At 38.2% G+C, this 57671-nt stretch carries 55 protein-coding genes, 1 tRNA gene, 1 other RNA gene, 1 pseudogene and 1 riboswitch (1 of these 59 running past the window's edge); of the genes and pseudogenes, 45 read left to right on the forward strand and 13 right to left on the reverse strand.

Features of this window, described 5'->3' with window-relative positions; translation table 11 throughout:
* Window positions 1–499 precede the first annotated feature (499 nt).
* From BM000_RS10965 to BM000_RS11020, 12 genes and pseudogenes are all read left to right on the forward strand, one after another.
* Complete coding sequence (locus tag BM000_RS10965) at window positions 500–2056, forward strand: spore germination protein (protein WP_091498148.1); 1557 nt, start codon at window positions 500–502, stop codon at window positions 2054–2056.
* Window positions 2056–3255: a Ger(x)C family spore germination protein gene (locus tag BM000_RS10970; protein ID WP_091498151.1), complete on the forward strand. Its 1200-nt coding sequence runs from the start codon at window positions 2056–2058 to the stop codon at window positions 3253–3255. Before BM000_RS10965 ends, BM000_RS10970 begins: the two co-directional genes overlap by 1 nt.
* Before the next feature lie 8 nt (window positions 3256–3263).
* Complete coding sequence (locus BM000_RS10975) at window positions 3264–3500, forward strand: hypothetical protein (RefSeq protein WP_091498153.1); 237 nt, start codon at window positions 3264–3266, stop codon at window positions 3498–3500.
* Window positions 3501–3516: 16 nt separating this feature from the next.
* Window positions 3517–4605, forward strand: coding sequence for a GerAB/ArcD/ProY family transporter (locus tag BM000_RS10980; RefSeq protein ID WP_091498156.1), 1089 nt, complete (start codon window positions 3517–3519; stop codon window positions 4603–4605).
* Window positions 4606–4675: 70 nt separating this feature from the next.
* Window positions 4676–5320 carry a metal ABC transporter substrate-binding protein gene (locus BM000_RS10985; protein WP_091498159.1) on the forward strand — a complete coding sequence of 215 codons (645 nt, stop codon included), beginning with the start codon at window positions 4676–4678 and terminating at the stop codon, window positions 5318–5320.
* A gap of 5 nt (window positions 5321–5325) precedes the next feature.
* Window positions 5326–5817, forward strand: a pseudogene (locus BM000_RS10990) (metal ABC transporter solute-binding protein, Zn/Mn family); the annotation flags it as partial.
* A gap of 902 nt (window positions 5818–6719) precedes the next feature.
* Window positions 6720–7862 (forward strand): trans-sulfuration enzyme family protein, encoded by a 1143-nt coding sequence (locus tag BM000_RS10995; protein ID WP_091498166.1) that lies wholly within the window; start codon window positions 6720–6722, stop codon window positions 7860–7862.
* Window positions 7863–7876: 14 nt separating this feature from the next.
* Window positions 7877–8635 (forward strand): (S)-benzoin forming benzil reductase, encoded by a 759-nt coding sequence (locus BM000_RS11000; protein WP_091498168.1) that lies wholly within the window; start codon window positions 7877–7879, stop codon window positions 8633–8635.
* A gap of 107 nt (window positions 8636–8742) precedes the next feature.
* On the forward strand, window positions 8743–8844 hold the full coding sequence (locus tag BM000_RS11005; protein ID WP_091498171.1) for a YjcZ family sporulation protein: 102 nt from the start codon (window positions 8743–8745) through the stop codon (window positions 8842–8844).
* Between the two features lie 157 nt (window positions 8845–9001).
* Window positions 9002–9757, forward strand: a complete 756-nt coding sequence (map, locus tag BM000_RS11010) for a type I methionyl aminopeptidase (protein ID WP_091498174.1) — start codon at window positions 9002–9004, stop codon at window positions 9755–9757.
* A gap of 140 nt (window positions 9758–9897) precedes the next feature.
* A complete protein-coding gene (locus tag BM000_RS11015; protein WP_091498177.1) occupies window positions 9898–10590 on the forward strand; it encodes an AzlC family ABC transporter permease in 693 nt (230 codons plus the stop codon).
* Entirely contained in the window at window positions 10587–10883 is a 297-nt protein-coding gene (locus BM000_RS11020) for an AzlD domain-containing protein (protein WP_091498179.1), read from the forward strand. The genes BM000_RS11015 and BM000_RS11020 overlap by 4 nt, the downstream gene beginning before the upstream one ends.
* Window positions 10884–10960: 77 nt before the next feature.
* Here the strand turns inward: BM000_RS11020 and BM000_RS11025 are convergent, their stop codons facing one another.
* Entirely contained in the window at window positions 10961–11827 is an 867-nt protein-coding gene (locus BM000_RS11025; RefSeq protein ID WP_091498183.1) for a cation diffusion facilitator family transporter, read from the reverse strand.
* Window positions 11828–12151: 324 nt separating this feature from the next.
* On the opposite strand from BM000_RS11025, the gene BM000_RS11030 reads away from it, so the two are divergent.
* The 4 genes from BM000_RS11030 to BM000_RS11045 all read left to right on the forward strand — a co-directional run bounded on the left by BM000_RS11030 (window position 12152) and on the right by BM000_RS11045 (window position 15122).
* Window positions 12152–12397, forward strand: coding sequence for an IDEAL domain-containing protein (locus BM000_RS11030; RefSeq protein WP_091498185.1), 246 nt, complete (start codon window positions 12152–12154; stop codon window positions 12395–12397).
* Window positions 12398–12562: 165 nt separating this feature from the next.
* The gene (locus BM000_RS11035; protein WP_091498187.1) at window positions 12563–13354 is read left to right on the forward strand and encodes a M15 family metallopeptidase; all 792 of its coding nucleotides are present in this window, start codon (window positions 12563–12565) and stop codon (window positions 13352–13354) included.
* An 88-nt stretch (window positions 13355–13442) separates the two neighbouring features.
* A complete protein-coding gene (gene fumC / locus BM000_RS11040) occupies window positions 13443–14819 on the forward strand; it encodes a class II fumarate hydratase (RefSeq protein WP_091498190.1) in 1377 nt (458 codons plus the stop codon).
* Window positions 14820–14921: 102 nt separating this feature from the next.
* On the forward strand, window positions 14922–15122 hold the full coding sequence (locus tag BM000_RS11045) for an alpha/beta-type small acid-soluble spore protein (protein WP_091498193.1): 201 nt from the start codon (window positions 14922–14924) through the stop codon (window positions 15120–15122).
* Between the two features lie 105 nt (window positions 15123–15227).
* Here BM000_RS11045 and BM000_RS11050 read toward each other — a convergent pair whose 3' ends face one another.
* Both BM000_RS11050 and BM000_RS11055 read right to left on the reverse strand, forming a co-directional pair.
* Window positions 15228–16331 carry an ABC transporter ATP-binding protein gene (locus BM000_RS11050; RefSeq protein WP_091498196.1) on the reverse strand — a complete coding sequence of 368 codons (1104 nt, stop codon included), beginning with the start codon at window positions 16329–16331 and terminating at the stop codon, window positions 15228–15230.
* Between the two features lie 150 nt (window positions 16332–16481).
* Window positions 16482–17375: a PucR family transcriptional regulator gene (locus BM000_RS11055; RefSeq protein WP_091498199.1), complete on the reverse strand. Its 894-nt coding sequence runs from the start codon at window positions 17373–17375 to the stop codon at window positions 16482–16484.
* A 230-nt stretch (window positions 17376–17605) separates the two neighbouring features.
* On the opposite strand from BM000_RS11055, the gene BM000_RS11060 reads away from it, so the two are divergent.
* Window positions 17606–17953, forward strand: a complete 348-nt coding sequence (locus BM000_RS11060) for a YlbF/YmcA family competence regulator (RefSeq protein WP_091498204.1) — start codon at window positions 17606–17608, stop codon at window positions 17951–17953.
* Window positions 17954–18091: 138 nt separating this feature from the next.
* Here the strand turns inward: BM000_RS11060 and clpP are convergent, their stop codons facing one another.
* The gene (gene clpP / locus BM000_RS11065; protein ID WP_091498210.1) at window positions 18092–18676 is read right to left on the reverse strand and encodes an ATP-dependent Clp endopeptidase proteolytic subunit ClpP; all 585 of its coding nucleotides are present in this window, start codon (window positions 18674–18676) and stop codon (window positions 18092–18094) included.
* A 251-nt stretch (window positions 18677–18927) separates the two neighbouring features.
* Here clpP and BM000_RS11070 point away from each other — a divergent pair.
* A tRNA-Arg gene (locus BM000_RS11070) sits at window positions 18928–19000 on the forward strand.
* A 425-nt stretch (window positions 19001–19425) separates the two neighbouring features.
* On the opposite strand, the gene BM000_RS11075 is transcribed toward BM000_RS11070, so the two are convergent.
* Window positions 19426–19773, reverse strand: coding sequence for a YjgN family protein (locus BM000_RS11075; protein WP_091498215.1), 348 nt, complete (start codon window positions 19771–19773; stop codon window positions 19426–19428).
* 151 nt (window positions 19774–19924) lie between these two features.
* Here BM000_RS11075 and BM000_RS16790 point away from each other — a divergent pair, with 151 nt between their 5' ends.
* Both BM000_RS16790 and BM000_RS16795 read left to right on the forward strand, forming a co-directional pair.
* Window positions 19925–20095, forward strand: a complete 171-nt coding sequence (locus BM000_RS16790) for a hypothetical protein (RefSeq protein ID WP_177178281.1) — start codon at window positions 19925–19927, stop codon at window positions 20093–20095.
* A gap of 101 nt (window positions 20096–20196) precedes the next feature.
* Window positions 20197–20349, forward strand: a complete 153-nt coding sequence (locus BM000_RS16795) for a hypothetical protein (protein WP_177178282.1) — start codon at window positions 20197–20199, stop codon at window positions 20347–20349.
* 28 nt (window positions 20350–20377) lie between these two features.
* Here the strand turns inward: BM000_RS16795 and BM000_RS11080 are convergent, their stop codons facing one another.
* Window positions 20378–21022 (reverse strand): phosphatase PAP2 family protein, encoded by a 645-nt coding sequence (locus BM000_RS11080; protein WP_177178283.1) that lies wholly within the window; start codon window positions 21020–21022, stop codon window positions 20378–20380.
* A gap of 119 nt (window positions 21023–21141) precedes the next feature.
* Window positions 21142–21308: riboswitch (M-box (ykoK) riboswitch) on the forward strand.
* 255 nt (window positions 21309–21563) lie between these two features.
* On the opposite strand from BM000_RS11080, the gene mgtE reads away from it, so the two are divergent.
* From mgtE to BM000_RS11140, 11 genes are all read left to right on the forward strand, one after another.
* Entirely contained in the window at window positions 21564–22925 is a 1362-nt protein-coding gene (gene mgtE, locus BM000_RS11085; RefSeq protein WP_091498224.1) for a magnesium transporter, read from the forward strand.
* A gap of 497 nt (window positions 22926–23422) precedes the next feature.
* Window positions 23423–24376: an L-lactate dehydrogenase gene (locus tag BM000_RS11095; RefSeq protein WP_091498233.1), complete on the forward strand. Its 954-nt coding sequence runs from the start codon at window positions 23423–23425 to the stop codon at window positions 24374–24376.
* 167 nt (window positions 24377–24543) lie between these two features.
* Window positions 24544–25572, forward strand: a complete 1029-nt coding sequence (locus BM000_RS11100; RefSeq protein ID WP_091498237.1) for a sugar-binding transcriptional regulator — start codon at window positions 24544–24546, stop codon at window positions 25570–25572.
* Between the two features lie 33 nt (window positions 25573–25605).
* Complete coding sequence (gap, locus tag BM000_RS11105; RefSeq protein WP_091498249.1) at window positions 25606–26607, forward strand: type I glyceraldehyde-3-phosphate dehydrogenase; 1002 nt, start codon at window positions 25606–25608, stop codon at window positions 26605–26607.
* A 130-nt stretch (window positions 26608–26737) separates the two neighbouring features.
* Window positions 26738–27928 carry a phosphoglycerate kinase gene (locus BM000_RS11110; RefSeq protein WP_091498251.1) on the forward strand — a complete coding sequence of 397 codons (1191 nt, stop codon included), beginning with the start codon at window positions 26738–26740 and terminating at the stop codon, window positions 27926–27928.
* Between the two features lie 37 nt (window positions 27929–27965).
* On the forward strand, window positions 27966–28721 hold the full coding sequence (gene tpiA / locus BM000_RS11115; RefSeq protein WP_091498252.1) for a triose-phosphate isomerase: 756 nt from the start codon (window positions 27966–27968) through the stop codon (window positions 28719–28721).
* Entirely contained in the window at window positions 28721–30256 is a 1536-nt protein-coding gene (gene gpmI, locus BM000_RS11120; RefSeq protein WP_091498254.1) for a 2,3-bisphosphoglycerate-independent phosphoglycerate mutase, read from the forward strand. The genes tpiA and gpmI overlap by 1 nt, the downstream gene beginning before the upstream one ends.
* A 36-nt stretch (window positions 30257–30292) precedes the next feature.
* Window positions 30293–31579, forward strand: coding sequence for a phosphopyruvate hydratase (gene eno / locus BM000_RS11125; RefSeq protein WP_091498255.1), 1287 nt, complete (start codon window positions 30293–30295; stop codon window positions 31577–31579).
* A gap of 652 nt (window positions 31580–32231) precedes the next feature.
* Window positions 32232–32726, forward strand: coding sequence for a BclA C-terminal domain-containing protein (locus BM000_RS11130; protein ID WP_245751643.1), 495 nt, complete (start codon window positions 32232–32234; stop codon window positions 32724–32726).
* A gap of 94 nt (window positions 32727–32820) precedes the next feature.
* Entirely contained in the window at window positions 32821–33729 is a 909-nt protein-coding gene (locus BM000_RS11135) for an S-Ena type endospore appendage (RefSeq protein WP_091498259.1), read from the forward strand.
* Window positions 33730–34088: 359 nt separating this feature from the next.
* Entirely contained in the window at window positions 34089–34436 is a 348-nt protein-coding gene (locus BM000_RS11140) for a DUF3992 domain-containing protein (RefSeq protein WP_091498261.1), read from the forward strand.
* A 299-nt stretch (window positions 34437–34735) separates the two neighbouring features.
* Here the strand turns inward: BM000_RS11140 and BM000_RS11145 are convergent, their stop codons facing one another.
* The 5 genes from BM000_RS11145 to BM000_RS11165 form a co-directional block, all read right to left on the reverse strand.
* The gene (locus BM000_RS11145; protein ID WP_091498264.1) at window positions 34736–36019 is read right to left on the reverse strand and encodes a hemolysin family protein; all 1284 of its coding nucleotides are present in this window, start codon (window positions 36017–36019) and stop codon (window positions 34736–34738) included.
* Window positions 36020–36365: 346 nt separating this feature from the next.
* Window positions 36366–38081 carry a phosphoenolpyruvate--protein phosphotransferase gene (ptsP, locus tag BM000_RS11150; protein WP_091498267.1) on the reverse strand — a complete coding sequence of 572 codons (1716 nt, stop codon included), beginning with the start codon at window positions 38079–38081 and terminating at the stop codon, window positions 36366–36368.
* Window positions 38082–38087: 6 nt separating this feature from the next.
* On the reverse strand, window positions 38088–38357 hold the full coding sequence (locus tag BM000_RS11155; RefSeq protein WP_091498270.1) for a phosphocarrier protein HPr: 270 nt from the start codon (window positions 38355–38357) through the stop codon (window positions 38088–38090).
* Window positions 38358–38588: 231 nt separating this feature from the next.
* On the reverse strand, window positions 38589–39506 hold the full coding sequence (pfkB, locus tag BM000_RS11160) for a 1-phosphofructokinase (protein WP_091498273.1): 918 nt from the start codon (window positions 39504–39506) through the stop codon (window positions 38589–38591).
* Window positions 39503–40255 carry a DeoR/GlpR family DNA-binding transcription regulator gene (locus BM000_RS11165; RefSeq protein WP_091498276.1) on the reverse strand — a complete coding sequence of 251 codons (753 nt, stop codon included), beginning with the start codon at window positions 40253–40255 and terminating at the stop codon, window positions 39503–39505. Before BM000_RS11165 ends, pfkB begins: the two co-directional genes overlap by 4 nt.
* A gap of 262 nt (window positions 40256–40517) precedes the next feature.
* Between BM000_RS11165 and secG the strand changes: the two genes are divergently transcribed.
* The 4 genes from secG (at window position 40518) to BM000_RS11185 (ending at window position 44750) form a co-directional block, all read left to right on the forward strand.
* Window positions 40518–40748 carry a preprotein translocase subunit SecG gene (gene secG / locus BM000_RS11170; RefSeq protein ID WP_091498278.1) on the forward strand — a complete coding sequence of 77 codons (231 nt, stop codon included), beginning with the start codon at window positions 40518–40520 and terminating at the stop codon, window positions 40746–40748.
* Window positions 40749–40900: 152 nt separating this feature from the next.
* Window positions 40901–41644 (forward strand): alpha/beta hydrolase, encoded by a 744-nt coding sequence (locus BM000_RS11175; RefSeq protein WP_091498281.1) that lies wholly within the window; start codon window positions 40901–40903, stop codon window positions 41642–41644.
* Window positions 41645–41705: 61 nt separating this feature from the next.
* Window positions 41706–43973 carry a ribonuclease R gene (rnr, locus tag BM000_RS11180; RefSeq protein ID WP_245751653.1) on the forward strand — a complete coding sequence of 756 codons (2268 nt, stop codon included), beginning with the start codon at window positions 41706–41708 and terminating at the stop codon, window positions 43971–43973.
* A 234-nt stretch (window positions 43974–44207) separates the two neighbouring features.
* Window positions 44208–44750 carry a hypothetical protein gene (locus BM000_RS11185; protein WP_091498284.1) on the forward strand — a complete coding sequence of 181 codons (543 nt, stop codon included), beginning with the start codon at window positions 44208–44210 and terminating at the stop codon, window positions 44748–44750.
* A gap of 40 nt (window positions 44751–44790) precedes the next feature.
* Here the strand turns inward: BM000_RS11185 and BM000_RS11190 are convergent, their stop codons facing one another.
* Window positions 44791–45651 (reverse strand): GNAT family N-acetyltransferase, encoded by an 861-nt coding sequence (locus BM000_RS11190; RefSeq protein ID WP_091498286.1) that lies wholly within the window; start codon window positions 45649–45651, stop codon window positions 44791–44793.
* A 152-nt stretch (window positions 45652–45803) separates the two neighbouring features.
* On the opposite strand from BM000_RS11190, the gene smpB reads away from it, so the two are divergent.
* Window positions 45804–46265: an SsrA-binding protein SmpB gene (gene smpB, locus BM000_RS11195; RefSeq protein ID WP_091498289.1), complete on the forward strand. Its 462-nt coding sequence runs from the start codon at window positions 45804–45806 to the stop codon at window positions 46263–46265.
* 100 nt (window positions 46266–46365) lie between these two features.
* Window positions 46366–46725, forward strand: a transfer-messenger RNA (tmRNA) gene (ssrA, locus tag BM000_RS11200).
* Window positions 46726–47533: 808 nt separating this feature from the next.
* Here the strand turns inward: ssrA and BM000_RS11205 are convergent.
* Window positions 47534–48151, reverse strand: coding sequence for a TetR/AcrR family transcriptional regulator (locus BM000_RS11205; protein WP_091498291.1), 618 nt, complete (start codon window positions 48149–48151; stop codon window positions 47534–47536).
* 133 nt (window positions 48152–48284) lie between these two features.
* Here BM000_RS11205 and BM000_RS11210 point away from each other — a divergent pair, with 133 nt between their 5' ends.
* The 8 genes from BM000_RS11210 to BM000_RS11245 form a co-directional block, all read left to right on the forward strand.
* Window positions 48285–49232, forward strand: a complete 948-nt coding sequence (locus tag BM000_RS11210) for an ABC transporter ATP-binding protein (protein ID WP_091498294.1) — start codon at window positions 48285–48287, stop codon at window positions 49230–49232.
* Entirely contained in the window at window positions 49216–49956 is a 741-nt protein-coding gene (locus tag BM000_RS11215) for an ABC transporter permease (RefSeq protein WP_091498297.1), read from the forward strand. Before BM000_RS11210 ends, BM000_RS11215 begins: the two co-directional genes overlap by 17 nt.
* 95 nt (window positions 49957–50051) lie before the next feature.
* On the forward strand, window positions 50052–51053 hold the full coding sequence (locus BM000_RS11220; protein ID WP_091498300.1) for a LacI family DNA-binding transcriptional regulator: 1002 nt from the start codon (window positions 50052–50054) through the stop codon (window positions 51051–51053).
* A 260-nt stretch (window positions 51054–51313) separates the two neighbouring features.
* Window positions 51314–52687: a PTS transporter subunit EIIC gene (locus BM000_RS11225; protein WP_091498302.1), complete on the forward strand. Its 1374-nt coding sequence runs from the start codon at window positions 51314–51316 to the stop codon at window positions 52685–52687.
* An 86-nt stretch (window positions 52688–52773) separates the two neighbouring features.
* Window positions 52774–53751: a carbohydrate kinase family protein gene (locus BM000_RS11230; RefSeq protein WP_091498305.1), complete on the forward strand. Its 978-nt coding sequence runs from the start codon at window positions 52774–52776 to the stop codon at window positions 53749–53751.
* A 37-nt stretch (window positions 53752–53788) separates the two neighbouring features.
* The gene (locus BM000_RS11235) at window positions 53789–55249 is read left to right on the forward strand and encodes a glycoside hydrolase family 32 protein (protein ID WP_091498307.1); all 1461 of its coding nucleotides are present in this window, start codon (window positions 53789–53791) and stop codon (window positions 55247–55249) included.
* 240 nt (window positions 55250–55489) lie between these two features.
* Complete coding sequence (gene aroD, locus BM000_RS11240; protein WP_091498310.1) at window positions 55490–56233, forward strand: type I 3-dehydroquinate dehydratase; 744 nt, start codon at window positions 55490–55492, stop codon at window positions 56231–56233.
* 231 nt (window positions 56234–56464) lie between these two features.
* Window positions 56465–57671, forward strand: the 5' portion of a protein-coding gene (locus BM000_RS11245) for a C40 family peptidase (RefSeq protein WP_091498313.1). It continues 35 nt past the right edge of the window; the window shows 1207 of its 1242 coding nt (coding positions 1–1207); the start codon lies at window positions 56465–56467; the stop codon falls past the right edge of the window.

Raw genomic sequence — 57671 nt, forward strand, 5'->3', positions numbered from 1 at the left:
AAGTGATTTGTTCCCATAGGAGTCTACGGGACTGCTGAATGCTTGATGATAGGTATGCTTACCCCTTCTTTTATTTGTGTGAGCATAAATTGAAAGATTAAATACGTTTAAGTATGTATTAGGACTGTCCATTGATAACGCAGACACCTAATTAGATCTACATAATTAAGTGGAGACAGCCAATGGGCGAGACTCCGGAAGGAATAGCATCAGCCGAAGATCCACTTGAGGAGCGCTTCCTGCTACTCAAGTTAGCTGAGGCGATGCCTTCGGAAAGAGAGTCCATTGGCTGCCGGAACGGATCACTGTTCTAACCTTAATCGTTGCCCTGGTGATCGACTATCATTTTCTTAATGTTCGTATATTCATCTCTTATCAGTAATTATGAAATTGACTCAGGTGGCTCTTTTTTTTAAAAAAATACGCCAGGAATCAGATACATAATTAAAGAGATTAGGTAAAAGCTAACAAAAACTACACAATGAGTGGAGAGGAAAGCATGCGATTACGCTCTAGAAAACAAGAAAAGCACATTATTGAAAACATCTCAGATGATCACGATGTTAACCTTTCTGAAGTATTAGCAGAAAATATTGAGCTGACAAGTCAGATGCTTGGCCATAGTGAAGACCTTGTCATTAGACAATTCCAACTAAATGATATAAAAGCAGCGTTAATGTATATCGATGGGTTAATTAATCAACAGACTGTTTATATTGATTTACTTCATGAACTTATGTTAGATTCATCCGAATTAAAACGGACTAATAATAAAGCCATATTACCTGCTATAAAAGCAAATTTATTATCAGTTGGTTCAGTTACAGAAGTAAATACCATTGCTAGCATGTTAAAAGCCTTATTATCAGGTGATTCTATTTTATTAGTTGAACAACAAATATCTGGTCTGGCACTTAACACAAAGGGTGGTGAAAGTCGTGGGATTGAGAGTGTTACAACGCAAGAGGTGGTTAGGGGACCTAAAGAAGCATTTACCGAGCGCGTTGCTACTAATGTTTCATTAATTAGAAGGCGAATAAAAGATCCTAATTTATGGATGAAAAAGTACTGCATTGGTGAAAAAACGCAAACGGACGTAATTGTTACCTATTTAAATGGGGTCGCTAATGATGATATTGTTCAGGAATTAGACAAGCGCTTAAATGATATAAAGATAGATGCTATCCTTGAAGGCGGCTATATTGAAGAACTTGTACAGGACGATACGTATACGCCATTCCCAACTGTCTATAATTCGGAGCGTCCAGATGCAATATCAGCAGGCATTCTTGAGGGTAAAATTGCAATTATTGTAGACGGTACGCCGTTTGTATTATTGATTCCTGCTTTATTTGTCGACTTTTTACAATCAAGTGAGGATTATTATCAGCGAAGTGATATTGCTACTTTACTTAGGTTATTGCGTACCTTAGCTTTCTTCTTAGCTTTATTAACACCATCCTTATACATTGCTTTGACTATCTTTCATCAAGAAATGGTTCCAACAACCTTACTTATTAGTCTAACTGCTCAACGAGAGGGTATTCCATTTCCTGCGCTTGTCGAGGCACTTTTAATGGAAGTGACCTTTGAACTGTTACGTGAAGCAGGGATTCGATTACCCAGTACAGTTGGATCTGCTATTTCAATTGTTGGTGCACTAGTCCTAGGGCAGGCAGCTGTAGATGCTGGGATCGTATCTGCTACCATGGTTATTGTTGTATCCTTAACGGCAATTTGTAGCTTTATTTTCCCGTCGTATAATTTGGCAATTTCCGTCCGAATTTTACGGTTTGGTTTTATGTTTTTAGCTGCTTCATTCGGCTTATACGGTATTTTCACCGGAATGGTTTTTATGGTGCTACACCTGAATAGCTTAAGATCATTTGGAATTCCTTACTTAACACCGTTAGCGCCATTTGTTTGGCAAGGACAGAAAGATGTATTTGTTAGAGCGCCATTATGGAAAAAGCGTGAGCGGCCCCATTTAATTAGCCAAAAAAACATTGTCAAAAACCGAACCCATGCGCCTGAACCACCTAACGGAGGCCGCTAATGAGAATATTTCTTATTTCAATAATAACCGTACTATTACTTTCAGGTTGTTGGAGTGCAGTCGAACTCTCAGATATGATGCTAGCAACAGCGATTGGTATTGATTATCACGATGGCAAGTTCCAAGTTACTTTACAGGTTATTAATCCGTCTGAAATTGCTGCTAATCAGGATAAGGCGAATCGAACGTCAGTTACTAATTATACTGTGGAAGCAGATACCTTTTTTGAGGCCATTCGGAGGCTAACAGCTACCTCACCAAGGAAACTGTTCTTAAGTCATATTCGTGTCGTTATTTATGGTGAGGGTATGGCCCGCAGAGGAATTGCTGATACATTGGATTTTTTAATGCGTGATCATGAATTTAGGTCTGACTTTGTCATGACGATTGCTAAAGATACGACAGCCAAAAAAGTGCTCGGCATCGTATCGCCATTAGAGAATATTTCAGCTGAAAAAATATATACGAGTATTGAGTCGTCCGAAAAATTCTGGGCGCCTACGAAAGAGGTAAAATTAGATGAATTAGTTAACGCGATTTTATCTGATGGGAAGCAGGCAGTAATGACTGGTGTATTTATAAGGGGCGATGCTGAAAAAGGGAGTACCTTAGCCAATGTCGAGACCCAGGATCCCTATGCTACTATTTTTGTTGAGCATATTGGTGTGTTTAATGAGGATAAGTTAATCGGCTGGCTAAATGAAGATCAGAGTAAGGGGTTTAATTACATTACAGATAATATTGCCAGTACCGTTGGTCGGTTAATTTGGCAGGATGGACGCTATATTGTTTTAGAGACAACATCAAGTTCAACCGATCGATCAGTCGTTATTAAGGATGATGAAATAACCATTACTGTATCAGTAGAATCAACAGCAAATTTCGGGGAGGTAAATGCAGATGTGACCTTCCAAGATCAAGCGGTTATTCAAGAGATTGAGCGCTATGCAGCAGAAAGGTTGAATGAATTATTAGCACGAAGTATTGCCGTTGCCAAGGAATTTGAAACGGATATATTTGGTTTTGGTGAACTTATTCGTCGGGACTATCCCCATGAATGGGAAGCTAAATACAAAGAAAATTGGGATGAATACTTTCTAACGACTAATATCAAAATCGATTCCTCAGTTAGAATTGAGCATGGTGGTATGATTACCAATCCATTATATGACGAATTAATTCACAAACAAAGGGAGTGAAGTAGGCCATGCTGATCCAAATTTGTATGTTAATTATTATTAGTATTTGTCTAATTATGTACGAGTATAAACGCTACCAATCAAAAGATTTGTTGTTTTTTTTAGGGGGTATGCTTATTTCAGGTCTCTATGTGCTAAGTGCTATTTTAAAACTCGAGATAATAAGCTTTGCTGCTTTAATGGCAACGTTATTAAAGCCATTAAAAGAACCCGTTAAAAAGTGGCTAGCAAAGTATCGAATGTAGATTTGGAGGTATAGGTATGACAGAGAAAATAAGTTCAAAACAATTTCTCGTTTTAGTATTTATGAACTTACTAGGTACTTCTATCGTATTCATTCCCTCAATTGCGACAAGCTACGGACAAGAAAATGGCTGGATTACCGTGCTAATTTCCACAATTATCGGAATGGTGTTAATTCTTTTGTTTAATGCAACGGTTAGTAATGACGATACGCTTGATTTTTTTTCAGCTATTGATCAATCAGTCGGTAAAATCATCGGCAATGTGATTATAGGAGCGTTAATTATTTTTGCTTATTACACTGGAATTGCTAACATCTGGGCGCTATCAGAGTTTGTTGGGCTTCAAATTCTAATGGGAACCCCTCCTGCCGCAATAGCCTTAATATCGACAATGACGAGCTTAATTGCTGTTCGTTATGGAATAGAGGTTATTGCAAGAAGTATTGAAATTTTCTTTCCATTTACTATTTTAAGTTTAGTTCTTCTGGCCTTACTAGTATGGCCAGAGGCGCGGTTAGAAAATATTGAACCAATCATGCAATTGAACAAAATGAGTACTGTAATAGGTGCCATTCCATTAGTTGGAATGACTTTTCTGGAAGTGATTACTTTAGTCATTATCTTAAGCTCGGTCAATAATCGTAAAGATGGGAAAAGGGCTTTTTTATATGGTGGTCTTCTAGCTGGATTCTGCATGATGATTGTTACGTTTGCCTCAATAGCTGTTTTAGGTGTACAAGGAACAGTCCGACATACCTATCCCATTTATGTTTTAGGACAAAATATTCGCATTGCCCAATTTTTTGAAAGAATAGAGGTTTTAGTTGCGTTTATTTGGTTTTTTACAATATTCTTCAAAATAGCTACAACGAATTTCATTATTGTAAAAGCCGTTCAACACCTATTTAAGCTCAAGCGCCATCAAAGTATTTCAATTCCAGTAAGCTTCTTGTTATGGACGGGTTCAGTGACTAGTTTCCCTAATGTGTTTTATGATTTTGAAGCGATAAATTCAACGTATTTGGTCCTTGGTTTTATTGTTGGTTTTCTCATTCCCCTCTTTATTGTTGTGAGTAAAAAAATTAGTCAATTACGTAAAACGTAATAATTACTGTTTACAAAACGTAATGATTACGATATAATCACTTAGTAGATTATAGTAAGGGGGAAAACCAATGAAATTATTTTTTCGTGCATTAGGTATGTACATAACCATTTTAGTCTTGGTTGCTTGTGGAGCAACAGAGGAGGATGGCCAAGAAGATCAGACAGAGAGCGTGTTGCAGGTCTATACAACACTTTATCCACTTGAGTATTTCACTAATGAAATAGGTGGTGAATATGTTTCTGTATCTTCTGTTCTTCCACCTGGATCTGATGCGCATACCTTTGAACCGACCTCTAGGATGATGGTAGAGATAGCAGAAGCCGATTTATTCATTTTTAATGATCGTGAAATGGAAGCTTTTGCTCCGCAAATTCAAGAGGCACTTAACAATGAATCTGTTAGCTTCTTAGAAGCTTCAGCCAACTTGGAGAAAATGTTATATAACCATGGTCATGAAGATGAAGATGATCATAGTCACGATCATGATCATGAAGATGAAGGTGATCATAGTCACGATCATGGTCATGAAGATGAAGGTGATCATAGTCACGATCATGGTCATGAAGATGAAGGTGATCATAGTCACGATCATAACCATGAAAGTGATGATGATCATAACCACGACCACGATTATGAAGTGAAGAGGATCACAGTGATAATCATGCTGATGACGATCACGATCATGGTGAGTATGACCCTCATGTTTGGCTAAGTCCAAGATTATCAATACAGTTAGCCGAAGAAATTCTTACTGCCATTATTAAACTTATGCCAGAGCAAGAAGCGTATTTTACCAGTCAATTTAATACGTTGGCTGATAAATTAACGGAGCTTGATGAAAAGTTCTCGGAGGCCATTAATAAATATGAGAATAAAAAGATACTCGTTACTCATGCAGCATACGGTTATTGGGAAAGGGATTATGGTATTGAGCAAATTGCCATAACAGGTATTTCACCAACAGATGAACCTTCTCAACGTAAGCTTACAGAAATTTTAGATCTAATTGAGAATTCATCAATTAACCATGTTATTTTTGAGCAAAATATTCAACCGAGAGTTGCTTCAGTTATTCAGGACGAGGCTGGCTTAACGAGTCTACAGTTCCATAATCTGGAGGTTTTAACTCAAATTGATATAGATAATGAAGATGACTACTTTACATTAATGAATCATAATATATCAGTATTAGAAGAAGCTTTACAATAAACTGATAAGGTCAAGAAACCTCATTTGTTAAAGAAATGAGGTTTCTTTTTGGGTTATATATCAAACAGCGTTGGTTATGCAAATGTTTGTACGGCTCCAGCAAAAAAGGCCGCTTTCACCCAAGGGCACGAACGTGACATCTTCAGGCTCACAGGATGTGAGTCGGTTAGGCGTTGCGACACGAAGTCGCGCACTTAGTCTGACATTCCATATTCAGTGTCACGCTAGCACCCAAGGGCACAAGCATGACATCTTCAATTCTTCAGTGTCACGCTAGCACCCAAGGGCACGGTCTCAGCCTCTTTAGAAAGCAAAGACCACTTTTTTGTGGAGTCTTCGGACACGTGCTATTCCCGCAGGAGTCTCACCCATTGCTTATCTCCCCTTGGTGGAATGTTCATCAGGAATGAATCCGTTTAAAATCAGGAGTAGAAGGGGAAATAGTGCTTATTAGCGGTCATCCAGCTAAGGTGCTGGCATTTGCTGCTTCGAAAGCCGCCCTCTACTATCTTCTCGACCGACAAGGTGTAGCTCTAATACTGACATAAAGCGAACATATCCCCACTAAGGGTTAATAACGATAGCTTTATTTAAGAAAGGGCTAATTCATCAAACGAGTTACTGGTCCTGTCAATCCGTAGACTTAATCCTTCGCCCACCCCTCAGCCAGCTTAGCTAAACCTGGATATGTTGATGCGAAAGTTGAGTTACTAACCCCCATAAAGTATGTTGGTAATAAAGTACTGAGTCTTGCTTGGTCCTCTGACAAAAAAGCTTTGATCTCGTTTTAGAATTAAATTAATCGTGAAATAATGTTGTTAATTAGCTAAGCTGTGCTTGCCGAATTGTGCAGGAATACGTTAGAGTATAGATATCTTTAACTAAATTCGGGAGGCGAACTGATGACAAACCATTTTAATACGCAAGCAGTCCACTTTTCTACCAAAAAGGCTGATGATGTCCAAAGTAAGGTAACGCCAATCTTTCAAACCACAGCCTTTAAATTTAATGATTTAGCAGATATTGAGCGCTTTTATAATGGTGAAAAAGGTTACCTGTATTCTCGGGTAGGCAATCCTAATACCGATGAACTAGGAGAAGCAGTTGCTCACTTAGAAGCTACCTCTCAAGGAATAGCTGTTTCATCAGGACTAGCCGCAATTTTAATAGCAGTTCTGGCAGTTGCTAAAGCAGGTGATCATATTATTGCAGCAACAGATATTTACGGCGGAACATATGAGCTCTTTAATGCTGAACTAAAAAACTTTGGTATTGAGGTTAGTTTTATTGATTTTACTGATCAAACGCTCATGGAAAGTGCAATTAAAGAGCACACTGTCCTTATCTATTCAGAATCAATTACCAATCCGTTACTTAGAGTTGAGAATCTTGATACTATTGTTGATCTGGCGCGAAAATACGGTTTAAAAACGATTATTGATAATACATTTGCAACACCTTATTTGATTCAACCTTATAACAAGGGAATTGATCTTATTGTACATAGTGCTACTAAATATTTAGCTGGACATAGTGATGTAACGGCTGGGGTGGTAGTTGGATCAGAAGCGCTTATTAAACAAGCCAGAATAAGGGCAATTAATTTAGGGACGACGTTAAGTCCATTTGAAGCATGGTTAGCTAGCAGAGGGTTAAAAACATTAGCGATTCGAATGGAGCGCCAAGTTTCCAATGCTACTAAGTTAGCAGGTGCACTAGCAAACCATCCAGCAGTTGATTGTGTCTACTATCCTGAGCACGCCTCTGAAGCGGGTAATGGGGCCATTGTGTCGATTGATCTAACTAAGAACTGTAACATTGATGTGTTTTTTAAGTCATTGGAGTGGATCAAGATCGTCCCGACTTTGGCTGGTGTCGAAACGACAGTTTCTTATCCACGTTCCACCTCACATCGTGCATTAGCAATTGAGGAACAGGAATTATTAGGTATTACTCAGGGTCTTGTAAGAATATCGGTAGGAATCGAGAATTCAGCCGATATTATCTCTGTTTTTACCCAGGCAATTGACTTAGCAACAAACTAAAAAGGGGAATGATGATGCGACATGCAATTGTAACGGGCACATCGAAAGGCCTTGGTGCAGCTATCGCAAAGCATATGCTTCAACAAGGCGTGCATGTCAGTGGTCTGGCAAGGAATCAAAATAATGCGCTTAATGAAGTAGCTTTGCATCAGCAAACAACTTATCAACATTTTAGCTGCGATTTAACAGATGTAAAGCAAATAAAACAATGTTTTGCTAAAATTATTACCAATATTTTCAATAAGGAGACAGATTGTGTCTACTTGGTTAACAATGCAGCTACCGTACAACCAATTAATACGGTCTCAAAGCATCATCTTGATGACGTTCAGGCACACATGCAACTAAATTTATTAGCGCCGATGCACATAACCTCTTTGGCATTAAAAGCAGCTCATAAGGCAAATGTTAAGATAGTCATTGTAAATATTTCTTCGGGCGCAGCTAATCGTATTACTTATGGTTGGAGTGCGTATGGCGCATCAAAAGCAGGATTAAATCACTTCTCTGAGACCGCTGCTTTAGAAGAACGCGAGCTCAACAGCGATAATAAGATTATCATCTTTGATCCCAGCATAATGGACACCGGTATGCAAGGTGAGATTCGCTCTACAGATGAAATGGCATTTCAACAAGTTGAGCAATTTAAGCAATATCAGCTTGAACACAAGCTTCGGTCGGCTGATCAGGTAGCTAAAGTGCTGCTAAAGTTGCTAGGTGATGAAGATAATTTAGTAAGTGGTCAGCGTTATCATATTAATGATTATTTGTAACCTTAGCCATTTTAGCAGGCTTTTACCCAATTTTCTTAATAACCCTTCCCACTTTTGAGCTACCCACATATCCTATAAGTGACTCAAGTGGAAAAGGAGGGTTCAAGATGAGTGGAGGATATGGTTATGGCTCTGGATTTGCGTTAATTGTTGTTTTATTCATCTTATTAATAATTATCGGGGCATCTTGGGGATACGGCGGATACTAAATAGACTAAAGGGGATTCCAAATAGGAGTCCCCCTTTTTTGTCAGTAAAAACCATGGCCTAAACCTCTTTTACCGGACATTTATGTATTCTGATGGTTAATCCTTAATACAATGATAAAATATATGATATAGTATTTATGGGAAAGGAGAATGTTAAATGATTCAACGAAAGAGTAAACGTGAAATTGAATTAATGACAGCAGCTGGTGAATTGTTAGCAAACATTCATCAGGCCTTAGCAGACATTATTAAACCCGGTATGACAACGACGGAAATTGACCAATTTGTTGAGAACTACTTAAAAAAACACGGTGCAAGACCAGAGCAAAAAGGCTACAATGGTTACAAATTTGCTACCTGTGCCTCAATTAATGATGAAATATGCCATGGCTTTCCACGTAAAGAACCTTTAAACAACGGTGATATTGTAACCGTAGATATGGTTGTTAATCTAAATGGTGGCTTAGCTGATTCTGCTTGGACATACCAAGTGGGGGAAGTAGATGATAAAACAAGCAAGCTTTTAGATGTAACGAAAGCTTCCTTATATAGAGGAATTGAGCAGGCTAAGGCTGGTAATCGAATAGGCGATATTGGTCATGCTATTCAGCAGTATGCAGAATCAGAGGGGTTTTCAGTTGTGCGCGATTTTACTGGCCATGGTATTGGACCAACTATTCATGAGCAGCCGCATATTCCACACTACGGGCAACCTGGAAAAGGTGCGCGCTTAAAAGAGGGTATGGCTATTACAATTGAACCGATGATTAATGAAGGAACATGGCACAGTAAAATGGACGATAATAATTGGACAGCTAGAACTGTTGATGGCAAGAAATCGGCTCAATTTGAACACACCATTATTATTACCAAAGATAAACCACTTATCTTAACTGAACAAAAGGAAAGTTAGCTTACAGGCTAGCTTCTTTTTTTTGGTGTACTAGGTAAAGCTATTTAAATTAAGCAAGGAAACGTTTATAATTAATAAAATTATATAACGTGTTCAACCCTAAAAACTAAATTGACAAACCTATAAAAGGGGGTGGTGAGATGCAAGAAACTAGCCAGTTTAAACAGGGTTTGGTCGCAGGTGTTCCAATTATGCTTGGCTATCTGCCAATTGCGATTACATATGGTGTGCTGGCAAAACAGGCAGGATTAACTTTGCTTGAATTAACCAGTATGAGTGTCCTTGTCTATGCCGGTGCGGCTCAATTTATGGGTACAAATATGCTAGTGCTAGGCGCTGGCGTAGTCGAAATTGTACTAGCAACATTTGTTCTTAACTTTCGTCATTTTGTTCTTAGCCTATCTTTTATGTATCAGTCGCGAAGCTTTCCGCATCGATGGCGGGCATTACTCGCTCTTGGCTTAACAGACGAGACATTCTCAGTAGCATCGCTTAAAACAAAACAAACGAAAGAAGTAAAAGGGTATTATTTCTATGGTGCTTTATTTTTACAAGCATACTTATCTTGGGTAATCGGCTCGATCATTGGCGGAATTGTTGGTAATGTTATGCCAACTTCAATAAGCCAAAGCCTGGGAATTGCGCTTTATGCAATGTTTATTGCATTATTAGTGCCTTCTGTAACAAAAAACTTAAAATATGGTGCAGTTGCCATCCTTGCTATGGTGTTAAATTATACGTTCGGACACATCTTACAAGACGGCTGGGCAATAGTCCTATCAACTATTATCGCTAGTTTCTTTGGGAGCTTTTTAGTGAGGAGGCAATCATGATCAATCCTTTATTTATTATTATCCTTATGGCTGTCGTCACGGTCCTACCAAGACTTCTACCAGCCTTTATTGTTGATCGTATTAGATTCCCAGAATGGATGGGACGCTGGCTTGAGGTTATTCCGTATGCAGCATTAGGCGCATTAATCTTTCCAGGGGTAATTAACGTGATACCAGACCAGCCATACATTGGCTTAGCTGGTGGAACAGCCGCTATCTTATTATCAGTGTTTAAACTTCACATCGTAATCGTAGTATTAGGTGCTTCTCTTGTTGTTTATTTGCTTAACTAATTTATGTTCTCATTTAAGTTTTAACAGTATTATTTTTTAGAGAAAGAAATTAAGCATTTCTTTCTCTAAAGTAGATTTTACTTATTAGGCTCTACATGAATATGGGCATGTGGAATACCATGTTCCTCTGCCAATCTAGCTTCAATTCGATCAGTAATACGATGCCCCTCTTTTACAGTTATATAGGGGTCAACGTAGATCGTAATGTCGACAAAAATTTGATTGCCATGCCTACGACCTTTAATATCCTGAACTTTAATAACCTCGCCATCTTGAGCAATAATTTCTCTTATTTTTTCTACCGATTCATCATCAAATCCATCAGTGAGTGTATGACTTGTGCTCTTAAAGATATCCCAAGCAGCATAAATAATGATAAAACCAACGATAATACCAATAACGGGGTCAAGCCACGGCAAACCTATTCTTGTCAGTATTATTCCCAGAAAGGCACCAAAGCTAATGAGCGCATCAGACAAATTTCCTTGTGCTGTCGCGTGTAAAGAAGCACTATTCGTTTTTTTGGAGAGTTGGCGTACAAACCAATAGACACCAAACATAATTGCAGTAGAGCCTAATGATGTCCATGCGGCAAGCATGGTTGGTTCAGGAAGGTTTCCTGACAAAAGGTAGCTACTTGAACTTAAAATAACTTGTAAACCAACCGTTACCATAATAAAAGAAGCAATAAGGGCAGCAATTAATTCAGCTTTAAAATGTCCATAGTGGTGATCGTGATCAGGTGGCTTTCGCGATATCCTTAAGCCAATAAGTACAGCAACCGAGGTAATCACATCTGTGGTATTGTTTAAACCATCTGCTTGTAATGCTTGCGAATTAGCTAGTACAGATACGACTAGCTTGGTAGTGGCCAGTAGTAAATATGCAATGATACTTACCCATGCCCCACGCTCGCCTTCTTTTAATTGATCATAAGGATTCATTTCACTTCTTCCTTCCACAATTCATTCATACAGTAGTCTATCATCCCAAAGTCGTGTGGGTCTACAGAAACATGTGGTCTCTTACCCACACTAGTTTGTACCTAACAATGAAGTTGGTTCTGATCAAATTTATTTACTAAGGACAAGCACGTATAAGTTTTGTCTGCATATGATAGTAGTCAACCTTAATTTATTACATTAAAAGATTACTTTATTTAATATACCCGCTTCAAAATAAAATACCCCGTTCTGATCGTTTAATATTAAAGAAAAAGGGTATAGTGGTATATACCCAAGTAAATTAGAGAGAAGGGGCTGGAATCCATGAAAAAAGAAAAAATGTCTTATCGGTTATCCAATAACTATCAAGGCTTTGGAACAAGTATCATGGCCAAACGCGACTTATCCTTTGAAATTAAGCTCTTAGCTCAGTTAATAATGGATGAACTCATCTCAGAACGGAACAAGGCTAACTTTGATAACCAAATTGATCGAGCATTGCAGTCAAAGGACATTGCGTTATTTAAGCAGCTAAGTCAAGATAATCAACATTATTCTATCGAGTATTAAATTTTTCAACAGATGGGCGTGATGCTTATCTGTTTTTTGTTGCCAGATAGTGCTTATTGCAGACTGGAAAGCAAATAAGATAGGCTAGTTAAAATGGTAATATCTATCTGTTTTTCTTACCCATTGAGATATGCTATAGTAATGGTGAGAAAAGGAGATTTGTCTATGCGTTATTGTTTACTTTTATTAACCTTATTAATGTTAGGTGGTTGTAACCAGACTATTAATCAGCCGCTGCAAGTGCGTGAATTTGGTAGTGTCAAGAACTTTTTACACAATGAAAAAAACACCAAAGCTTTGGCGGTTTTCCGAAAGGTGGATAAAAATGTGGTTGAGGTCAGTTCACAATCGGGTTTGTTTGTGGTAAGTAATCCAGACGATGTAGACGTATATGTTAATAAACAACGTCAGCTCCCTGATGGTTATGTACCGCCTGATTTAATAGAGCCTAAGGTTGCTCATTATGCAGATAGTGGCGATGATCGTAGGCTAATGCGGGCAGAGGCAGCTGAAGCATTAGAGGCGTTATTCGAGGCTGCAACTACTGAGGGCTTAGATTTAGTCGCAATGTCAGGTTATCGATCCTATGACAGGCAGGCTATTATCTTTCAGAATAATGTTGACCGTAATGGCGAAGAGCATGCTAGAATGTTTTCTGCCCAGCCAGGGACAAGCGAGCATCAAACTGGGTTAGCAATGGATATTAGTGCAGCTTCTGCTTCTTTTGCATTGGAACAAGCATTTTCTAATACAGATGAAGGTAGTTGGTTAGCCGAGCAGGCTCATAAATTTGGTTTTATTATTCGTTATCCAGAAGATAAAATGGCCATTACAGGTTATGCTTATGAACCTTGGCATGTTCGTTATGTTGGGAATGATATTGCCCAGGCAATTTATCAGAAGAATTTAACTTTAGAAGAATATTTCGGCTATCATTTTGAAGAGGATAACAGCTAGGTTATCCTTTTCTTTTCTATTTAAAACGTGTTGTCCTGCCTTTGTATGGTAAAATAGTTTAAAAACCCAAAAGGAAGAGGGCATATTAATGAACAAGAGAATGGAATATGATACACTCGGATCTGTTGAAGTAGATGGAGATAAATATTGGGGTGCACAAACACAACGGAGTTTGGATAATTTTGCGATAGGAACCGAGAAAATGCCGGATAAATTAATTAATGCTTTTGTATTACTAAAGAAGGCAGCAGCAAAGGCGAATGGAAAGGTTAACCGCTTATCTCCTAAAAAAATAGCAGCGATTGAGTATGCTTGTGACCATGTGTTACAAAATGATTTAGCCACCCATTTTCCACTTGTTGTCTGGCAAACAGGTAGTGGTACGCAAACAAATATGAATGTCAACGAAGTACTTGCTTACATAGGAAATGAGCATCTCATTAAATCTGGTGAAGCAGATCGTCTCCACCCAAATGATGATCTTAATCAATCACAAAGCTCAAATGATACTTTTCCAACAGCGATGCACATTGCTGCCACCTTGGCACTAACAGAAACATTACTCCCAGCTGTTGAGCAGATGGTGCAAACGTTACAGAAAAAGCAGCAGCAATTTAACCAGATCGTCAAGATAGGTCGGACCCACTTGCAAGATGCAACGCCACTTACCTTTGGTCAAGAGATAAGTGGCTGGGTGCACATGCTTGAGAAGGCTAAGCAAATGCTTACAGACGATCAAAAATATTTGACTGAGTTAGCTATTGGTGGGACAGCAGTGGGGACAGGCATTAATGCAGATCCCAACTTCGGTGACTTAGTTGCAAAGCAAATTAGCGAGGATACCGGTATATTATTTCACTCAGCACTTAACAAATTCCATGCATTAACAAGCCATGATCAACTTGTTCGCGCTCACGGAAGTTTAAAAGCCCTGGCTGCTGATTTAATGAAGATTGCTAACGATGTTCGTTGGCTTGCCAGTGGTCCTAGGGCTGGACTGGGGGAAATTGAAATTCCTGCAAATGAACCTGGAAGTTCCATTATGCCTGGTAAAGTAAATCCAACGCAGGCTGAAGCTCTAACAATGGTGGTGGTTCAGGTCATGGGTAATGATGCCGCAATAGGATTTGCTGCTAGTCAAGGCAATTTCCAGTTAAATGTGTTTAAACCGGTTATTATCTATAATTTCTTACAGTCTGTGCAATTGCTATCAGACAGTATCATTTCTTTTAATCAAAAATGCCTGCAGGGTTTAAAGCCTATTGAAGAAAGGATGGCAGCCTATTTAAATCAGTCATTAATGTTGGTAACGGCACTAAATCCGCACATTGGTTACGAAAATGCAGCCAAAATTGCCAAAAAAGCATTTAATGAACAAATAACGTTAAAGAAAGCTGCCGTAGAGCTCAAGTTATTAACGGCGAGCCAGTTTGATAAGTGGGTGGACCCTAAGCAAATGATTTAGCTTCAACGCTATTGTTAGGAAAAAAATCTCTTCGTAACAAGTAATTGCCGTCAGTAAAAAGTTAAAAACCTTCCATACTATCATTAAGGGAGGTGAACAACAATGACTGAAAGAAATCGTACAAACAAACTAGTTGTTCCCGGCGTTGAACAAAAGCTAGAGCAATTAAAATATGAAATTGCCCAAGAATTTGGTGTTACCCCTGGTCCTAGTGAAACAGCTCGTGCCAATGGTTCAGTTGGTGGGGAAATCACAAAAAGACTTGTTCAGCAAGCGCAGCAACAAATTGGACCAAGGTCATAATTGTTAGGTATCTAGTTGAACTGCTAGATACCTTTCTCATTTTAAGTGCGTAAAAAGAGAGGTGCTGTAATTGCAAGCACCTCCCATATAAAAGGGGGGTATACACTATTTAATTCTTTCTTCAGTTTCAAGATCAAAGAAGTGGCATTTATGCATGTCAAACGCAAGCTGCAATGATTCTCCACCATTAATATCAGTACGTGAATCAACACGAGCAATAAATTCTTGTTCAGAAAGCTTAGAGTAGAGATATGACTCTGAGCCCATTAACTCAGCAACTTCAATTTCAGCTGTAATAGTTGAGCCAGGATTTGCATCAAGGAAGACAGGCTCATCATGAATATCTTCAGGACGCACACCAAGAACAACCTCTTTACCGACATACCCTTGCTCACGTAACACCTTCATTTTTCCTTCAGGTACTTGAATGGTTTGTTTAGGTGAAACACGGAATCCTGATTCCTCTAAGGTTCCATTAAAGAAGTTCATTGCAGGCGATCCAATAAAACCAGCAACGAAAATGTTGTCAGGTAAATCGTATACTTCTTTTGGAGCACCTACTTGTTGAATTAAGCCATCCTTAAGAACAACAATTCGTGTCGCCATTGTCATCGCTTCAGTTTGATCGTGCGTTACATAAATAGTTGTTGTTTGAAGACGTTGATGCAACTTTTGGATTTCAGCACGCATCTGTCCACGTAGTTTAGCATCAAGGTTTGATAAAGGCTCATCCATAAGAAAAACCTTTGCATCACGGACAATTGCCCGACCGAGTGCCACACGCTGACGCTGACCACCAGAAAGCGCTTTTGGCTTACGATCCAAGTAAGGCTCTAAACCAAGGATCTGTGCTGCGTTTTTTACACGACGCTCAATTTCGTCTTTACGGAATTTTCGAAGTTTTAAACCAAATGCCATATTATCATATACATTCATGTGCGGATAAAGGGCATAGTTTTGGAAAACCATTGCAATATCACGATCTTTAGGTGCAACATCATTCATTAATTTATCATCAATATAAAACTCACCAGATGTAATTTCCTCTAATCCAGCAATCATACGTAGAGTCGTTGACTTACCACAACCAGATGGACCAACGAATACAATAAATTCTTTATCCTTGATCTCAAGATTAAAATCATCAACAGCTTTGACGCCGTCCTTTTCATATACTTTATCAATATTTTTTAGTACTAACTCAGCCATTGTTAAATCCTCCTTAATTTTTGAAAGCGTTTTAACTTATATGGCTAGTGTACAAAAAACGACTGAGAAGGTAAATGGTAAGAGTGCACAAAGAAGTTATAATCAAATTGTGCACGTTTACATTTTTTCGTTAACCAGGCATTATGGTGACTAAACAAAGTGCCTTTGAATAAGTAAAACTAAGTAGACGGAAAGCGCGCCTTCAAACTGTTTGACATCAATTCCAGTTTTTTCAATGAACTTATCAATTCGATACTGAAGACTATTTCTATGCATATACATTTCTTTGGCAGCGAGCGTTGTATTTGAATTAGATTCAAGATAAGTTTGGATTGTTCGCAATAAGCTTTCGTCTTCTGCACAATCTTTTAAAATAGCTGCTACTAAAAAATTAATCATATCGTGATCTTGAAGGGATGGTAATAAGTATGGGACTGCCATGACATAGGTCATCACGGCTTTAATGCTATACTGATTAATTTGGCTATAGCATGTTTCTATCCATTTAAAATAATAATTTGCTTTATTAAGGTCAGTTAAATAGGGGCCGACTAGAAATTTCACATCTACATAAAAGTCACTAGCAAATACTTCAATCATTTCATAGTATGCTTTAATATTTTGATCCTCTGAGGTTTTTTCCTCAATAATTATTCCTTTATCAGTTGTTACCCAAATAATAGCTGGTAGCTCAGAGTAAAGTCCATCAATTGCTGCTCTAAAGTCAATAGGATCAATCTCTGCTTTCGAAAGTGAGAAATAGATAAATCTGAATTTACTAACTGGTTGAGATGGAAAAGAACCATCTTCAAATAAAAGCCTAAACCACTGTTTTTCACGAGCAGTAATCGGGGGATAAGCACTAGATAAAGGCGTTAGTAGTAAAGCTAATAGTGCGTGATCTTTTTCATTAATATCTTCTTTCTTAATGCCAATAACGTCATTTGTCTCAGTGGTAAACCAACTGTAATTGTCAGAAGTTGCTTGACTGTTTTGCTCAACTGTAATGAGACTTGGAAAAATTTTTTTAAGTCGCTTGATCATTTTACATAGCCTCACTTTTAACTTTTTTTCTCATTATAGCAAATAGGCAGGATATTGCCCATAGCTAGTCCATTGAGAAAGGTTCTTAGTAACTGGAATGAATATGTAAATGGGCAATCCTACGCCAATAAGCTGTTTTCATTTGGCTTAAGGACATAAGTTTGTTATAGTGGAACAGTGAAAAATATCGGTCAAAGTCGTGACCATTAAATTTAGGAGGATTTTCTTTAATGTCTAATATTCAAGCAAGTGCTACTGCATTAGAGCAAGCTATTCGCGAGAGTGATGAATTTAAGGATTTAAAAGGTGCGTATGATGCTGTTATGACTGACGAAATTGCCAAGAAAATGTTTGACGATTTTAGAAATACACAAATGGAATTACAGCAAAAGCAAATGCAGGGAATTGAAATAACACAAGAAGAAGTTGATCAAGCACGCAAGGTTGTTGAAACTGTTCAACAACATGAACAAATCTCAAAGCTGATGGAACAGGAACAACGTGTTAATGAATTAATTAATAACATTAGTCGCACAATTACTAAGCCATTAGAGGAATTGTACGGATCAGAAGCATAGAAGCTGAAGATATAATCAAGAAACACCTCCAATTTTTAGAGAACATCTAAATTGGAGGTGTTTTTTCAAATAGACTAACCAGCTAAAATAAAAAAAGTCCGGCACTAAACCGAACTTATTTTTTGAAAATTATTATTCTTAAGTATTTCTTTCCATCACTTTATCAATTAAACCATATTTTTGCGCGGCGGCAGCAGTCATAAAATTATCACGGTCTGTATCTTTTTCAATAATTTCAAGTGGTTGACCAGTCCGATCGGAAAGTATTTGATTTAGTTTTTCACGCATTTCAATAATACGTTTTGCATGGATTTGAATATCAGAAGCCTGCCCTTGTGTACCACCTAATGGTTGATGAATCATTACTTCACTATTTGGTAACGCATAGCGCTTACCTGGCGCTCCAGCAGCTAATAAGAATGCTCCCATTGATGCCGCCATACCGACACAGATAGTAGATACCGCAGGCTTAATAAATTGCATGGTGTCATAGATTGCCATACCAGCTGTGATTGATCCACCTGGAGAGTTAATATAGATTGAAATATCCTTATCTGGACTTTCAGCCTCTAGAAAAAGCAACTGAGCCACAATGCTATTTGCAACATTGTCATCAATAGCACTTCCAAGCATTATAATGCGATCCTTCAATAAACGAGAATAAATGTCATAAGCACGTTCACCACGGTTGGTTTGTTCAATAACTGTAGGGATTAAATTCATTTGTAATTCCTCCTTAAACAATAATGATCTAAAAATCTTTGTACCTCTATATTACCTATATGGTCAAAAAAGGTCAAACGAAACAACTTTTTAACAAGCACTAATGACATTTTCCCCACTGTTTTGGTAATCTAAACGCAAAAATTATTATAACAGAGCTGAAGTTTTTTTGCTTTTTACAATAAAAGCGTAATTTTTCATTGAAAAGCTAGCTTGAATCGGCTATAATATTTTTTGTCTGTTATTAATATGCGCTCGTAGCTCAGGGGATAGAGCATCGGTTTCCGGTACCGTGAGTCGGGGGTTCGAATCCCTCCGAGCGCGCTAAAAGCTGTTATATTGCTGTTGCTAACTGATAGGTCGGTTGAATAGCTTTAGGAATAGCGCACGGTCTAAACCTTCTTCTTGCGATAAGTCATGACGTAAGAAGGGGGTTTTTTTCATTTGCCAGAGTGAAAATGAATTCCTATTTTAATGCTTAAGTCAAAAATGAAAATGCATTGAACCTGTTTATGACTTAACTTAGGAAAACCTGAAAACCATTTGCTGTCGGATAATTATGACGTAAAATTCGCTTTTAAGCATCTCTTAATTAATATATGCAGGTCAGCCCTGTTAAACACAGCTAACCCACAATAGCCTTTTTATATTTATTATGTTAGTAATGTTTATTTGAAAAACAGCGTTTAATAGCCAAATTGGTTTGCTTTACGTATAGAAGTAAATAAAATAGTTCGGAAATCAATAACCTAGTTCGTAAATGAAGTGTTTCTTACTTTCCAGTCTTCAAGCTTAATAAATACCCAGAAGCCGTAGATTCCAAAGGTTATTAGCGTTAATAACCACCATTTAATCCAATGACCAAATAGGCCAACAGCAGAGCCGGTAAACCGTAGTCGTCTGCCTTCAATAACAGTATGATTTATTTTCCATCCATAGATCATTGTAAGTGCTAATGGATAAGCTAAACCAAAAGTAACTGCGGTAACAATTGTTCCTAATATTTTCCATCCGATATATTGAGCTAATCCACCATCGAAGAAACTTTGTTCACCTCTTCTTGTTTCTTGAGCTCTTGATTCAATTAGTGCATGCATTGGCAAATCTCCTTTAATTTTCATATAATTGTGCGATAAATGCTAAAAAAGGCTAAAGCTACTATACCATAAATGTGAGCTAATGGATTACAAAACATGCCATGCATGTTTAATAATTTACGGTAGAAGCTATTAATGGAGGTGCTGATAAATGGAAAGAACAGACAAGCACTGCTCTTGTCGTTGTGCAAACAACAACCATGATGATCGAGAAGTGGCTAAGCCATTATCAAGAGATTATGAACAAGAATTTGCAAATGAGCTCACGGCTATTGAAGATAGACAACATATTTGTCGTAAAAGTAAACCTGCTAAAAAATAGTCACTCATTTTTCCGTTATTAAATTATTTCCAATTAAGACGCACTTCATTGTGAGGTTGCGTCTTTTTATCCCTTTGAAATAAGAAAAGGAGGTGCGACTAATGAGTCAAGAGAAGGAGAAATGGTCAGAAAAGCGAGAGGAGGAGACGAAGAAAGTTAAACCTCGTCCGAAGAAGAACTTTGAAGAATTTGCAGCAGAGGAACCAATGACGCCAGTGGAATTAGATCGTAATATTATTCCGAAAAAATGCTAATAAAATAACAATGCCCCTTCTTTACTGGTTAGGAAGGGGGTGAACACGTGCTATAAAATTTTGTCGATTGAAACCAATAAATGATTATATAAAAGAAAGTAAGAGATAAGCTAATTGCTGCTATCACATCTGTCAAAAAATGGGCATTTGAGATTATTCGATTTAAAGCGACAAGTAAAATACATCCTCCCGCTAAACCATTTAGTAATATTTTTTTACTGCTGGTAAAGAGAAATTTTACCAGATAAAGCAAAGAAAGAACTAAGATAGTCACTCTCATTACATGGCCGCTAGGGAAGCTATAAGAAGCTAGCTCCAATTCAAAATTGAATAACCGGATAACACGTTCAGAACCTGGTCGCTCTCTTTGAAATAAAATTTTGACAAAAAAGTTTAGAATGATCCCAGTAGCATTTACCGATAGAAACAGGAAGGTTAGCAAGTAATACCTTTTAAGCAGCAGATAGCTTATCGTAACAAGAGAGCAGATGATCATAAATTCTACCGAACCAAGCAATCCAAACCGGTTTAGCAATGGCGTAAATGGTTGTTCAACAAGTTTAAGTCGTAAACTGTGACCAAGCTGGTCAATACCAGCTTGATTTAATACCATTGATAGACTGGTTATTAGAAAGATGGTTAGAGGAAGTGTAATTTTGCTAATTTTAGTCATTGTTAACACCTTGACCTTTCTTTGTTCAAAAAAAGTTAGCTTACAGCTTAACATAGATGATCAATCCAAGCTAGGTTGACAACAAAAAAATTGTCGTTTAACATGTTAGATATAAACAGAATATTCCTCGTTAGGTGAGGCTCCTGTGCTGGAGATACGCTGCTGCCCAAAAACGTCCAAAGACGCCAATGGGTCAACAGGAACTATCGAATTAAGGTGGTTTTTAATGTAGCTGGATTTGATCCTATGCCGCACAGTGCTAAAGCTCTACGAATGGAGGCTAACAGTTTATTTGATATGTGATAAATATGTAGAGCACACTTCCGTTCTTAGAGGTGTGCTTTTTTTAGTTGACAGATACTAAATAGTTAAGCTGTTTTAAGGACCAAATCATTAGGAATACTGTTTAAATGACCATAATAAAGGGGGGAGTCGGCATGGCAAATAGTTCTGATCCCGATTCATATTGTAGGAAGCATTTTTTAATAAGAGCCGATTCGCACTCTCTGGAACGAGGCTCCTAAACAAGGAGGAATTTATAATGGTTAAGTTTGAACAGTTTATTCGGGAGCATTATGCAACTGAGGTATTAAATCATTTAAAGAATCGAGATAAAGAGCAGTTTCGAGAGCTCTTCTTGGATCTTCATCGAACAAACCAAATGGACATTTTTATCCAGTTAAATCAACAGTTACGTAGTCAACTTTATAGCATGGTGTCTGGTAATGAATTCGCTGATGTATTTGAAGGGCTAGATTTAGCAAAGCAAAAGCAGGTTATTCAAGAACTAGATGAGCGTTATATTGCTGCGATATTTAATACCATTTCAACAGATGAAATAGCTGATTTTCTTGCTGAACTAGACCCGAGTGAAGCTAACAAAATTCTAAATACGATTGACAATAAAAGAGCAATTGTTATTCGCGAGCTGTTGAGCTATCCGATTGAAACTGCGGGTGGTATTATGGCGAAAGAATTTGTTGCTGTTAAAGCTACTGATAAGGTCAGTGAGGTTATTGATAATTTGCGGTTTTCAGCACCTAACGCAGAAACAATTTACTATTTATATGTTTTAGACACAGAGGCTTGCTTAGTTGGGGTATTATCTCTACGTGATTTAATTATTGCTCCTGCTTTTGAGACAATTGAGCACATTATGAGTACAGATGTCATCTCAGTTACTACTGAGATGGACCAAGAAGATGTCGCAAAGATTATGCAAAAGTATGATTTTTTAGCAATGCCGGTCGTGACTAAGAAGAATGTGCTAACAGGAATTATTACCATCGATGACGTAATGGATATTATGGAGGATGAAATGTCTGAGGATTTTGATGAGTTTATTGGGGCAAAGGGTGGAACAGATTTAAACATAAGTTCTTTTGAAGCAGCTAAAAAACGTGCACCATGGATTGTATTATTAGCTTTTACAGGGTTGTTAACGGGTGGTATCATTGATTTCTTTGAAGCGGCCTTAGAAGAGGTCGTTCTGCTCGCCGTATTTATCCCATTAATTATGGACTCAGCCGGTAATGCCGGGACACAATCATTAGCAGTTATTGTACGTGCGATGGCAACCGGTTCAAGCGAGAAAAAGAGTATCTGGCAGACGATTAAACGGGAGTTTGGTACCGGCTTAATACTTGGTGTGATTGTAGCTATTGTATTGTTAATTCTAGTACCCATTGTATATGGTAGTTTTATTTTAGCTTTAATCGTCGCGGCTTCACTATTTATTACGTTGAGTTTTTCAACAATCTTTGGTGGATTAGTTCCGATTGTAATTAACAAACTTAAGCTAGACCCTGCAATTGCATCAGGTCCATTTATTACAACGGTTAATGACGTGCTAGGTTTATTTGTCTATTTTACCATTGCTTCAACTTTTATATCGTATTTATAATCGTTTTAACCGTACTCTAGTCGGAATCTAAACCAAGCTATTCTTAAACAAAGTTTTAACGAAGTATTGTTTTTTTGTAAATCTGGTTTATAATAACTTGATAAGCAACTATTTCACATCGCGTATCTGGGGGTGAGGTCGTGAAATATGTTTATTGGTTTCTTTTTGTGCTTTTAATCATTTGGGAAACAAGCGCATTGCAGAATATTTTTGGATTTTCTATATTTTGGCAGTATACGGCGAACATCATTTTTATTGGTTATTTCGCATATTTACTAGATATAAGGTTTCGGTTAATCTCTAGGTGGCTAGCCGAAAGAGTAACTAAGTCGCGTAAATTCGCGCAGCGAAGTTAGAATCTTTTTTAAAAAAATGTTAAAGTTTAAGTGCACAGTATTTAATGCTGATGCACTTTTTTTATAAAGCAAACGATAATGTTACTTTATAGCAAAACAGGGTAAAGTATAATGAACAGATCTTTGAGAGGGGTTAATTAAATGTCAATTGGTATTACAAAGACAAGGAAGGTAGTCATTGTCGGAACTGGATTTGTTGGCTCAAGTTATGCATATGCCTTGGTGAATCAAGGGGCAATTGATGAGTTGGTTTTAATTGATCTTGATTTTGAACGAGCAGATGGAGAGGCGCGGGACTTAAATCATGGGATGGCTTTTGGGTCTCCAATGCGTATTCGCGCAGGGGATTATGACGAATGTGCTGATGCGGACTTAGTCGTCATTACAGCTGGGGCTAATCAAAAACCTGGAGAAACGAGATTGGACCTTGTCGCTAAAAATGCTCAGATAATGAAAGGAATCGTTAAGCAAATAATGGATTCTGGTTTTGACGGTATCATAATTGTTGCCACCAACCCCGTCGACGTATTAACACAAGTGGTCTATAAAGTTTCTGGTCTTCCAAAGGAGAGGGTCATTGGATCTGGCACTATTTTAGATACCGCACGCTTCAGATATCTTTTAAGTGAATACTTCCAAGTGGATTCACGAAATGTACACGCCTATATTATTGGAGAGCACGGTGATTCAGAGCTGCCAGTTTGGAGTCATGTTCAAATAGGTGGATTGCCTTTAAATGTCTATGGCCAAATTGAAAACTATTATCAGGATCAAGATATGCAAGAGCTGTTTGAAAATGTTAGAGATGCCGCTTATCATATTATTGAACGTAAAGGGGCTACATACTATGGAATCGGTATGGGTCTAGCTCGTCTGACGAAGGCAATTTTAAATAACGAGAATTCTATTCTAACTGTATCAACTTACTTTGAGGGTGAATATGGTCTAAATGGTCTTTATCTTGGAATTCCTGCCGTAGTTAATCAATTTGGGATTCGTGAAATTTTGCGGTTAAGACTGTCAGATCAAGAGCAACAACAGCTTGAACATTCAGCAACAATTTTGAAGGATTTGCTTAATCAAATTGGCTATTAATAAACAAAACAGGTATGTTCTTTACTGAAGCATGCCTGTTCGAAATAAAAACTTGAGCATTTTTGCTTATTCTGCTAAACTAAAATAGTGTTGGTGTTTTTTTTAATGTTTGTGGGACGAAAACTGATCTCGCGGGACGAAAAACATCCCGAAAAGGGAGTAGAAGCATGAGTGAGTTAATTAATCTACAGAAATTACTGTGCCCTGATTTGCTTAAGACCATGCAAAGACGATACAAAATCCTACATACGATTCAACTGCTTGAACCGATTGGTAGGAGAGGTCTTTCAGAGCAAGTTGCCCTGAAAGAACGTGTTGTCCGTAGTGAACTTGACTATTTGGCACAACAGGGTATGATCGTTGTAAGTGCAAAGGGTGTATTATTAACTGCTACAGGTTTAGAAGTCATTACAAAGCTTACGCCATATCTTGATGACTTAAGCGGCTTTCAAGCGATTGAAGAAAAAATCAAGCAGACATTAAAACTTGATCATGTTATAATTACTCCTGGAGATAGCGATCAGCATGACTGGGTTAAACAAGATCTTGGGCTTCGTGCTGTTGAATTTTTGCAGCTCCAGCTTCAATCCAACCAAACCATCGCCGTAACTGGAGGCACAACGATGGCTACTGCTGCTGCTATGATGCGACCGTCTATCCATTCAAATGGCTGTGTATTTGTACCAGCTAGAGGTGGGTTAGGAGAACGTGTTGAAAATCAGGCCAATACGATTTGTGCAGAAATGGCAAAGAAAATGAAAGGTGACTATCGCATGCTTTACGTGCCCGATCCGCTAAGCGAAGAAACCTACCATTCAATCATTCAGGAGCCTGCGGTCAAAGACATTTTACATATGATTAATCAGGCTAGTATTGTCATGCACGGAATTGGTGATGCGTTTACGATGGCAAGGCGGAGAAAAGCTACCGCACACGTTTTGGACAAGCTTAAATCGGGAAAAGCCGTAAGTGAGGCATTCGGTTATTACTTCAACCGTTCTGGAGAAGTTGTCTATAAAGTTAGAACAGTAGGTATGCAATTAGAAGAACTGTCCAACATAAGAACAGTCATTGCAATTGCTGGTGGGAAATCGAAGGCAGAAGCAATTGACTCCTATCTCAGGCAAGGAAAAAGCAATGTGCTCATTACAGATGAAGCCGCTGCTAAAGCTTTGATAAAGGGTTTTTCCCTTTAAATAAATTAATGTAAACACAAGGAGGAAATAAGAATGACTGTAAAAGTAGGTATTAATGGGTTTGGTCGTATTGGCCGTTTAGCTTTCCGTCGTATCCAAGAGGTAGAAGGAATTGAAGTGGTGGCAATTAACGATTTAACTGACGCTGACCAGCTTGCACATTTATTAAAGTATGATACAACTCAAGGTCGCTTCAATGGTGATGTTGATGTTAAAGAAGGTTATTTCACTGTTAATGGTACAGATGTGAAAATCCTTTCTAACCGTAACCCAGAAGAATTACCATGGGGAGATCTTGGTGTAGATATCGTTCTTGAGTGTACAGGATTCTTTACTTCTAAAGAAAAAGCTGAGCTTCACCTTAAAGGTGGCGCGAAACGTGTCGTAATCTCTGCTCCAGGTGGAGATGACGTTCCAACAATCGTATATAACGTTAACCATGATACATTAACTGGTGATGAAACAGTTATCTCTGGCGCATCATGTACGACTAACTGTTTAGCACCTATGGCTAATACATTAAATAAACAATTTGGTGTTGTTGAAGGCTTAATGACAACTATTCACGCTTATACTGGTGATCAGAATACGCTTGACGCGCCACACCCTAAAGGGGATTACCGTCGTGCGCGTGCGGCGGCTGCAAACATCATTCCTAATACAACTGGAGCAGCTAAAGCTATTGGTCTTGTTATTCCAGAATTAAATGGTAAATTAGATGGTGCTGCGCAACGTGTTCCAGTTCCAACTGGTTCATTAACTGAGTTAGTAACTGTTCTTGACAAAGAAGTAACTGCTGAAGAAGTTAATGCAGCAATGAAAAATGCAGCAGATGAGTCTTATGGTTACACAGAAGATCAAATCGTTTCAGCTGATGTAATTGGGATTTCTTACGGTTCACTCTTTGATGCTACACAAACAAAAGTACTTAGCGTTGGTGGCAAGCAGTTAGTAAAAACTGTTGCTTGGTATGACAATGAAATGTCTTACACTGCGCAATTAGTACGTACATTAGAATATTTCGCAAAATTATAATATGTAAATGTAATTAAATAGCTTAAATAGATGAGCGGGAGCGTTCGCGCTTCCGCTATCTGTTTTGATTAAAGCATGTGCGAGCAATTCTAGCAGAGCTTTTTCTACTATGTTTATGGAGGCTTAAATTATGGCGAAAAAAATCGTAACTGACTTAGCTGTTGAAGGTAAAAAAGTACTTGTTCGTGCCGATTTTAATGTTCCAATGAAGGATGGTAACATTACTAATGATGATCGTATTGTACAAGCATTACCAACGATTAAGCATTTAATTGCCGAAGGTGCAAAGGTCATTCTTTTCTCACACTTAGGTCGAGTGAAGGAAGAGGCAGATAAAGAAGGAAAATCACTAAAACCAGTAGCAAATCGGTTAGCAGAGCTTCTTGGACAAGAGGTAACATTTGTTGCCGAAACACGTGGCGAAAAACTTGAGAACGCGATTGGCGCATTAGCTAGTGGCGATGTTTTAATGTTTGAAAACACACGGTTCGAGGATATCGATGGCAAAAAAGAAAGTAAGAACGATCCTGAACTAGGTAAGTATTGGGCAAGCCTTGGCGATCTGTTTGTAAATGACGCTTTCGGTACTGCACACCGTGCTCATGCATCGAATGTTGGGATTGCATCTAATCTAGATTCAGCAGCAGGCTTTTTAATGGAGAAAGAAATTAAATTTATTGGTGATTCAGTAGACAGCCCTGTTCGTCCGTTTGTCGCTATTTTAGGTGGTGCAAAGGTTAGTGACAAGATTGGTGTAATTGAAAACTTACTTGAAAAGGCTGATAAAGTTATTATCGGTGGCGGTATGTCATTTACATTCTTTAAGGCTCAAGGGAAAGAGATTGGAAAATCCTTACTCGAAGCTGATAAGGTCGAATTAGCCAAGGATTTATTAGAGCGCGCAAATGGAAAGATTATTCTTCCAGTAGATGCGACAGTAAATACTGAATTTGCTAATGAAGGTGATATCAAATCAGTGTCAGTTGATGAGCTTGAAGCTGATCAGATGGGTCTTGATATTGGACCTGAATCAGTTACACAATTTGCTAATGAGTTAGCAGGTGCAAAGACTGTTGTGTGGAATGGGCCAATGGGTGTTTTTGAACTTTCTAACTTTGCTAAAGGTACCGTTGGCGTTTGTGAAACAATTGCCAATTTAGAAGATGCAACAACCATTATTGGTGGTGGTGACTCAGCAGCGGCTGCGATGCAGTTAGGTTTTGCTGAGAAGTTCTCACATATTTCAACTGGTGGTGGGGCATCATTAGAATATTTAGAAGGTAAAGAATTACCTGGATTAGCTGCTATTAGCAACAAATAATTCAGCTAATTAACATAGTCACGAAAGGGTGCAGATTATGCGTAAACCAATTATTGCAGGGAACTGGAAAATGAATAAAGTCTCAGCAGAGGCGAGTAGCTTTGTAGCTGATACAAAAAGTAAAGTACCAGCTAGTGATAAGGTCGAATCAATTGTTTGCGTACCATTTCCTTATCTCCAGAAGTCAGTTGCTGAAACGAAAGGAACTGACCTTAAAGTAGCTGCTCAAAACATGCACTTTGAAGAGAGTGGTGCATTTACTGGTGAGGTTTCACCGGCTATGCTTAAGGATTTAGGTGTTGGGTACGTTGTTATCGGTCACTCAGAACGCCGTGAGCTTTTTGCGGAAACAGATGAGACAGTTAATAAAAAGGCGCATGCTGCGTTTGCTCATGGCATTACACCGATTATATGTGTGGGTGAAACATTAGAGCAACGTGAAGCGAACCAAACGAATGTCCTTGTGGCAGAGCAAGTAAAGAAAGCATTAGCAGGCTTAACAGAAGCTCAAGTTAAGCAATCGATTGTTGCCTATGAGCCAATTTGGGCAATTGGAACGGGTAAAACGGCTACCTCTGAGCAAGCTAATGAAGTTTGTACGCATGTTCGTAAAACGATTGCAGAGGTTGTTTCTACAGATGCTGCTGAAGCAGTTCGGATTCAATATGGTGGCAGTGTCAAGCCTGATAATATTGATGAACTGTTAGCTCAATCAGACATTGATGGGGCATTAGTAGGTGGAGCAAGCCTTGAAGCCGATTCATTCTTAAAGCTTGTGGAGGCTGGTGCGTAATGGCTCAAGATAAATTAGCAGCCCTTATTATTTTGGACGGCTTCGCACTGCGGGATGAAGAAAAAGGTAATGCTGTTAAGCACGCAAATACGCCTAACTTTGACCGTTATTGGAATCAATACGCTCATAACCAGTTAATTGCTTCTGGTGAAGCGGTAGGTCTTCCAGATGGACAAATGGGTAATTCAGAAGTCGGCCATTTAAATATTGGTGCGGGTCGCATTGTTTATCAAAGCTTAACACGAGTAAATTTGTCAGTTCGTGAAGGAGATTTCTTTACGAACATTGAAATTGTTAAAGCGGTTGAGCATGCATTAACAAACAATAAAGCACTTCATGTTTTTGGTTTGCTTTCTGATGGTGGTGTGCATAGTCATATTGAACACCTCTATGCTATTTTGAAATTGGCTAAAGATAAAGGACTTGAGCAAGTATTTGTACATGGTTTCTTAGACGGTCGTGATGTTGGTCAGAAGTCTGCTAAACAATATATTGAAGCTGCTCAGGCGAAAATGTCTGAAATTGGTATAGGTCAGTTTGCAACGATAGCAGGACGATATTATGCAATGGACCGTGATAAACGTTGGGACCGTGTTCAAAAAGCATATGACGCTATCGTTTATGGGAAGGGCCCACAGGCCAAAGATCCACTTACAATTGTTGATACAGCATATGGTGAAGACATTTATGACGAGTTTGTGTTACCAACGGTTATTGTAGATGATAACGGTGAGCCAATCGGGAAAGTATCCTCAGAGGATGCAATTATCTTCTTTAACTTCCGTCCGGATCGAGCAATTCAAATGTCACAAGCCTTTGCTAATAATGACTTTTCTGAGTTTAACCGTGGTGAAGTAGCGCCAACAGATATTTACTTTGTTTGTTTAATGAAATATAGTGATACAGTTACTGGTAGAATAGCTTATCCACCAACTGACTTAAAGAACACAGTAGGAGAAGTTTTAGCGAATAATGGCTTGAAGCAGCTAAGAATTGCTGAAACAGAAAAGTACCCACATGTGACCTTCTTTATGAGTGGTGGTCGTGAGCAGGAATTTGAAGGCGAAAAGCGAATTTTAATTGATTCACCAAAAGTAGCAACTTACGATTTAAAGCCTGAAATGAGTGCTTATGAAGTAACTGACGCTCTACTAAAAGAGCTAGATGAAGGTAATCAGAATGCAATTATCTTAAACTTCGCTAATCCAGATATGGTTGGTCACTCTGGTATGCTAGAGCCGACTGTCAAGGCCATTGAGGTGGTTGATGAATGCTTAGGAAAGATTGTTGATAAGATCATTGAAAAAGGTGGACAAGCAATCATTACCGCTGATCACGGTAACTCTGATGAGGTTGTCTCCTTGGATGGAACGCCAATGACCGCTCACACGACAAATCCTGTACCAGTCATTATTACCAAGGATGGGGTTGCTATCCGAGACGGCGGTATCCTAGGTGATTTGGCTCCAACCTTACTAGATCTATTAAACGTTGATAAACCAGCCGAAATGACTGGTCAATCATTAATAAAGTAGTTCCAAAAAACTTAAAATTAAAAGGAGACGAAAAACATGCCATACATTACAGACGTATATGCACGCGAAGTCATGGACTCACGTGGTAACCCAACAGTTGAAGTAGAAATTTATACAGAATCAGGTGCATTTGGTCGTGCTTTAGTACCAAGTGGTGCTTCAACAGGTGAATATGAAGCTGTTGAATTACGTGACGGGGACAAAGAACGTTACTTGGGTAAAGGTGTTCTTAAAGCAGTAGAAAATGTTAATGAAGTTATTGCACCTGAATTATTAGGTTTTGACGTAACACGTCAGGTTGTTATTGACCATTTACTATTAGAATTAGATGGTACACCTAACAAAGCTAAATTAGGTGCAAATGCAATCCTTGGTGTGTCAATGGCAGTCGCTCATGCTGCTGCAGATCACTTAGGCGTGCCATTATACACATACTTAGGTGGCTTTAACGCGACTACGCTTCCAACACCAATGATGAACATCGTTAATGGTGGCGAGCATGCTGACAATAACGTTGATATTCAAGAATTTATGATTATGCCAGTAGGTGCGCCTACTTTCAAAGAAGCATTACGTATGGGGGCTGAAATCTTCCATAGCTTGAAGAAAGTTCTTTCAGCAAAAGGTTACAACACTGCTGTCGGTGATGAAGGTGGTTTCGCACCTAACCTATCTTCTAATGAAGAAGCATTATCAACAATTATCGAAGCAATTGAAGCAGCTGGCTATAAACCAGGTGAAGAAGTTAAGCTTGCTATGGACGTAGCAGCTTCTGAAATCTATGAAGATGGTAAGTACAACCTTAAAGGCGAAGGAGTTGTTCGTACATCTGCTGAAATGGTTGATTGGTATGCTGAAATGGTTGAAAAATACCCAATCGTATCTATTGAAGATGGACTTGACGAGAATGACTGGGATGGTTTCAAACTTTTAACAGATAAATTAGGTGACAAAGTTCAATTAGTAGGTGACGATTTATTCGTTACCAACACTGAGAAGCTTTCAGAAGGTATTGAGAAAGGAATCGGTAACTCAATCCTAATTAAAGTTAACCAAATTGGTACACTTACTGAAACTTTCGAAGCAATTGAAATGGCAAAACGCGCTGGTTACACTGCTGTTATCTCTCACCGTTCTGGTGAAACAGAAGATGCAACAATCGCTGACATCGCAGTAGCAACAAATGCTGGACAAATTAAAACGGGTGCACCTTCACGTACTGATCGCGTTGCGAAATACAACCAATTACTACGTATTGAAGATGAGCTTGTAGATACAGCTAAATATGCTGGGAAAACAGCATTCTACAACTTAAGTAAATAATCGATATTTATTTAAGAACTATAATTGTAATAAGCCTTACCTCCAGTTGTTAGAAAACCTCTGACAACTGGAGTTTTTTTATTGTAAATTCTACTATATTTCTAATCATTAATTTAAAAGGGCAAATAACGGTTCTTCATCAAATGGCGTTGGGTTTGTATTACTCTAGCAAAAAGGGGCCGCATTCACCGAAGAGCACAGTCTCAGCCTCTTTAGAAAGCAAAAACACACTTTCTTGTGGGGTCTTCGCACACATGCTAGTCCCGCAGGAGTCGGCTTTTTTCTTTCGCCCAATCTTGTGAAATTATTTTTAGCAATGCTATTTTAAATAAAACCCAGATAACTTGTTATTAATACATACAATCATACAAGACTAGCCTTGTTACAGGATGCTGATTAGAAGGCCATAAGTTATGTCACTGTTAAGAGCTATCACTAATTCTAAATAAAAGAACGAGCCATTCATTATTCGGTTCTGTGCGATACAATGTCCAATAAGCGGATTCCTTTGAGCGCAACTTTAGTAAAGGCATAGATCCTCCCACCTCGTCGTTACCCTACCAACAAGTACCTCTTTTTAGCAAATGATGTTACCTTCTATTTGGACAGAGAATATAGTATAAAAAAGGCTGTCAGAGAGGGGAGCATGACGTTGACAAATAACATCAATTTTAACGGTCCGCTAGGCAATTGTTGTCCTGATAATGAGCCAGCATCAAGCGTCACCATCCATTCTATGTATGCGTCAAACACAATCGGTACTGCTATTACTGTCTTACTAGGTGGTGCTACTAATATTACGCTTCCTAGTAATCAAAGCCTCGATGGATTTATTGCAAATGGCACCAATACGATCTTTACCATTCCAGAAACAGGGCGTTACTACTTAACTTATCAAATTAATACAACAGCCTCACTTGGCATTGGGGCTGGTTCAAGGCTGCTACGAAATGGATCAACAGCGATTCCTGGAAGTATTGTTCGACCTATCGTTAGTACTGCAACGTTTAATAATGACCTCATTACTAATTTTACAGCTGGAAATACAGTCTCGCTTCAATTGTTTAGCTCGATCCTGTTAACGGCCACGCTACTATCTACAGCTGGTTCAGTTGGGGCAGCACTTACTATCATTAGAATTGAGTAATTTAGTAGTAGGTATGGGAAAAGTAATCATTCTAGAATGGAAACAAATTAAAGGATAAATTCATAGATTATCTAAAGAGGGGGAGTGAGTGAACATGGCAAATACTGAGCGCGACTTACTAGGTAACCATTGTTTAAATGTGATGCAAATATATGATTGGATTACACACTGTTCAAATCATAAAGTTAAAATACCGGTATTTCAAAAAAATAAAGCAAAAATTAACAAACAAGATATCTGTGGCGATTTCCACATGAAAGATGGCAGTCTTACCCCGATATTACTTTGGCACAATGCTTCCTCATCTTATTTGACAGGCACCATTTCCATTACAAATTATTTAGAAAGTCGCGGGTCAGTTAATGTCTATGTTAATCATAAGCACCTTCTCAGTATATCTCGTGGCACTTCAAAAAGCGTTACAGTCGATAATCTACAGTCTGTGTCAATATCCACTACTTCAAAGGCAATTAGTCAGGGAAGATACATGATTACCCTTAACGAAAAAATCATTTTAAATAATACAAAGCTGTTTGAGCTTGAGAATGTTAACCAGATGGAATGCTTTTTAACAGATAAAAATGGCAAAAGGATTGATCCCAATAAGTTAAATGAAATAAGTTGTAAAGAGATTACCCCAAAAAATAAAAGAGCACGCAAGATAATTAAATTGGCAGATGGTAAGCACGCTTCGCTGGAACGGGTGATAGTCCAAATAACAGGGTATGTGAGCCTCAAAAACTATAAGTTTAATTGCTGCCTTGGTCCTGTTCCATTTTGTTACCAAGCAGTTTATTTTCTCTGTGCACCAACTGGTACGAGCATTTCAGCCATTGTTGAGTCATTTTCATGTGAGATGTCTTTTGTACCAAGTTCTGATAATTGTGTGTGCTTTTACATTGAGATGAATTGTGCTAGTCGATTAAATATTAAATCATTTACTCATTCCAATATTGCTGTTACTGGCAAGGTAATAAAACCTCGTGAGTTGTTACGTTGTTAATGTAATCGCATGAAAAAGATTAGTGTTCATGTGTAAATAATTACGCAACTGTCGCATCAACATACTTAGGTTCAGTTAAGCTGGCTGAAGGATGGCGAAGTGTTACGTCTACGGATGGACAGAACGAGTAGCTTGTTTAATGAATGCGTACAACATTCCTAATATTACTGCCTAGTAACAGGTAACAAATGAGAACAAGGCCCATACTGTGTGATTATTTTATAAATGATTACCTAATATTGACCTTGTATTTTTTAAAAAAATAGTCTAATGTCAGCTAGTATTCGTCTAGACAATCAGGATATCCCTAACATAGAGTAATATGAATACAAATTTAAAAGAATAGGAGGAGAATAACATTGGCTCAATTAGGGAGTTGTTGTGGTGATGAGTTAGTAGGCGTTAATGACGCTGTCTGTTTTACAGTTGATTTGGAAGCAACGGGTGAAGGAGCAGATTTAATCTTATGGGAGGATGAAACAAGTTTTATTATAAATGGCTCAATTATGGTTGAGAATAATGGGATTATTGGGGCTTCGCCAACAGCTGCACTGACTGTAAATGGGGCTGCAATTCCTGGTTTTACTGTCGCACCTGGAGAGGCTAGGTCAATTACATTAAATGATATTGAAACAATTGGGTTAACTGGAACAGGAACAGGTACGGGTAGCGTTAAGGTTTCATTCTCTATTAATTACAAATATTAAGCCAATTAGTTTTAAGTAAATATAGTATACAGTGAATTTGGCCAGATATTGTATAATTTTTAAATAGTAAAGGTAGACTTAAATAACATCTAGATTAAGTTTTATCGATAACAATGCTAATTGTCACCTTATAACTTACAATGGGTAGTAGTTATAAAAGATCATAAAGTACTGTTTATAACCGGCTTTGAGAATTTTTTATGATAACGAGAAGGACGCTAAAGCGAAAATGTCTTTTAAAATAAATATTAACCCTAGTACCTAAATACTTAGGGTTAATATCTCCACTCACTTACGAATTAGATTGAGTCTGGTAAGGATAATTCAATTTCAGGCGATTCATTGACATCGACACGAACAATTCGAACACGTCGTTCTGAAACCTCTTCTGCGCAGATAGTCAAGTGTTCATAATTAAAACATTCACCATTGGTTGGGATGGCCTCAAAGTTTTCAATCACCCAACCGCCTAGAGAATGATAGCTACTATCAGGCTGTGGCACCTTCATCTTTTCAGCAAAATCATCTAGCGGATATTGGGCATCAAATTTAAAGACATTCTCGTTAACCTGTGAGACAGAGATCACTTTTTCATCCTGTTCGTCCCAAATTTCCCCAACAATTTCTTCAAGCACATCTTCCATGGTAATAATACCAGAAGTCCCACCAAATTCATCAATGACAATTGCCATGTGAATTTTCTCCTTTTGAAGCTGTAGTAACAGGCTTGAAATTTTGAGTGACTCAACGACAAATAGCGGCTCGCGCAGTAATTCTTTGACATTAACTTCACCAAATTTAATTAAATAGGTAAAAAACTCTTTTTCTGAGAGAATACCAATAATGTTATCAATGCTACCATCATAAACAGGTATTCTAGAAAAATGTTCTTGAAAGAAAATATGCTTAATCTCTTCAGTTGATTGATTAATATCAATGGCAATCATGTCAATGCGCGGGGTTAGAATTTCACCCGTAATCGTATCATCAAAATCCATTGATCGGTGAATCAATTCTCTTTCTTCACGATCAATGACACCCTCCTCTTCACTAAGATCAAGCATAATCTTTAGCTCTTCCTCAGTTAATGAAGGCATGTTTTCTTCATGGGTAAATAATTTAGTTACCGCTCTTTTTAAGCCTGAAAAAATAAAATTTAACGGCATTAGTAATTTAATAAGAACGTACATGATACCGGATATTGATAGTGCATATCGGTCAGCATACTCTTTTGCCAATGATTTCGGTAAAATTTCACCGAAAGTTAAAATAATGACCGTAGTAAACACAGTACTCACAATTAAGCCAATATTTTGCCCGAAAATTTGCGCAGCAATTGTAGCAGAAATACTAGCAGCTAGAATATTTACAATATTATTCCCTATTAGTATTGTTGATATCGTGTTATCGAATTTTTCAGCAATCTCTAACGCTTTTTTACTTCCTCTCCGACCTTCTTCTACAAAGTTCTTAAGTCTAATGTGACTAACACTTGAATATGCAGTTTCAGCAGATGAGAAAAAAGCGGATAGAATAACTAAAAAACCTAACAAAAAAATCGAATACAGGGGTATGTCTTCCAAAAAAATTCACGCTCCTAAAATAGTAAATAGTAAAGCGTACCCGTATTCAATCAGTTTTATTCACTCTATGGTTTAAGGAATTTACTTAAAGAATTGGGTTACGCAAAATGAAATAAAGCTATTATCCATTAGTGTAATCAAATTGCCATTGTTTTGCAACTTCCCAATTCACTCACTCCTAACTTTGCCTTCTCAAAAGAACGATGAAGGTATATAAATTCTATTATAGTTTATTTTATTCAGACTGTACAGAATCAGACATCTATTTTTCCGAAAAAAAATCAGCTAACTAAGTTGATTAAAAAAAGCCCTATTATGTCAAAATTTGACAATTAGGGCTTAGAAATTATTGATTTGTTTTCTCGCGAATGAATGCTTCTACTTCATCAGCAGTAGACATGCTTAATAGTTCATCTTTATAAGAAGCTAAATCCTCTTTTGATAAATCTTTAATCTGTGTCCGTGCTGGTAAAATAGAGGTTGCACTCATACTGAATTCATCAAGTCCAAGACCAAGTAAGATTGGGATAGCAATTGAGTCGCCAGCCATCTCACCACACATACCAGCCCACTTACCTTCAGCGTGAGCAGCCTCAATAACATTATTCACAAGGTTCAAAATAGCAGGGTGGTATGGTTGATACAGGTATGAGACACGTTCGTTCATACGATCAGCTGCCATTGTGTACTGAATTAAGTCATTTGTTCCGATACTAAAGAAATCAACCTCTTTAGCAAATTGACGTGCTATTACAGCAGTTGAAGGAATTTCAACCATAATTCCGATTTCGATGTCATCTGAAACGTTAACACCTTCGCTTGTTAGGTTTTCTTTTTCTTCAAGCAGTAGAGCTTTGGCATCACGGAACTCGTTCAAAGTTGCGATCATAGGGAACATGATTTTTAAGTTTCCGTATGTACTAGCACGAAGCAATGCCCGAAGCTGAGTACGGAAAATATCATCACGCTCTAGGCATAAACGAACGGCACGGAAGCCCAAGAACGGGTTCATTTCTTTAGGAAGATCAAGGTAACTTAATTCTTTATCGCCACCAATATCTAATGTACGAACAACCACTGGCTTATCACCCATTTGTTCTAATACAGACTTGTAAGCTTCAAATTGTTGATCTTCAGTAGGGAAATCACTATTTCCCATATAGAGAAATTCAGTTCGGTAAAGGCCCACACCTTCTCCACCATTGTTAAGTACACCCTGAACATCATCTGGAGTTCCAATGTTAGCGACTAGCTCAACATGAGTACCATCTTTGGAAATCGTAGGCTCATCCTTAAGCTGTGCCCAAACTTCTTTTTGTTTTTCAAAATCTGCCTGTTTTGCTTCATACTTAGCAATAACATCTTCACTTGGGTTAACAATAATCTCGCCTTCAACACCATCAACAATAATGATATCGCCGTCTTTTACATCAGTCGTTACTGTTTTAGTTCCAACAACTGCAGGTATTTCTAAAGAACGAGCCATAATTGCTGAGTGTGATGTACGGCCACCAATATTAGTAGTGAATCCTTTAACAAATTGCTTGTTTAGCTGTGCTGTATCAGAAGGTGTTAAATCCTCCGCAATAATAATAACCTCTTCATCAATTAGCGCAGGATCAGGAAAGGTAACGTTAAGTAAATGAGCCATTACACGTTTCGTAACGTCACGTATATCAGCCGCACGTTCACGCATGTATTCGTTGTCCATATTCTCAAACATGCTGATAAACATGTTAGCGACTTCATCTAAAGCCGCTTCAGCATTAACGCTTTCATTCTTAATTTTATCTTGCATTGGTGCAATCATTTCAGGATCATTTAAAATAAGCAAGTGAGCAGAGAAAATTTCAGCGTGCTCATCACCAAGTGATTGACGAGCATTTTCTTTAATCTTTTCTAACTCTTGCTTGGAAATTCCAAGTGCGTCCTGAAGTCTTGTTACTTCACTTTCTACATCGTCTACTTTCTTCGTCTCAAAAGAAAGCTCAGGTGCCTCTAATGTGTATGCTTTCGCAATAGCGACACCATTTGATGCTGCAATCCCTTTAAGCATTGACATAGGTAATTACTCTCCTAATCCTTCTTGCTTAATGACATCATAGATTGCGTCAACTGCTTCTTGTTCATCAGAACCCTCAGCAACAATCTTAATTTCTGCATCTTTAGGGATACCTAGAGACATAACACCCATAATTGATTTTAAGTTTACGGACTTACCATTGTATTCTACGGTAACGTCAGAAGCAAAGTTACCTGCTTTGTTAACAAGTACAGTTGCTGGACGTGCGTGAACGCCTGTAGCGTCTGTAATTAATACTGTTTTTTCTGCTGCCATGAAAAAAACCTCCTATAAAGTTTTAAATTAAATTTATTCAGTATACCACAAGTCTAATTTTACTTTGTTTTGCAGTATGATTTCAAGTCATAAGATTAAAAAAACAAGGTAAAACTGGTTGGTGCATTTTCAGTCGTTATCGAAAAAAGCACGCTTTCTCTAGTATACACTTTTCATACCATATCATTTTACCACTATCAAGTCCATTATCAAATTTATGTTACATTTCTTTTAGAAATCGGTTTCTTCCACCATTACTAAGGGAAGAAGCGCTTCCACATCTTTTTTTTCTGCTAAGTCGTGGTTGAAGGCCGTAGCACTACCAGCGGCTACTGCGTAACGAAAAGCTTCGCTAGTACTTGTACCACTTGTATAACCAGCTAGAAAACCAGCAACAGTTGAATCACCTGCACCAACTGTATTCACAACGTTTCCCTGTGGTGCTTGAGCCATAAAGCTTTCCGTTTGACTTAAATAAATTGCCCCTGCTCCCCCCATAGAAATAATAACATGTTCGACACGATTGCTTAACAGCTGTTTACCATAAAAGATCGCATCTTCTACAGAATTAATTGTGGTATTAAATAACTCACCTAACTCATGCTGATTTGGCTTAACTAAGAAAATTGGTGTACCAAGTAGTGACCTTAAAGCCGCACTTGACGTATCAACAACAACCTTAACACCTAATTGATGACAGACGTTAGCAAACTGTACATATATGTTAGTAGGCAATGAAGAAGGAAGGCTACCTGCCAGGACTAAAATATCATTCGGTGACAGTGCTTGAATCTGTTTAAACAATTGCACTTGTTGCTGCTCGCTAATGCGAGGACCAGGCCCATTAAATTCAGTCTCATGATTTGCTTTCAGTTTCATGTTTATTCTTGTTGGTTCATTGACCTCAATAAATTGTGTGGTTATCGCTTCTGCCAGTAAAGCATCTTCTATGAACTTACCGGTAAACCCACCAATAAAACCAAGAGCGGTATTATCAATTGCGAGTCGCTTTAAAATGCGAGATACATTAATTCCCTTTCCACCAGGGAAATATTCTGGCTCTTCACCTCGGTTTAACGCGCCTAAGCGACAATGTTCAACCTTAAGGATATAGTCTAGCGAAGGGTTAACCGTACATGTATAAATCACGCTTTCACCACCAATATTTCAGTTTTTTGTTGATAGTTCTTTAATGTATTTTCATCAATATGATCAATAATAAGTGTTGCTTGACTTAGATCAGCTATCTTGGCAAAGCTTCTTTGCTGAAGTTTGGAATGATCGGCGATAACATAGCATTGTTTCCCTAAGCTAAGAGCAGTTTGCTTGACAGCCGCTTCTTCTGGATCTGGGGTTGAATAGCCACTTTGCTCATCAATGCCATTAGTCCCAATAAGAACGTAGTCAAAATAATAATCATTTAGTGCTGCTAACGCTTTTGTTCCTACTATAGCTTTTGTGGTAAACTTGACAGATCCCCCAAGTAAATAGGAGTCGATATTAAATTGTTGCAAAGCGTCTAAATGGGTAATCCCGTTTGTCACAACTGTCACACTTTTATTAGCTAAATAAGGGATGATTTCGAATGCTGTCGTGCCTGCATCTAAATAGAGACAAGCCTGCTCAGTAATGAGAGATGCTGTGTACTTGGCGATTCTTTGTTTAGCTTCAATATTATATATGGACTTCTCTAGAAAGCTGAGCTCTTGCTGAGCAGAGTGCTTACTTGATGCCCCTCCGTGTACGCGTTTTAGTCTATTTAATGCCTCTAACTCACTCAAATCTCGTCGTATGGTAGACTCAGATGCTGAAGTCACTTGTACCAGTTCCTTAATTGTAACAAGGTTCTTCTGACTTAATAGATCGAGAATTAAACGATGACGTTTAGCTGTTAACATAGTTACCTCCAGGCAAATAATTATTCAGTTTAATCAAAAAGAAAAACGCTTAAAATAAGCTTCTTTTCTATCATAATCAAATTCAATCAGGTTTTCAATCAAAAACAGTCAAAAACGATCATTTTTTTGTTCTTATTTTTTTATTCTTAGTGAATTAGCTTGAGTCTAACCTATTTTTATGCTAAATTAATACTAGTGAATTTTAATAAGTTATCGATCTTTATTTTAAAGGTATAAAGCTCTTTAGGAGGTGGACGCAACTATGCAAGCTGTTGCGCTAACATTATTAATTATTACATCAATAGCTTTAATTGTACTGGTAGCGATGCAATCAAGTAAAAGTGAAGGACTTTCTGGTGCTATTTCTGGTGGTGCTGAGCAACTATTCGGTAAGAAAAAAGCTAGAGGTATTGATGCTGTATTACAACGCTTAACAATTGTTATGTCTGTTATATTTTTTGTTTTAACCTTTGCGTTAGGTTACATTATTTAATGACGATCACGCCAACCCTCTCTTGACAATAGAGAGGGTTTTTTTTCGATCTGATGAACAATAAGTGTGCATGGTAGGATTCAATTTGATAAGATTAAGCCACTATAAGAGATAGATTTTTAATATGCCGAGTGAGAAGGGACAAACTAACGATGAAAATACAAGAACCTAAACCATTTATGTTTAAAGAAGGGAAGCGAGCGGTACTATTATTACATGGCTTTACAGGCCATAGCGCTGACGTCCGCATGCTCGGTCGATTTTTACAAAAGAAGGGGTACACCTCTTCTGGACCAATTTATCGCGGCCATGGAAAAGCGCCAGAAGATTTATTAGTAGGGGGGGCAGCCACATGGTGGGAAGACGTCCAAACCGCCTATCAAAGCTTAAAAGAGCAGGGTTATCAGAAGATTGCTGTTGTAGGTTTATCATTGGGTGGTGTCTTAGGTCTAAAGCTTGCATACTCAGAATCAGTAGTGGGAGTTGCCCCAATGTGTTCACCAATGTTTTTTGATAATCAAGCGCAACTTAGTGCTGGATTTCGCTATTACTCACGTCAATATAAGAAGTTTGAAGGCAAGAATGAAGAGCAAGTTGAGAAAGAAGTAGACCAACTTATTAAGGATGCTGAACCATTATTTGAGGACTTAGCAGGCTTAATTAAAGAAGTCAATCAACATATTGACCATATTTACACACCTACACTTGTTATTCAAGCTAAGGATGATGAAATGATTAATCCGAAAAGTGCCAGCTATATTTTTGATACAGTAGAAAGTGAGCACAAGAGCCTTAAGTGGTTTGAACAAGCTGGTCACGCAATTACCCTGGGGCCGAAGAAAGAGGCTGTTCATGAGGAAATCTATCAGTTTTTAGAATCGTTAGATTGGGAATAATACTTATAAACGTATATAAAAGAAAGGAGCTGAGCGCTTGAATCAATTAAAAGAGAAAATAATGAACTTTTTTTCTGAAAAAGCCGAAAAACCGTTAAAGGTTGATGACATCCAAACTGGCTTAGCGTTAGATCCAGCTGACCCAGAGATATTTAAGGAGCTCGTTAAAGCATTAAATATACTAGAGCAAGAAGGAGATTTATTATTAACACGAAAAAATCGGTACGTTCTACCAAACAGAATTGGCCTAATTAAAGGGCGAATTCAGATGCACAAAAAAGGTTTTGCCTTCCTTTTACCAGATGACGAAGCACAAAAAGATATCTATATTAATCCAAGTGATTTAAAGGGAGCAATGAACAAAGATTATGTTCTTGTTCGCATTACAACTGAACAAGTGGGAGATCGGCGCTTGGAGGGTGAGGTAGAGCGGATTATTGAGCGGCTTTCAACACGTGTAATTGGCACTTATGAAGATAAAGGGAGCTTTGGCTTTGTTATCGCTGATGATAAACGCATTCCAAATGATATCTTTATAAAGAAGGCCGATACGAAGGGAGCAGTTACTGGACATAAAGTTATTGTTAATTTGACAAAATTTCCTGAAGGCACAATGGCTGCTGAGGGTGAGATTACTGAAATTCTAGGACATAAGAATGATCCTGGGATGGATATTATTTCAATTATTCATAAACACGATATTACAATTGATTTTCCAGAAGCGGTGCTTGAACAAGCTGAACAGACACCAGAGCAAATTGATCCTACTGAATTAGACCAACGCCGTGATTTGCGAAATAAGCAAATTGTAACGATTGATGGTGCTGACGCAAAGGATCTCGATGATGCTGTTACAGTTGAAAAATTGACGAATGGTAATTATAAGCTAGGCGTATACATTGCCGATGTTTCCTATTATGTTGAGTCAGGGTCACCGATTGACCAGGAAGCAGCAGAGCGTGGGACAAGCGTTTATTTAGTAGACCGTGTTATTCCGATGATTCCACACCGCTTATCAAACGGCATTTGTTCACTAAATCCTAACGTTGATCGCTTAACGATGGGTTGTGAAATGGAGATAAACGTAGCAGGCGAAATTGTTAATCATGAGATTTTTCAAAGTGTTATTAACACGACTGCAAGAATGACCTATCAAGAGGTTAATCAAATCCTTGTTGATGATGATGAAATGGTTAAATCAAAGTATCAGCAGCTTGTGCCATTATTTAAAGAAATGGAGCAACTAGCGCAAGTATTAAGGGCTAAACGCTTTCAAAGAGGTGCCATTGATTTTGACTTTAAAGAGGCAAAAGTTTTAGTCGATGAGACTGGCCATGCTAACGATGTTGTACTAAGAGAGCGATCAGTCGCTGAGAAGTTAATTGAAGAATTTATGCTTGCAGCTAATGAAACAATTGCTGAACATTTTCATTGGCTCGATGTCCCATTTATTCACCGTATTCATGAAGACCCAGACGAAGAAAAACTACAAAAGTTTTTTGAATTTGTTGGGCAATTTGGTTATCACGTAAAAGGGACTGCTAATGATATCCACCCGCAAGCTTTACAAAAGCTACTTGAGCAAGTTAAGGGCGAGCAAGAGGAGATGGTCATTTCTAAACTCATGCTACGATCGATGAAACAGGCTAAGTATGATCCAGATAGCGTTGGTCACTTTGGTTTAGCAACGCAGTTTTACACTCATTTTACTTCACCAATAAGACGCTATCCAGATTTAATTGTTCACCGTTTAATTAGAACCTATTTAATTGATGGTAAAGTTGATCAATCAACACAAAGCTATTGGAAGAGTAAGCTGCCTGAAATAGCTAAGCACACATCAGAACGAGAGCGAGTGGCAGTAGATGCTGAGCGAGAAACGGACGATTTAAAGAAAGCGGAATATATGCAAGGTAAGATTGGTGAGGAATTTGATGGCGTCATTAGCTCAGTGACGGGATTTGGGCTGTTTGTCGAATTGGAAAATACTGTTGAAGGACTTGTGCATGTCAGTGATTTAACCGATGATTATTATGCATTTGATGAAAAAACATTTGCAATGATTGGCGAACGAACTGGAAATGTATTTAGAATTGGTGATACTGTTACAATTAGAGTTGCAGCTGTTAATTTGGAAGAGCATGCGGTAGATTTTGAAATCGTGGGCATGAAAAAGCAAGCCCGTCGACGTCAATCAACGCCTTCTGTAACGCCAACTACAAGAAAGAATGATAAAAAAGACAAAAAGACCAAGAAAGGAAGCCGGAAGAAAGGTAAACGAAAAGGTAAATTGATACCACCAAAAGCAGTGAAGAAAAAGCGGAAATAGTCAGATACTAAGAGATAGGCCACAATTAAATAGTAAAAATTAAAATCCGAACATTAAGAAGGAAACGCAAGGTAAATGACATAATGCGTTCTGATTATAATGTTCGGACTTTTCTTACCTGAACGACAGCGTGTTTGTTTTTATTGATATCAGATCGTACGTTCGCTTTTTTGTTGACCAACTATTAATAATTTGATAAAATTATGCTATTAAAAAGCAAAGGTGTGAGGGAAGATGACAGTTGAAATTGTTCAGGTCCTGCGCGAGCAGTTTCCTAGAGTACGGTTAATCGGGAAATGCTACACAAACGAGGATCGCGATCGGCATGGTGGCTACTCTGAGAAATGGGAAGAGTGGTTTGCATTGGATTGGTTTGATCAACTTGAGGAGCTTAACCCCTTGTCTGAAATTGAGAGCGGTTACTTTGGTTTAATGGGATGTAGTGAAGATTTTAATACTTTTCAATACTGGATAGGCATGATGTTTGCAGAAGGTACGCCAGCACCAAAGGGCTACCAGTATGTTGATCTTCCTGAGAGTGATGTAGGGGTTTGCTGGGTTAAAGGAAAAGAGGAAACAGGGGAGATTTATGGAGAGCGACCTCATAATCTTGCTATTGAACAATTAAAGCAACACGGAATGGATCAGCTTTGTGATGATTTTAGCGGTGCTGATGAAAAATGGTGGTGGTTTTTTGAACGCTATAATACGCCGCGATTTACCAATAAACAAGAAGACGGAACGGTCATATTAGATTATGGTGTCTTTATAAAATAGAGAATAGAGGTGGTCTACCTTTCGTAGCCGCCTCTATGCCTCAGTTTTTAATCATGTTATTTAAAGAATAGCCATATAAAATCCAGCCATCCAGTAAATCAAACGCATGCTGATTAGGAATTTCTTTAAAGCCATTAATAGTAAAATCAAACCACGGTGTTTGTTGTTCATGTTCTTCTCTCAAATAAAGATCAATTGTTTCAAAAAGTCCGGCTTGCGTAAAATGGTCATCCCAAAAGTAGTGAATATGCGCATAGCTTTCACCTTTAAAGTCATTAGAAATAAATAACCACCGATTATTAGCGGTGTTGCTGAATACCCGTGTCGCACCTAATTTATGATCCGAAATTAGGCTGTGGCTATAAGGAAATGGATAATAGCATTCATAGTGATAAATATCAAGAGCGTCATTTGCGAGATTAGCTAAAATATCTCTTTTAACCGGTAAAGCAGTAATTTCATCCCATGGTTGCCCTGGTCTATTACCTGCTGCTGTTCGATTTATTAGTGGTAAACTATAGTAGCTTTTTACGGGTGAAAAAGCTAGCTTGTTTAAAACACGCTGGGCTGCCTTGTTAGCCATGTTTGTGTAGCCACCTAACCACTTAACAGTTGGTATGCCACTCAGCTCTTCAATTATCTGCTTTAGGAGTAATGTTGCGTACCCCCGACCCTGAAAACGAAGATCACTTCTTAACCTACCGAGCATGGCATTGCCACCAGGAAAGATTGTATAACCCGCTACTGTAATGAGTTGATTATTAATAAACATACCATAAAGCGCATTTTCTGGTGGGGTAACAAGACGCTTATAAACAGCAATGATATAGTCATCTGCAATCCCAGTTTGCATGGCTTGATATTTAGGTAGATCTTGTTCTGTTAATTGCCTTATCTCCATTTTTGGTAAACTCCTTTAAGCTATCTTATTCCGATCATATCATCGCATATTAGCTTTGGATTTGTCCAATAAATTAGCATGTTTAAGATTGTTTTCGTTTGTTCAACCTGTTAAAATAAAGTGTGCGCTTGCACGTGTCAGGAGGAGTATAGATGCCTAAAGGTACTGGGAAGGTCATTGCTCAGAATAAAAAAGCAAATCATGACTATTTTATAGAAGAAACTATTGAAGCTGGTCTTGTTTTACAAGGTACAGAAATTAAAGCGATTCGAGCTGGTCGAATAAATATGAAGGATAGCTTTGCACGTGTCGAGCGAGGCGAGGTTTTTTTACACAATCTGCATATTTCACCATATGAGCAAGGGAACCGCTATAATCACGAACCAACGCGGACGCGAAAGCTCCTATTGCATCGAAAGCAAATTAGTAAGTTAATTGGCGAGACACAACAAGCAGGCTATTCACTTGTCCCAATTAAAGTTTATCTTAAGAATGGCTTTGCAAAGGTATTAATTGGATTGGGTAAAGGGAAGAAAAAATACGATAAGCGAGAGGATTTAAAGCAAAAGCAGGCAAAAAGAGATATGGATCGCGCTGTTAAAGATCGTTATTGATAACTTGAAAAAAATTTAAATTTTGTTATAATAATGGTGTAAGACAAAACTAAATAGAATTGCTTAATTTAATTCTGCTTCGTTTTGTTCCTGTTTTTATGGGGACGTTACGGATTCGACAGGGGTAGATTGAGCTCAAGTTGCGTGTCGAGGTTACGACTCGTTAATCGTTACCCGCCAATAATAACTGGCAAACAAAACAATTTCTCTTTAGCAGCTGCGTAAGTAGCCTAAAGGATCCTTCCTAGCATCGCCCGTGTGCCAGGTTAGGGTCTCAACTTTAGCGGGATACGCTAGTCACCCACCGTCTGGGGTGACTAGAAGAGCACAATCAGACTAGCTACTAGGACGCCTGTTGATTGGCTGAATAGCTAGCGAATTGTGAATAAATCAACTACACATGTAGAAGCTTGAGTGCCAATATCTCTGGACGTGGGTTCAACTCCCACCGTCTCCACCAATACATACCGGTGGAACCCGCTTATTCAGCCCAAGATCCTTGCCAGCTAAGGATTTTGGGCTTTTTGATTTTGTGTGTTAAGCAGAGCCACTAACACAACGGTGCAAAGTCAGATTCTTTTAGTGATAAAATACAGGGGTATGTTAATAAATGGTTGTATATCAAATAGCATTGGTAAGCTAATTTCCCAAGATTAGGCGGCTCTTTTTTGCTGGAGCAATAAAAAATTTGCTTAACCAACGCTACTTGATGAAGAACCTAATAAATGACACCAGCAAGAAACAGAAGTGGCTAGGAGTTGTTAGACATTGAAAAACTTTTCAATCTGTTTATATTTATTTTTGGTTCTTTATACGGTTAATATTCTAGAAATAGAAAAGGGATGGAAATATTTAGTTAATGTTGGACCTCTCTGTCTTATAGGCAGCCTATTAATTGATTATTTATTCGAAAAATGAAGCTTAATTGACGATAAGATAACCCTTGCATATATTAAGCAATTAAGTATCGGGCAGCTTATTGATATAGAAATTAACCAGGAGTGGTTTTAAGCGCAACCTACTCTTGTCAATACGATGAAATAGTTGTGACAACAGTTACTCGATGATAAACCAATTGTTTTAAAAGAACCAGCTTTAGAATGAAACCGTTATTATTCGAAAGCTGGTTTTTAGTTTGTCAATTTATCGGGTGTTAACTGCTGGTGAAATATAGATTCGTGCAGAGACCGCTCTCTGATTATATCCGTGAAGCTCACTTTGAATGAGGAATATAGACAACGGTCACTAATTGATAATGTACTTTGAAATTAATCCAGTTTAGTCAATAGTAGCTTTAATACCGACTGATATACATTTGGTAACGCTTGCTGAGGGTCAATTAAAGACAGAAGATCAATGCCGTTATTAAAGGAAAGCAGAGCTAGTGCTGTCTGTTCTATTGTCATAGGAAGTGCTTCATTAGAATGATTTAAACGATTGACAAGCGCTGTTTCAATGTTTTTTTGAGCCGTTCTAATTTTGTTGACAAGTTGCAACTTAATGTCCTGATGTCGCATGGCATGAATAAAGAATTCAACTGTTAAAATCGCCCAGTCGCGATTTTTTTCTAATTCAGAAAAATAATTCTTTGACAACTCATCAATTACAAAAGCGACTGGCTTACCTGATGCCATTAATGATTCGAACGTATGTTCAGTTTTTGCTAAGTGCGCGTGTAATAGATCAAGATAAAGTGCTTCTTTACTCGAAAAGTGGGTATAAACAGCTCCTTTTGTGTATCCTGCTTGTTCGGCAATACGATCGATACTTGTCCCATGAAAGCCTTGTTGGGCAAATTCAATTCCTGCTGCGGTAAGCAAATCTTGCCTTGTCTGCGCTTTTGCTTCCATTCGACTTAAACGTTGTTTTTTCTGGTTATTGGTCATTAAGATCCCTCCAAGTTGTAACGATAACCTATTGACATACCGAATAGAATCTATATACTTATAAGTATGTGATACTAATCGGTATGTGAATGTGTATAAGTATACTAAAGTTTATTAAGGAGGTAAAGGGACGATGATTTCCATATCAAATTTAACAAAATGCTTTAAAAGTGGCTGTTTAGCGAATGATTCTATTTCGCTATCGGTTGCTGAAGGCGAAATATATTGCCTGCTTGGCCCCAATGGATCGGGCAAATCAACGCTAGTAAATCAATTGATTGGGTTATTAAAACCAACTGCGGGATGCATTACAGTTAACCAGATTGATGTTGTTAAACAACCCCATTTGGCAAGGCAATTGTCAGCCTTTCAACCACAAAGCCAAGTTCCAATTAATGGGCTGACCATGTGTGAGGCAGTTGAGCTAAGTGGGCGAATTAGGGGGCTGTCAAAGATCGATGCGCGTCAACGGACGGAAGCACTTATTAAACGTTTAAATTTAGAACAGTGGAAGACGACCAGAGGCGAGCAATTATCTGGGGGCTTAAGACGATTAACAGCCTTTTGCATGACCTGTGTAGCCGATCAGAAAGTTGTCATATTGGATGAGCCTACAAATGATGTTGATCCAGAACGGCGTCGTTTGTTATGGAGTGAAATTCATCGGATGGCAAATAAAGGCACGACCGTGGTAGTGGTAACACACAATATTTTAGAAGCAGAACAGGCGACGGATAGGTTAGCCGTTCTTTATCAAGGGAAATTACTTTGGGAGGGAAGCCCAGCAGAACTTCAATTAAAAAACGAAGCAAACTTGGTCTTTGAACTAACGTTACCTCCGGGAGTGTGCCTGAGATCTCAGTTTAATGTAGACAGCTTCGCTCAGTTAGGAAGAAAGAAATTGTTTCTTATTTCAATCAATGATGTAAACCTGTACATGAATAGAGTAATGGATTTGAAGAGCAAAGGTTTGGTAGACATGTTTTCTATTAATCCGTGGAGTGTTGAGCAGGGTTATTTAGAAATAATAGCACAATACAAAGAAACGTTGGCGGAGGCAAATAATGAAAAAACAAGTTAGAATTTTTTTACTCTTGTTTAGGTGGCAATTGCTTAGACTGCGAACGTTAATTCCACTGTTTATCGTATTGCAAATGATGACTGGCGTTGGATTTATTATTGGACTTAATTATCTGGTTCCAAATATGGACCAACAGACAGCATATTTGTTTGTTTCGGGTGCTCCAACATTAATTTTGATCATAATTGGCGTCGTATTTGTTCCGCAAATCGTTACTGAAGATATTGCATCAGGCAGTCTTGCTTATATGTTCTCCTTACCAATTTCACGTATTCTCTTTTTACTTACTGATTTGTTTGTCTGGCTACTTTCAGCATTACCGGGCATTATTAGTGCTTTATGGATAGGTTCTTGGTACTATGACTTCTCTTTTTCTATAGAGTGGCTGTTATGGCCAAGCATATTAATTGTCGGGCTGACATGCTGCTGCATGGGCTATGCAATAGCTCATCTAATTGCTAAGCCACAGTATGTTTTGATGCTAACAAACTTAGTCGTGTTCTTTCTTTTTTTGTTTACCCCAATCAACTTTCCGCTTGAACGATTGCCATCAGTCATTCAGGCCCTGCATCTCAAGTTACCGTTTATCCATATGGCAGATTTAATTCGCCAATCAATAAATGGGGAGAACCAGTTTATTACTCACCAGACAGTCATCATGTTAAGCATTTGGTTAACGCTGAGTTTCGGCATTATGATAATCGTTGTACAACGGAGGAGATAGTATCTAGTGATGCTATCTTTTAAAAATCTTGACATAATGTGTCGGTTTGTTATAATGATTATGAAATCGATTTCAGTTTATTTAGGTGGTAAGGTATGAAAATTAAAGATATTGCTAAGCTGGCTGGTGTTTCTCCAGCAACTGTATCACGCGTGATGAACAAGAATGGCTATGTTAAAGCGGAGAAACGAGAAGCGGTTGAAAAGGTTATCCGTGAAGTTGGTTATCGGCCTAATGAGATAGCGAAGTCATTAAAAAATAAACGCTCTAATATTATTGGCGTTATTGTTCCTAAGATCAGTACTGAAACAGCAAGTAGGGTGTTAGAAGGTATTACACAAATTGCCAAGGAAAGAAACTATCAGCTATTAATTTCTAATACTAATTTGCAAATTGAAGAAGAAATTAACGCTCTTGAATTTTTATCTAATAAGCTTGTTGATGGTATTATAATTTCAGCTACAGAGGTAACAGATCAACATTTAGCTGTAGCCCGGCAATTGACCGTTCCATTGGTGGTTATTGGTCAGAGAATGGCAGGATTCACTTCAATTTTGTATAGTAACAATCATGCGGTGCATGATTTAGTTGATCACCTCGTTCAGGCTGGACATAAGAAAATTGGCTTTATTGGAGTTGATCCAAAGGATAAAGAAGTTGGTCAAGTGCGAAAGCAGGCTTATATGGATGCGCTTAATCACCACCAGTTACCCTATAAAGAAGAACTGGTCGCAATTGGTGACTTTTCGATTGAATCAGGCTATCAGCAGATGGCAAGCATTTTAAAGAAGCAACGACCTACAGCTGTTCTAGCAGTGACGGATCATCTGGCGATTGGGGCAATTCAGTGTATTAAAGATAATGGGCTCTCAGTGCCTGCAGATATTTCTGTAACTGGCTTAGGGGACGTTAAACTTGCTAAATACTTATCGCCACCATTAACAACAGTACATTATTATTTCAAAACAAGTGGTCAATTAGCAGCGAGTGAATTGTTTAATCAAATCGATCAATTAAATATGGAAAACAAAGAAATTTACGTAGACTATGAACTTAGAATACGGGCGAGTGTAAAAAAAATAGAACGTAATAGTTAGTAGCCTTTACCGCAGATTAACTGACTGTAAATCCCCGCTCATCAGGTATAAGAGAGGAATTAAATTATGCTAAGCGGTGCTCAACAGTCAGTAGAGGCCCGATTGGTAATTAGTAAAATTCACACTGATAAAAGATTCACATTTTTTTCACAAAAATGTGAAATCGATTTCAGATCAACAATAATTGCAGATAGCTTTGGGCCAAATCATGGATCTATTTAATTAGTTTAGATAATATTTCTTTTTAGGAGGCAAAATAAATGAACGATCAAGTAACGATTAATCAGATTATCGAAGCCGTTGGTGGCCGTGATAATATTAAAAACTTTGAACACTGTGCAACGCGGTTACGGATTATTCTACGTGATGAGAAAAAATTTGATCAACAAAAGGCTGAAGCTGTTTCGGAAGCAAAGGGCTACTTCTTTAATACTGGCCAGCATCAGTTTATTTTTGGAACGGGTAAGGTTAATCAAGTTTTTCGAGCTTTCGAGCAAGAGATGGGCACGAATCAGCAAGTGAAAGAAGATGACTTTAAAGATGATGTTTACCAGCAACTAAACCCAGTCCAGCGGGTAGTAAGAATTTTAGCAGATATTCTGGTGCCATTAATTCCTGTACTCGTTACAACTGGTTTATTAATGGGGATAAGGGGTTTATTACTTGAACTGGGTATGAATCTGTCTGATGAAGCATTAACCATTTTCCAAATGTTAACGGATACAGCTTTTGCATTTTTACCTGTGTTAATTGTATACAGTGCAGCAAGGAAATTTGGCGGTAATCCTCTAATTGGAATTGTTGTCGGATTAATGCTTGTTGCTCCCCAGCTACCAAATGCATGGGCGGTTGTGGATGGAAGTGTTGAACCACTAAGTATCTTTGGAATTGATGTTATTGGTTACCAAGGCTCTATTATTCCTGCTATCGCTGCGGGTTATTTAGTTGCCAAGCTTGAAAAAGGACTAAGGAAAATAGTTCCACAAGTAATGGATTTAGTTCTGACACCTTTTTTAACCATTACCGTTACTATTGCTGCTATGCTATTTGTCCTTGGACCCATTCTTCAGTTAATTGAATCCGGTGTAATTGGTTTTATAATATCTATTTTAGAAGCACCTTTCGGATTGGGTTATGTTGTCTTTGGCGCGTTACAACAATTATTGACCATTACTGGATTACATCATTCACTAAGCATAATTGAGATTAATTTATTAAATGAGACAGGTTTAAACGTGATTCAAACATTGATTACGGTAAGTATGGCTGGTCAGTTTGGTGCAGCTATTGCCGCATCGCTCCTGATTAAGGATAAGGTTAAACGAACAAATGCATTATCTTCGACAGCATCAACGCTTTTTGGCATAACGGAACCATTATTATTTGGCGTTAATTTACGCCATTTTAGAATTTTTGTATCTGGTATGGTTGGTGGTGCGATTGGTGGCCTAATAACGTATCTACTTGGTTTAAAAGCGACTGGGATGGGAATTACTTTTATTCCAGGATTACTGCTATATACAAGCCGAATAAGTGCATTAATTCAATACATTTTAGTAATCGCTGTATCCTTTGCTATTGGTTTTGTACTCGTGCGGATTCAATCAAATAAAATTAAAAATGAAATGAATTAACTAAATTATTAAGTGTTGACTAATATCGACGGGGTGTTGAGGATAAATGCCTCCACCCTTAATTTTTTTAAAGGAGATGTGGGCGAATGCCAGGGACAATATATTCAATAGGTGAGGCGCTTATTGATTTTATTCCTAATCAACATAATTGTCATTTAAAGGATGTAATGGGTTTCAAAAGAGTGATGGGAGGAGCGCCAGCAAACGTTGCTGTTTCAATAGCTAAGCTGGGTGGCTATAGTAGCTTCATTTCAAAGCTAGGTGAAGATGCTTTTGGCGATCACATTGTTGAACAATTAGTGTATTATCAGGTAGAAAGAGAATGGCTAATAAGAACGAATCAGGCTAATACGGGCCTTGCATTCGTATCATTAAATGAGAATGGCGAACGTGATTTTTCATTTTACCGCAACCCAAGCGCAGACATGTTATTAAGTCCTGAGGAAGTGAGTGGGCTCTCCTTCCAAGAGGACGATGTGTTACATTTTGGTTCCGTCGACTTAATTGATGCTCCGGTCAAGGAGGCGCACCTTGCTGTAATTAAACAGGCAGAGATAGATCAAGCATTAATTAGTTTTGATCCAAATGTTAGGTTACCACTCTGGGATAGCGCTGAGGCGTGCCGATCGGCAATAAATCAATTTATTCCACATGCTCATGTATTAAAAATATCTGATGAAGAACTACAGTTTATAACTGGAATGGACGATGAACAGCAAGCGCTCCAGCGTCTTTTTATTGGTAATGTCCAGTGGGTTGTCTATACAAGAGGACGCAAGGGTGCAGTACTTCTGACTAAAACTGGTCAGATAGTAAAGCACAGCGGCTATCAGGTCAAGCCGGTTGATACGACTGGTGCAGGGGATGCGTTTGTTGGTGCGCTGCTCTATCAATTGCAAGAGAAAATGATAAGCCTTAAAACCTTAAACAAACTATCAGAGGAACAATTACAGAGGTTACTTGCTTTCAGTAATGGCTATGCCGCGTTAACGACATTAAAGAATGGTGCAGTGGAGTCGTTGCCAACACATGCAGAAACGTTAGCCTTTATGGCTAATTATTAATTATAATGCTGAAATACGGGAAGTCAGGAGAAATGAAATGAATCCATTACAGCAAGAGCTACAGAGAGCAATTCTAACCGAGCAGCATGACTTAAGGAACTTAGTTGTACAAGATTTTTGGCGTCAAGCCTTCCATGAGATGCCTCCAACAGGCTGGTTAAATGATCCTAACGGTCTTTGTCAGTTCAATGGTGTGTATCATTTATATTATCAATTCTCACCAATTGATGTTGCGGGTGGACTAAAATATTGGGGGCATAAAACATCAAAGGATCTTGTCTATTTTCAAGATGAAGAGGTGTTTTTATACCCAGATCAACCTTTTGACTTGCATGGTGTCTATTCCGGCAGTGCTTTTATTAAGGATAATGAGCTTCATTTTTTTTACACCGGAAATGTCAAGCTTGAAGGAGATTATGATTATATTAATAGTGGGAGAGAACAGAATACCATTCATGTTGTTAGTAAGGATGGCTTTACGATCACATCGCGAAAGCAAGTATTAGGGATGGCTGATTATCCGCCAGGCTTTAGCCAGCATATTCGTGATCCTAAAATTGTTCAATATAAAGATTCTTTCTATATGATCCTCGGTGCACGAACACGCAGCGACCAAGGTGATCTGCTTGTCTACAGCTCAACTGATTTGTCAGAATGGAATTATCAGGGAACGCTGTTAGAGTCTAACCCAAGCTTGGGTTATATGTGGGAGTGTCCAGATTTATTTACGTTAAATGGACAAGATATTTTAATAATTTCGCCACAAGGAATGGAAGCAGAGGTCGATAAATATCAAAATGTATACCAATCAGGGTATTTTCTTGGAGAAATGGACTGGCAATGGTGTCGTTTTAAGCAAAGTGGTCATTTCCAAGAGCTTGATTACGGCTTTGATTTCTATGCACCCCAAACATTTGAAGATGAGCAGGGGCGAAGAATGATGATTGCATGGATGGGGCTACCTGATATTGAGCCGAATTATAGTAATCCAACTGTTGCCTTTGGCTGGCAGCATACTATGACGCTGCCAAGAGAATTAGTTTTTTTAAATGGAAAATTATATCAGAAGCCTTTGCCTGCCTATCAGCAATTACGAAGGGAATTAATCACACGCCACCTCACTGTGAATGGTGAATGCAATGATCAACAGTTGTTTGGTGAAGTTTATGAGCTATCAATTAATATAGAACAATTAACAAGCTTCTTTGCTGTTCATTTAAGAGAAGATACGGAAATCAGCTTTCATGCTACTAATGGGCAGTTATGCCTTAGTCATGGAGAATCAGGCTATGGTCGAACACTGCGCCGTCTAGCATTAGAGCAATTAGACAGCTTGACTATTTTTTCCGATCGATCCTCACTTGAGGTATTTATCAATGAAGGGGAGTACGTCCTGACTTCAAGATTTTACCCTAAGCCTGGGAAAGATCGAATTAGCTTTTCTGGAGAGGCATCGATTAATATTTGTAAATGGGATCTGATCAAAGCTGACAACTGAGAGATCTAGCCGATAATGCTAGGTCTTTTTTTGCGCAGATTAGCAGTCAGTAAAGGTCCGAATTGTTCAGTTGCCGTTCCTTAGGAAGTCACCCTGGGGTTAAACCTATAAGTGGTAGCAATCTTATGGGAATAAAGCAACCTTTGCTGCTGATTGATGATTTAATTTATCATGTCTGGATGTTCCTATTAAGTGAATTCATGATATAATCGGTTGAAGCTTTTTAGTGAGGTGAGAGTCATGTTAAAAGTAAAAAATGTTGTCTTGGCTGAAGGGATGCCTAAAATCTGCATCTCAATTACTGGAGCAACAGTGGAAGAAATTATTCAGAACGTTGAGCAGGTGAAGCAATCAGAAGCTGATATTGTAGAGTGGCGTGTCGATTACTTTACTGGTGACGTTGATAAAGGTTTATGTGTATTTAAAAAAATAATACCTGATTATCCGCTTATTTTTACCTTTAGAACGAAGGATGAAGGTGGACAAGCAGCAATAAGTGCATCATCATATCTCAAGCTTAATCAACTTGCTATCCATTCTGGAGCTGTTGATTTTATTGATGTTGAGCTTATGTTTGATAAAGAGATCAGGAATCAGTTGATTTTACAGGCGAAGAATTGCAATGTGCATGTTATTGTTTCGAATCATGATTTTGAAAAGACGCCAGCAAATCAAGAGATGATTAACCGAATTAAGGAAGCACAAGTCATTGGCGCCAGCATAGCTAAGCTTGCAGTCATGCCTAATAATGTCGATGATGTTTTACGGTTGCTTAGTGTCACAAATGAAATGCGTAATAAAAAGAGTATTCCGATCGTCACCATGTCAATGGGCGGGATGGGTTTGGTAAGTCGATTGGTGGTTGAGCTAGTTGGCTCGTGTATGACCTTTGGTGCGCTAGGTGAGCCGTCCGCACCTGGCCAAATAGACTGTACAAAATTAAAAGACACACTCATACTTGTTAACCAGAATATAGGTCAATAGTATGTGCGATATGCCCTGTTAACCATAAAAAAACAGTTCAAATGATACAAAAAAAGTAGGTTTAAATGCAAAATGAAATATAACTGTAACATTTCTATCATCTTCCTGAAATTTATAGATGTTATACTAGCTTTGCTGGTCAAGTATCAGCGACATTTACTAGAATACATAATTATAGATTAATATAAGTTGAGAACGATATTATTACATAGGAAGCGAGAGTGGAGCTGCGTGAATAGTAAAAAAGTCGTAACAAGTCTAGCTTTATCAATTGGAATCCTTCTATCTGCCCCTTCTTTTGGTTCAGTCCTTTTGGCGGAGACCGAATCGGAGCTGGCATCAAATCGAGCCGCGCTACAGACTGAATTAGAAGAAAAGAGAGCTGAGCTTGAAGAGATTCAAACTGGTCTTGTTGATCTCCAAGAAGAAATTGACCGAACTAATGAAGCAATTGCAGCAAACGAGCAAGCCATTAAAGAAACTGAAGAACAAGTTGAAGAGAAAGAAGCTGAAATTGCTGAATTAGAAGTTGAAATTGAAAGACTTGAAGCAGATATTGAAATGCGTGAAGAAATTTTAAAAGATCGCGCTGTTTCATTGCAAAAAAATGGTGGTGGCATTAACTATTTAGACGTGCTCCTTGGTTCACAGAGCTTTACCGATTTTGTTGATCGCATCTCATTAGTTACTAAAATTGCACAATCTGATCAAAATCTTATTGAACAATTAGAAGCAGATCAAAAAGCTGTTGAAGATCATAAGGCAACAGTTGAAAATAAATTAGCAGAATTAAATGATACCAAAGCTGAGTTAGAGATGATGCAACAGCATGTTTTAGAACAAAAGGCTGAGCTAGAGGCTGATGTAGCTGAGCTTGAAGAGAAGCAAGCAAGAAGTCAAGCAATTATCACTGAATTAGAGCTTGAAGATCAGGAACTACAACGTTTAATTGATAACGCTCGTGCAGAAGCGGAAAGACGTCGTCAGGCTGCCATTGCAGAAGTACAATCAGAAGTCGTTCAATTTAGTGCTGCAGCACCAAGTACTAATAATAGTGCGCCTGCTGCGACAGCAAGTGCAGGTAGTGGTGCGGTTAGTGATGCAATATCAGCTGGCTATAAGTATATTGGGAATTCTACTTATAAGTTTGGTGGCGGACGTACGCAATCAGATATTTCAAGAGGTCTGTTTGATTGTTCAGGATTTGTTTCTTGGGCGTTTAGTCAAGCTGGAATAAGTATTGCTGCCCAAACTGATGCCTTGGCCAATACGGGAACAAAGGTATCGACAAGCGAGATGAAACCTGGTGATCTAGTATTCTTTAATACATACAAGACAAATGGTCACGTTGGTATTTACATTGGTAATAATCAATTTATCGGCTCTCAGTCTTCAACAGGTGTTGCAATTGCAAGCATGTCAAGTGGCTACTGGGCAG

The organism is Amphibacillus marinus (assembly GCF_900110345.1).
GTDB classification, from domain to species: domain Bacteria; phylum Bacillota; class Bacilli; order Bacillales; family Amphibacillaceae; genus Amphibacillus_D; species Amphibacillus_D marinus.

Excerpts from the sequence above, each read along its gene's own strand:
- BM000_RS10965 (WP_091498148.1), top strand. The coding sequence starts at position 500 with ATGCGATTACGCTCTAGAAAACAAGAAAAGCACATTATTGAAAACATC.
- BM000_RS10970 (WP_091498151.1), top strand. The coding sequence starts at position 2,056 with ATGAGAATATTTCTTATTTCAATAATAACCGTACTATTACTTTCAGGT.
- BM000_RS10975 (WP_091498153.1), top strand. The coding sequence starts at position 3,264 with ATGCTGATCCAAATTTGTATGTTAATTATTATTAGTATTTGTCTAATT.
- BM000_RS10980 (WP_091498156.1), top strand. The coding sequence starts at position 3,517 with ATGACAGAGAAAATAAGTTCAAAACAATTTCTCGTTTTAGTATTTATG.
- BM000_RS10985 (WP_091498159.1), top strand. The coding sequence starts at position 4,676 with ATGAAATTATTTTTTCGTGCATTAGGTATGTACATAACCATTTTAGTC.
- BM000_RS10995 (WP_091498166.1), top strand. The coding sequence starts at position 6,720 with ATGACAAACCATTTTAATACGCAAGCAGTCCACTTTTCTACCAAAAAG.
- BM000_RS11000 (WP_091498168.1), top strand. The coding sequence starts at position 7,877 with ATGCGACATGCAATTGTAACGGGCACATCGAAAGGCCTTGGTGCAGCT.
- BM000_RS11005 (WP_091498171.1), top strand. The coding sequence starts at position 8,743 with ATGAGTGGAGGATATGGTTATGGCTCTGGATTTGCGTTAATTGTTGTT.
- map (WP_091498174.1), top strand. The coding sequence starts at position 9,002 with ATGATTCAACGAAAGAGTAAACGTGAAATTGAATTAATGACAGCAGCT.
- BM000_RS11015 (WP_091498177.1), top strand. The coding sequence starts at position 9,898 with ATGCAAGAAACTAGCCAGTTTAAACAGGGTTTGGTCGCAGGTGTTCCA.
- BM000_RS11020 (WP_091498179.1), top strand. The coding sequence starts at position 10,587 with ATGATCAATCCTTTATTTATTATTATCCTTATGGCTGTCGTCACGGTC.
- BM000_RS11025 (WP_091498183.1), bottom strand. The coding sequence starts at position 11,827 with ATGAATCCTTATGATCAATTAAAAGAAGGCGAGCGTGGGGCATGGGTA.
- BM000_RS11030 (WP_091498185.1), top strand. The coding sequence starts at position 12,152 with ATGAAAAAAGAAAAAATGTCTTATCGGTTATCCAATAACTATCAAGGC.
- BM000_RS11035 (WP_091498187.1), top strand. The coding sequence starts at position 12,563 with ATGCGTTATTGTTTACTTTTATTAACCTTATTAATGTTAGGTGGTTGT.
- fumC (WP_091498190.1), top strand. The coding sequence starts at position 13,443 with ATGAACAAGAGAATGGAATATGATACACTCGGATCTGTTGAAGTAGAT.
- BM000_RS11045 (WP_091498193.1), top strand. The coding sequence starts at position 14,922 with ATGACTGAAAGAAATCGTACAAACAAACTAGTTGTTCCCGGCGTTGAA.
- BM000_RS11050 (WP_091498196.1), bottom strand. The coding sequence starts at position 16,331 with ATGGCTGAGTTAGTACTAAAAAATATTGATAAAGTATATGAAAAGGAC.
- BM000_RS11055 (WP_091498199.1), bottom strand. The coding sequence starts at position 17,375 with ATGATCAAGCGACTTAAAAAAATTTTTCCAAGTCTCATTACAGTTGAG.
- BM000_RS11060 (WP_091498204.1), top strand. The coding sequence starts at position 17,606 with ATGTCTAATATTCAAGCAAGTGCTACTGCATTAGAGCAAGCTATTCGC.
- clpP (WP_091498210.1), bottom strand. The coding sequence starts at position 18,676 with ATGAATTTAATCCCTACAGTTATTGAACAAACCAACCGTGGTGAACGT.
- BM000_RS11075 (WP_091498215.1), bottom strand. The coding sequence starts at position 19,773 with ATGCATGCACTAATTGAATCAAGAGCTCAAGAAACAAGAAGAGGTGAA.
- BM000_RS16790 (WP_177178281.1), top strand. The coding sequence starts at position 19,925 with ATGGAAAGAACAGACAAGCACTGCTCTTGTCGTTGTGCAAACAACAAC.
- BM000_RS16795 (WP_177178282.1), top strand. The coding sequence starts at position 20,197 with ATGAGTCAAGAGAAGGAGAAATGGTCAGAAAAGCGAGAGGAGGAGACG.
- BM000_RS11080 (WP_177178283.1), bottom strand. The coding sequence starts at position 21,022 with ATGACTAAAATTAGCAAAATTACACTTCCTCTAACCATCTTTCTAATA.
- mgtE (WP_091498224.1), top strand. The coding sequence starts at position 21,564 with ATGGTTAAGTTTGAACAGTTTATTCGGGAGCATTATGCAACTGAGGTA.
- BM000_RS11095 (WP_091498233.1), top strand. The coding sequence starts at position 23,423 with ATGTCAATTGGTATTACAAAGACAAGGAAGGTAGTCATTGTCGGAACT.
- BM000_RS11100 (WP_091498237.1), top strand. The coding sequence starts at position 24,544 with ATGAGTGAGTTAATTAATCTACAGAAATTACTGTGCCCTGATTTGCTT.
- gap (WP_091498249.1), top strand. The coding sequence starts at position 25,606 with ATGACTGTAAAAGTAGGTATTAATGGGTTTGGTCGTATTGGCCGTTTA.
- BM000_RS11110 (WP_091498251.1), top strand. The coding sequence starts at position 26,738 with ATGGCGAAAAAAATCGTAACTGACTTAGCTGTTGAAGGTAAAAAAGTA.
- tpiA (WP_091498252.1), top strand. The coding sequence starts at position 27,966 with ATGCGTAAACCAATTATTGCAGGGAACTGGAAAATGAATAAAGTCTCA.
- gpmI (WP_091498254.1), top strand. The coding sequence starts at position 28,721 with ATGGCTCAAGATAAATTAGCAGCCCTTATTATTTTGGACGGCTTCGCA.
- eno (WP_091498255.1), top strand. The coding sequence starts at position 30,293 with ATGCCATACATTACAGACGTATATGCACGCGAAGTCATGGACTCACGT.
- BM000_RS11135 (WP_091498259.1), top strand. The coding sequence starts at position 32,821 with ATGGCAAATACTGAGCGCGACTTACTAGGTAACCATTGTTTAAATGTG.
- ptsP (WP_091498267.1), bottom strand. The coding sequence starts at position 38,081 with ATGTCAATGCTTAAAGGGATTGCAGCATCAAATGGTGTCGCTATTGCG.
- BM000_RS11155 (WP_091498270.1), bottom strand. The coding sequence starts at position 38,357 with ATGGCAGCAGAAAAAACAGTATTAATTACAGACGCTACAGGCGTTCAC.
- BM000_RS11165 (WP_091498276.1), bottom strand. The coding sequence starts at position 40,255 with ATGTTAACAGCTAAACGTCATCGTTTAATTCTCGATCTATTAAGTCAG.
- secG (WP_091498278.1), top strand. The coding sequence starts at position 40,518 with ATGCAAGCTGTTGCGCTAACATTATTAATTATTACATCAATAGCTTTA.
- BM000_RS11175 (WP_091498281.1), top strand. The coding sequence starts at position 40,901 with ATGAAAATACAAGAACCTAAACCATTTATGTTTAAAGAAGGGAAGCGA.
- rnr (WP_245751653.1), top strand. The coding sequence starts at position 41,706 with ATGAACTTTTTTTCTGAAAAAGCCGAAAAACCGTTAAAGGTTGATGAC.
- BM000_RS11185 (WP_091498284.1), top strand. The coding sequence starts at position 44,208 with ATGACAGTTGAAATTGTTCAGGTCCTGCGCGAGCAGTTTCCTAGAGTA.
- BM000_RS11190 (WP_091498286.1), bottom strand. The coding sequence starts at position 45,651 with ATGGAGATAAGGCAATTAACAGAACAAGATCTACCTAAATATCAAGCC.
- smpB (WP_091498289.1), top strand. The coding sequence starts at position 45,804 with ATGCCTAAAGGTACTGGGAAGGTCATTGCTCAGAATAAAAAAGCAAAT.
- BM000_RS11205 (WP_091498291.1), bottom strand. The coding sequence starts at position 48,151 with ATGACCAATAACCAGAAAAAACAACGTTTAAGTCGAATGGAAGCAAAA.
- BM000_RS11210 (WP_091498294.1), top strand. The coding sequence starts at position 48,285 with ATGATTTCCATATCAAATTTAACAAAATGCTTTAAAAGTGGCTGTTTA.
- BM000_RS11215 (WP_091498297.1), top strand. The coding sequence starts at position 49,216 with ATGAAAAAACAAGTTAGAATTTTTTTACTCTTGTTTAGGTGGCAATTG.
- BM000_RS11220 (WP_091498300.1), top strand. The coding sequence starts at position 50,052 with ATGAAAATTAAAGATATTGCTAAGCTGGCTGGTGTTTCTCCAGCAACT.
- BM000_RS11225 (WP_091498302.1), top strand. The coding sequence starts at position 51,314 with ATGAACGATCAAGTAACGATTAATCAGATTATCGAAGCCGTTGGTGGC.
- BM000_RS11230 (WP_091498305.1), top strand. The coding sequence starts at position 52,774 with ATGCCAGGGACAATATATTCAATAGGTGAGGCGCTTATTGATTTTATT.
- BM000_RS11235 (WP_091498307.1), top strand. The coding sequence starts at position 53,789 with ATGAATCCATTACAGCAAGAGCTACAGAGAGCAATTCTAACCGAGCAG.
- aroD (WP_091498310.1), top strand. The coding sequence starts at position 55,490 with ATGTTAAAAGTAAAAAATGTTGTCTTGGCTGAAGGGATGCCTAAAATC.